This window comes from Halorhodospira neutriphila, assembly GCF_016584055.1.
GTDB lineage: Bacteria > Pseudomonadota > Gammaproteobacteria > Nitrococcales > Halorhodospiraceae > Halorhodospira > Halorhodospira neutriphila.
In genome coordinates this window covers 1-43,395 of sequence record NZ_NRSH01000004.1, presented here as the reverse complement: position 1 = coordinate 43,395, position 43,395 = coordinate 1, and the positions used below count along the sequence as shown (strand labels likewise).

The 43,395-nt window shown below is 72.1% G+C and carries 33 protein-coding genes; 18 read left to right on the top strand and 15 right to left on the bottom strand.

The window, feature by feature from the left end:
• The 5 genes from CKO13_RS00925 to CKO13_RS00905 all read right to left on the bottom strand — a co-directional run.
• On the bottom strand, positions 1–1,676 hold a 1,676-nt coding region (locus CKO13_RS00925; RefSeq protein WP_207132033.1), incomplete at its 3' end, for a DUF2207 domain-containing protein.
• A 148-nt stretch (positions 1,677–1,824) separates the two neighbouring features.
• Positions 1,825–2,310, bottom strand: coding sequence for a hypothetical protein (locus tag CKO13_RS00920; protein WP_200255923.1), 486 nt, complete (start codon positions 2,308–2,310; stop codon positions 1,825–1,827).
• Positions 2,311–2,406: 96 nt separating this feature from the next.
• Positions 2,407–3,618 carry an MBL fold metallo-hydrolase gene (locus CKO13_RS00915; RefSeq protein WP_200255921.1) on the bottom strand — a complete coding sequence of 404 codons (1,212 nt, stop codon included), beginning with the start codon at positions 3,616–3,618 and terminating at the stop codon, positions 2,407–2,409.
• Positions 3,619–3,770: 152 nt separating this feature from the next.
• Positions 3,771–5,372: a BCCT family transporter gene (locus CKO13_RS00910; protein WP_200255919.1), complete on the bottom strand. Its 1,602-nt coding sequence runs from the start codon at positions 5,370–5,372 to the stop codon at positions 3,771–3,773.
• 123 nt (positions 5,373–5,495) lie between these two features.
• Entirely contained in the window at positions 5,496–7,403 is a 1,908-nt protein-coding gene (locus CKO13_RS00905; RefSeq protein WP_200255917.1) for a sensor domain-containing diguanylate cyclase, read from the bottom strand.
• A 215-nt stretch (positions 7,404–7,618) separates the two neighbouring features.
• Here CKO13_RS00905 and CKO13_RS00900 point away from each other — a divergent pair, with 215 nt between their 5' ends.
• Complete coding sequence (locus CKO13_RS00900; RefSeq protein WP_200255908.1) at positions 7,619–10,099, top strand: DNA/RNA helicase domain-containing protein; 2,481 nt, start codon at positions 7,619–7,621, stop codon at positions 10,097–10,099.
• A 60-nt stretch (positions 10,100–10,159) separates the two neighbouring features.
• Here the strand turns inward: CKO13_RS00900 and CKO13_RS00895 are convergent, their stop codons facing one another.
• Together CKO13_RS00895 and CKO13_RS00890 are read right to left on the bottom strand one after the other, a co-directional pair.
• Positions 10,160–12,700 (bottom strand): DUF2357 domain-containing protein, encoded by a 2,541-nt coding sequence (locus tag CKO13_RS00895; RefSeq protein WP_200255905.1) that lies wholly within the window; start codon positions 12,698–12,700, stop codon positions 10,160–10,162.
• Positions 12,701–12,703: 3 nt separating this feature from the next.
• The gene (locus CKO13_RS00890; RefSeq protein WP_200255903.1) at positions 12,704–14,515 is read right to left on the bottom strand and encodes an MrcB family domain-containing protein; all 1,812 of its coding nucleotides are present in this window, start codon (positions 14,513–14,515) and stop codon (positions 12,704–12,706) included.
• A 282-nt stretch (positions 14,516–14,797) separates the two neighbouring features.
• Here CKO13_RS00890 and CKO13_RS00885 point away from each other — a divergent pair, with 282 nt between their 5' ends.
• The 4 genes from CKO13_RS00885 (at position 14,798) to CKO13_RS00870 (ending at position 21,604) form a co-directional block, all read left to right on the top strand.
• Positions 14,798–16,024, top strand: coding sequence for a DUF6361 family protein (locus tag CKO13_RS00885; RefSeq protein ID WP_200255901.1), 1,227 nt, complete (start codon positions 14,798–14,800; stop codon positions 16,022–16,024).
• The gene (locus CKO13_RS00880; RefSeq protein ID WP_200255899.1) at positions 16,024–17,844 is read left to right on the top strand and encodes a phospholipase D family protein; all 1,821 of its coding nucleotides are present in this window, start codon (positions 16,024–16,026) and stop codon (positions 17,842–17,844) included. Before CKO13_RS00885 ends, CKO13_RS00880 begins: the two co-directional genes overlap by 1 nt.
• A complete protein-coding gene (locus tag CKO13_RS00875; RefSeq protein ID WP_200255897.1) occupies positions 17,841–21,023 on the top strand; it encodes a helicase-related protein in 3,183 nt (1,060 codons plus the stop codon). The genes CKO13_RS00880 and CKO13_RS00875 overlap by 4 nt, the downstream gene beginning before the upstream one ends.
• 356 nt (positions 21,024–21,379) lie before the next feature.
• Positions 21,380–21,604: a hypothetical protein gene (locus tag CKO13_RS00870; RefSeq protein ID WP_200255895.1), complete on the top strand. Its 225-nt coding sequence runs from the start codon at positions 21,380–21,382 to the stop codon at positions 21,602–21,604.
• Positions 21,605–21,621: 17 nt separating this feature from the next.
• Here the strand turns inward: CKO13_RS00870 and CKO13_RS00865 are convergent, their stop codons facing one another.
• The gene (locus tag CKO13_RS00865) at positions 21,622–21,882 is read right to left on the bottom strand and encodes a hypothetical protein (protein ID WP_200255893.1); all 261 of its coding nucleotides are present in this window, start codon (positions 21,880–21,882) and stop codon (positions 21,622–21,624) included.
• Positions 21,883–21,907: 25 nt separating this feature from the next.
• Here CKO13_RS00865 and CKO13_RS00860 point away from each other — a divergent pair, with 25 nt between their 5' ends.
• The 3 genes from CKO13_RS00860 to CKO13_RS00845 all read left to right on the top strand — a co-directional run bounded on the left by CKO13_RS00860 (position 21,908) and on the right by CKO13_RS00845 (position 24,002).
• Positions 21,908–22,435 (top strand): transposase, encoded by a 528-nt coding sequence (locus CKO13_RS00860; RefSeq protein ID WP_200255891.1) that lies wholly within the window; start codon positions 21,908–21,910, stop codon positions 22,433–22,435.
• A gap of 590 nt (positions 22,436–23,025) precedes the next feature.
• Complete coding sequence (wrbA, locus tag CKO13_RS00850) at positions 23,026–23,628, top strand: NAD(P)H:quinone oxidoreductase (RefSeq protein WP_200255883.1); 603 nt, start codon at positions 23,026–23,028, stop codon at positions 23,626–23,628.
• Positions 23,625–24,002: a DUF2069 domain-containing protein gene (locus CKO13_RS00845; protein ID WP_338034549.1), complete on the top strand. Its 378-nt coding sequence runs from the start codon at positions 23,625–23,627 to the stop codon at positions 24,000–24,002. Before wrbA ends, CKO13_RS00845 begins: the two co-directional genes overlap by 4 nt.
• On the opposite strand, the gene hda is transcribed toward CKO13_RS00845, so the two are convergent.
• Positions 23,929–24,654 (bottom strand): DnaA regulatory inactivator Hda, encoded by a 726-nt coding sequence (gene hda / locus CKO13_RS00840; protein ID WP_200255881.1) that lies wholly within the window; start codon positions 24,652–24,654, stop codon positions 23,929–23,931. The genes CKO13_RS00845 and hda overlap by 74 nt on opposite strands.
• A 142-nt stretch (positions 24,655–24,796) precedes the next feature.
• On the opposite strand from hda, the gene CKO13_RS00835 reads away from it, so the two are divergent.
• Positions 24,797–25,543, top strand: a complete 747-nt coding sequence (locus CKO13_RS00835; RefSeq protein WP_200255879.1) for a DUF481 domain-containing protein — start codon at positions 24,797–24,799, stop codon at positions 25,541–25,543.
• Positions 25,544–25,583: 40 nt separating this feature from the next.
• On the opposite strand, the gene CKO13_RS00830 is transcribed toward CKO13_RS00835, so the two are convergent.
• Positions 25,584–26,678, bottom strand: a complete 1,095-nt coding sequence (locus CKO13_RS00830; RefSeq protein ID WP_200255877.1) for a DUF2066 domain-containing protein — start codon at positions 26,676–26,678, stop codon at positions 25,584–25,586.
• 157 nt (positions 26,679–26,835) lie between these two features.
• On the opposite strand from CKO13_RS00830, the gene purM reads away from it, so the two are divergent.
• The 5 genes from purM to CKO13_RS00800 all read left to right on the top strand — a co-directional run bounded on the left by purM (position 26,836) and on the right by CKO13_RS00800 (position 34,816).
• Complete coding sequence (gene purM / locus CKO13_RS00825) at positions 26,836–27,876, top strand: phosphoribosylformylglycinamidine cyclo-ligase (protein ID WP_200255875.1); 1,041 nt, start codon at positions 26,836–26,838, stop codon at positions 27,874–27,876.
• Positions 27,873–28,541 carry a phosphoribosylglycinamide formyltransferase gene (gene purN, locus CKO13_RS00820; RefSeq protein WP_200255873.1) on the top strand — a complete coding sequence of 223 codons (669 nt, stop codon included), beginning with the start codon at positions 27,873–27,875 and terminating at the stop codon, positions 28,539–28,541. The genes purM and purN overlap by 4 nt, the downstream gene beginning before the upstream one ends.
• Before the next feature lie 24 nt (positions 28,542–28,565).
• Positions 28,566–29,333, top strand: coding sequence for a DUF3108 domain-containing protein (locus CKO13_RS00815; protein WP_200255871.1), 768 nt, complete (start codon positions 28,566–28,568; stop codon positions 29,331–29,333).
• 76 nt (positions 29,334–29,409) lie between these two features.
• Complete coding sequence (locus CKO13_RS00810) at positions 29,410–30,330, top strand: diguanylate cyclase domain-containing protein (RefSeq protein WP_200255869.1); 921 nt, start codon at positions 29,410–29,412, stop codon at positions 30,328–30,330.
• 97 nt (positions 30,331–30,427) lie between these two features.
• Entirely contained in the window at positions 30,428–34,816 is a 4,389-nt protein-coding gene (locus tag CKO13_RS00800) for a response regulator (RefSeq protein ID WP_242467821.1), read from the top strand.
• 9 nt (positions 34,817–34,825) lie between these two features.
• On the opposite strand, the gene dcd is transcribed toward CKO13_RS00800, so the two are convergent.
• Genes dcd through CKO13_RS00775 form a run of 5 tightly spaced genes read right to left on the bottom strand, consistent with a single transcriptional unit; the run spans position 34,826 to position 39,182 of the window.
• Complete coding sequence (gene dcd / locus CKO13_RS00795; RefSeq protein ID WP_200255867.1) at positions 34,826–35,392, bottom strand: dCTP deaminase; 567 nt, start codon at positions 35,390–35,392, stop codon at positions 34,826–34,828.
• Between the two features lie 13 nt (positions 35,393–35,405).
• Positions 35,406–36,203, bottom strand: a complete 798-nt coding sequence (gene lgt / locus CKO13_RS00790; protein WP_200255865.1) for a prolipoprotein diacylglyceryl transferase — start codon at positions 36,201–36,203, stop codon at positions 35,406–35,408.
• Positions 36,197–37,114, bottom strand: a complete 918-nt coding sequence (nadC, locus tag CKO13_RS00785) for a carboxylating nicotinate-nucleotide diphosphorylase (RefSeq protein WP_200255863.1) — start codon at positions 37,112–37,114, stop codon at positions 36,197–36,199. The genes lgt and nadC overlap by 7 nt, the downstream gene beginning before the upstream one ends.
• Before the next feature lie 9 nt (positions 37,115–37,123).
• Positions 37,124–38,467, bottom strand: a complete 1,344-nt coding sequence (argA, locus tag CKO13_RS00780; protein WP_200255854.1) for an amino-acid N-acetyltransferase — start codon at positions 38,465–38,467, stop codon at positions 37,124–37,126.
• A 13-nt stretch (positions 38,468–38,480) separates the two neighbouring features.
• Positions 38,481–39,182: a TIGR04211 family SH3 domain-containing protein gene (locus tag CKO13_RS00775; protein WP_200255853.1), complete on the bottom strand. Its 702-nt coding sequence runs from the start codon at positions 39,180–39,182 to the stop codon at positions 38,481–38,483.
• Between the two features lie 126 nt (positions 39,183–39,308).
• Here CKO13_RS00775 and CKO13_RS00770 point away from each other — a divergent pair, with 126 nt between their 5' ends.
• The 4 genes from CKO13_RS00770 (at position 39,309) to CKO13_RS00755 (ending at position 43,208) form a co-directional block, all read left to right on the top strand.
• Entirely contained in the window at positions 39,309–40,517 is a 1,209-nt protein-coding gene (locus CKO13_RS00770; RefSeq protein WP_200255851.1) for a class I SAM-dependent rRNA methyltransferase, read from the top strand.
• A gap of 44 nt (positions 40,518–40,561) precedes the next feature.
• A complete protein-coding gene (gene thyA, locus CKO13_RS00765) occupies positions 40,562–41,446 on the top strand; it encodes a thymidylate synthase (RefSeq protein WP_200255849.1) in 885 nt (294 codons plus the stop codon).
• Entirely contained in the window at positions 41,443–41,931 is a 489-nt protein-coding gene (locus CKO13_RS00760; protein WP_200255847.1) for a dihydrofolate reductase, read from the top strand. Before thyA ends, CKO13_RS00760 begins: the two co-directional genes overlap by 4 nt.
• A 128-nt stretch (positions 41,932–42,059) precedes the next feature.
• A complete protein-coding gene (locus CKO13_RS00755; RefSeq protein ID WP_200255845.1) occupies positions 42,060–43,208 on the top strand; it encodes a porin in 1,149 nt (382 codons plus the stop codon).
• The last annotated feature ends 187 nt before the right edge of the window (positions 43,209–43,395 follow it).

Here is a 43,395-nt window from a genome sequence, read left to right as displayed (position 1 = left end):
CCTCCGCCCCCGGCGCCGCCGGGAGCGCCGGGGGCAGGGCCGCCGCCGGCGGTGTGCGGAAAGGCCGCCTGGAAGAGCGCATCCGCGACGGGCTCGACATCGGCGACGCGCGCCAGGTCGGCGCCCTCGGCGGCCCCCTCCTCGAGGAGGAGCCAGGCGGGCAGCACGGCTGCGCCGCCGAGCTGCGCCGAGCGCATCGGACGCAGGACCTTGTGGGACCACGCCCGCAGGTTGCGATCCGGGTCGATCGCCAGCCAGGGCAGGTGCTGGAAGAACGCCTGGGCCGCCTCGCCCGGCGCCTGCCCCTGGCGGTTGAGCAGGGCCTGGTGGATTGTGCGCAAGTGCCGGCGTACGCCCTGGACAGCCTGCAGCCCTCGTTCCGTGGTCTCGTAGCGCCGGTAGGCCCGCACTATCAGCACCAGCGCGACACCCGCCGCGAAGCCGCTGATCAGCGGCGCGGCCCAGCCGACGCCCCAGGCGAGTCCCGCCGCCTCCCAGCCGGCGGGGAGGGCGCTCCAGACGGCCTGGAGGGCGGCTGCCCCGCCCATGAGGGCGGCGGCGAGACCGCCCAGTACGGTCGCGCGCCTGCGGAGGCGGCCACGCTCGGGCTCGGAGAGCCTCTGGAGGAGCCCCTGAGCCGTGAGGACCTGGCGAGCCGCCGCTCGCGGCTGGCGATCCTCGCTGGCCCGCTCCAGGAGCTTCTCGAGCTTGACCGGCCCCTGCTGGCACTCGGCCAGGATCCGGGCACCGAAGGCGTTATCCGCCGCCTCCGGCGCGGCGCACGCCACGACCGCCGTCTCCCGGGACTTCCACAGCCTGCCCGCCCGGTGCTGGCGAAGCTGGAGCTGCCCGCCCTCCGCGAGCCGGAAGAGGGCCGCGACGTAGCCCTGGCGCCAGTCCCGGCCGGCGAGCACGGCGAGCGTCTCGGGCGCGAGCTGCTCCAGCGGCTCGGACGGCGCCTCGCCGGGCGTACTGCGCCGGGCACGGCGCCGTCTGTGTGCTACCCAGGAGGTCGCGCCCCAGCCGCCGAGGCCGGCCAGGAGGAAGCGGAGCACCGGGTCGCCGCGCTCCCAAGGGGTCTGGGGAGGTTCGGTCGCCCCCTCTTGCAGGGCGGCGACGGCCGGGAAGCCGACCTGGACCTGGAAGCGCTCGCCGGGAGGGACCTGGTCGCGGTGGAACCGGAGCTGCCAGGCCTTGGTCCCCGAGTCCACCGCCGCCGCCGGCGAGGCCGCCAAGGCGGCGGCGCGCTCTGCAAAGCGCCGCGGGAGCTGGACGCGGACATCGACATCGCGGACCGGCACCGGCCAGTCCGGCCCCACGGCGTCCCAGTCGACGCGGTGGCCGCCCTCTGTCGCGCGGAGCGCGCCTTCGACGGTGTAGTGCAGGCGGTAGGTCGCCGCCGCCTGGCGCTGCGGGAAGTCCCAGCGGATGCGCCACTCGTCGCTGCGATCGGCCAGTGCGGCCTCGCGGACCGCGGCGTCGGGGCTCGTGACACCCTCGAGGCGCAGGTCCGCGATCCCTGCCTTGGGGATCGTGCGCTCGCCGTAGGTGAACGAGCCTTCCGGATAGGCGTAGCGGATGGTCTCGGTGATCCGGTACGCGCCGTCCGCAGCGACCCGCAGGTCCACATCGTAGTTGGGGATCGTGAAGCGCTTGGCCCCAGCGGCTTCCATCATTCCCGTGGTGCCGAGGGCCACTACCGCTATCCCTGCGGCGATCCCAAGAGCTCGTCCTGCCATGCGGGCTGCCCCTCAAGCTGCCGGACCTCCCTCCTCAGTACACCGCCATCGCCCCTCACGGGCTACGTCCATGCGCGGAAAGGCCTCAGGAGCAGAGCCGCTCAGCCCCGGCGCGAGGGGGGTCGGGCTGGAGGCTTTCACCGAGTTGCCTGGTCAGCTCCCAGGTATCGCCGGTGTCGAATAACACCGGTCCGCCGGCTTCCACCAATAGCTCGCCCGGCCCACCGGGCCGTCCCCGCACCGTCACCTCCATCTTCGCCAGCCGGATGGAGAAATCCAGCCACGGCGAGCCACGGCTAAAGCGCAAGGCGTCCCTGCTCTCCTCGTCTTGGTCCCGGCCAAAACCGAACGCCGTCAATCGCGCCTCGACCTCCTGCCAGGGGGGCAGCTCCGGCAGCGCGAGCCGGTACTTGGGGAACCAGACGAGACCGGGTTGATGGGCGCCAGGCTGGCGATAGGGGCGCTTGCGGTATAGGCGGAGGACGATGGCGATCGCCGCGCCGGCGCTCACCAGCGCTGCGAGGATCCCGACGACGATCCCGGCGGTGAAGGGCCCGATGGCGGAACTCATAGCGATACCCTTCTGCTTTGCTGGCTCCCGAGCGAGGGGGAGCGACCCCGTCGACCTCAACAGGGCCAGCGGCGTTGGCGCCGCCGCCGACCCGTCTCAGGCGGCAGCGGCCTCGCTCAGGGCGCACACGTTCTTGCCGACCTCCAGGCGCCGGGCCTCGGCCTCGTCCGGCTGCGAGAGGCCGATGTTGATGCGCTTGATCTCGACGTAGGCATCCGGGAACTCGGGGAGGCTGCTGAGGATGTAGTCCCGGAACGCCTCCAGGCTGCCGTCCGCCTGGCGCAGGCCGGCGTTGCCGCGGCGCAGGGCCCCGAGCTCGGCGCAGAAGCGCCCCTGGTCGTCGGCGGCGCTGGCGTCGGTGGCGTGGCCGGGGAGGACCACCGTGGCCGGGTCCAGGAGCAGCATACGCTGCAGGGACTCGTGGAAGAGCGGGGTCCACGCCTCCGCCGCGCCGCCCAGGTCCGGCCGGGCGATCGACTCCAGGAAGATGCTGTCCCCGGCGATCAGGTAGCGATCCTCGAGCCGGAAGGCGACCATGCCGAGGGTGTGGCCGGGGACGTGGAGCGCGTGCAGCGCCGTCCGCCCCACCGGTACGGCCTCGCCCTCGGCGAGGGCCGTGAAGTCGATCCGCGCCGGGAGCATATCGAGCGGGTGGATGCCGTCGAAGGGGTGCAGGCGGTAGGGCACGCCGTGGCGCCGCGCCAGCTCCGGGCCGCCGCTGATGTGGTCGGCGTGGGCGTGGGTGTCCAGCACGGTCGTCAGCCGCGCCCCGTGCTGCTCGATCAGATCCTCGTAGACGCCGACGTGGCGGTTGGGGTCGATGACCGCGGCCTCGTCGCCGCTGATGACGACGTGGCTGACATCGCCGCGCGCGGGGCGGACCACCTGGTAGAGGCTGTAGCGCTCGTGCTCGCCGACCCGGCGCCAGTAGTAGAAGTCGCCCCAGGCCTCCATGCCGCCCTCGAGGTTCAGGGCCGGGTAGCCCAGCTCCCGGAGCCCGTGGGCCAGGTGCTCCGAGGTGTGCCCCTCGCCGCAGACCGTCAGGATGGTGCGGTCGCGGGGCAGGCGCTCGGTGAGCTGCTCGCGCACGCCGCGGATGACGGCGGCGTCGACGTCCTCCTCCTCGTCGTCCAGCTCGAGCAGGTCGAAGTAGGGGACGTTGAGGGTGGGCGGCGTGTACGGCCCCTCGACGCGCCAGCGCTGGAACTCGTCGGGGTTGCGGACGTCGAGGATGAACAGCGGCTCGTTGCGGAGCAGGCGCTCCCAGGCGGCCGCCGGGCTCCAGGTCGTCGCCGTCGTATCCAGCATGGTCGGCCTCCTCTTCCGGGGTGCGGCAATATGTCCAGCCTTGTCCCTATTGTGGTGCCCGGCTGGCGGGACGCTATATCCCGGAAGAGGTATGAATTAGAAAAGAAAAAAGAGGGCCGCCTCCAGGGCGGCCCGCCGGCGAGGTGGCCCGCTCAGCGCCGCGGCGGCGGGATCGTCCCGGCCTCGTTGTCGATGACCGGCTCGTCGCCATCCGCCAGGTGCATCGCCATGCGCGGCGCGTACCACAGCGACGGCAGGAGGATGAGCGAGACCGGCACGGCGGTGACCACGATGAACGACTGCAGGGCGGTGATACTGCCCTTGCCCATGAGCATGAGGATCATCGCCATCACGCCCAGGACCAGGCCCCAGAAGACCCGCAGCCAGGTCGGCGGCTCGTCGCCCTCGCTCATGGTCAGCGAGATGGTGTAGGTCATCGAGTCCGAGGTGGTGGCCACGAAGATGGTGGTCAGCACCAGGAACAGCACCGCGATGACGGAGCCCATGGGCAGCTGCTGCGCGATGGCCATCATCGCCGCCGGCAGGCCGGCCTCGTTGTACGGCCCGGAGACGGCCCCGGCATTCGCCAGCTCGAAGGCGATCCCGGAGCCGCCGACGATGGCGAACCAGAAGCAGGTGGCCACCGGCGCGAGCACCGACATGGCCAGCACGATCTGCCGGATGGTGCGGCCGCGGGAGATGCGCGCCACGAAGATCGCCATGAGCGGCCCGTAGCCGATGAACCACCCCCAGAAGAAGACCGTCCACCAGTCCAGCCAGGCCGGGTCCTCGCGGAAGGTGGCCATGGGCAGGAGGTTGTCGACGTAGGTGCCCATGCCCTGGACGAAGCCGTCGACGATGAACGCCGTGGGGCCGAGGACCAGGATGAAAGCGGCCAGGAACAGCGCCAGCACGACGTTGAAGCGGCTGAGCAGCCGGATGCCGCGGTCCAGCCCGGTGATCGCCGAGAAGAGGTAGATCGGGATCACTCCGAGCAGCACCGCCGCCGGCAGCCAGGTGCTCTCGGGGATGCCGAAGAGCGCGGTAAGCCCGTAGGCGACCTGGAAGCCGAGGAAGCCCAGCGGCCCCACCGTACCGGCCACGACCGCGATGACGCAGAAGGTGTCGACGAGCGCGCCGGGCAGGCCGTGCATGACGCGCTCGCCGAGGACCGGGTAGAGCAGCGTGCGCGGCTTCAGCGGCCAGCCGCGGTGGTAGTGCAGCTGCATGAGCATGCCGCCGGTGAGCGCGCCGAGGATGGACCAGGCCAGGAAGCCCCAGTGCATGAAGCTCTGCGCCAGCGCCGGCACCGCGGCGCCTTCTTCGCCGCCCTCGATGCCCAGCCGCGCGGCGAACAGCGGCGGCGTGTCCACGAAGTGGGCGATGGGCTCGGCGGCCGCCCAGAAGACACCGCCGCCGGCGAGCAGCGTGGCCATGATCATGGCCAGCCAGGAGAAGTTGCCGTAGTCCGGCGTGCTGCTGCCCACGCGGAGGCGGCCGAGGGGGCTGAAGGCCATCACCAGGGCGACGAGGAAGGTCGCCAGCATCAGCAGCTGCCAGTAGGCGCCGAAGTACTGCGTGGCGTAGCCGAAGCTGGTGTCGACGATCCGGCTCAGCGCGTCCAGGTCCAGCGCCGCCAGACCGATGAAGGCGAGGACGAAGCTGCCGGAGAGCAGCATCACGGCCCGCTCGTTGCCGCGAACCTGCCGCTCGGGCACGTACTGGTGACTAGCCGCCTGGGGGGTATCGGCCATGGGGCTCAAGCTCTCCAAAAAAAAGAGCGCTGAACTCTACGCCTCTGGCCGGGTGCGTTCAAGCTAAGGCGCGCTATCGCGGAATGGCCGCCTCGTGCTGCGCAGGCGCTATAGCCGGGGTCCTCAGCCGGTGGACCACCGGTCCCGGCCGGCCTGCTTGGCCTCGTACATGGCGCTATCGGCTGCCTTGAAGAGCGCGGGGATCTGCACCTCGCCCCCGGCGCGCACGGCAATGCCGAGGCTCAGGGTAGGCGGCTCCGGCACGGGACCGGGCAAGGGCATGCCTCGCACGTCCGCGCGCAGGCGCTCGGCGAGGCGGGTGGCGGCCTCGTGGCTGGTCCCCGGCAGGAGGACGGCGAACTCGTCCCCGCCGAGGCGGGCGAAGAGGTCCCCCTCCCGGAGCCTGTACCGGCCCAGCTCGGCGATCTGGCGGAGCAGGGCATCCCCGGCATCGTGCCCGTAGGTGTCGTTGATCGCCTTGAAGTGGTCGACATCGAAGACGATGAGGGCGACCTGCTGGCCCGTCGCGTGGGCCCGCTCCGCGACGGCCTCGGCCGCGGTATCGAAGGCGCGCCGGTTGCCCGCCCCGGTAAGCGGGTCGCGCTCCGCCATCTGGACGAGGGACTCCCGCTCCTCGACCTCCTTTGTGACATCGACCAGGAACCCCTCGAGCTCGAGATCCCCGGCCCCGCCGGCGGTCGTGTCCTCCCGCAGGCGGGCCGTCATGGAGATCCAGAAGGTCTCGCCGCACCGCTTGAGGAACTGCATCTTGCGGTTGCGGACCTCGCCGTGGGCGAGGAGCTCCTCGAGGAACCGGTCCCGGTCGGTGCCGTCGGCGTAGAGCTCGCGCACGGATACGATCTCGCGCATCGCCTCGTCCTGGGTGTAGCCGAGCAGGGACGCGCAGTGGGGGTTGATATAGAGGAGCTCGCCCTGGCGGTTGGTCTTGAAGAAGCCGACCGGGGCCTGCTCGACGAGGAAGCGGAAGGCGCGCTCCTGGGCGAGCCTGTGCTCCGCGGTCCGCCGGGCCTGGTCCAGGACCTCGTTGAAGCGCTCGTTGAGCAGTGAGAACTCGTCCCGCGTGCGGAAGACCTCCTGCAGCGGGGCGTCCTGCTCCAGGGTCCTCTGGAAGTAGCCGGCGAGCCGGTAGGCGCGCGAGGCGGTGCGCCCTACGAGCAGGGAGGTGATCCCGCCGCCGATCAGGAGGATCAGGACCGAGGCGACCATGATCGGCTGCAGGAGGTCGGCGAAGGACTCCGCCAGGTGCGGCCGGGGAATGGTGACACTCGCGCGCCACCCGTTGGACATCGGCTCGCTGGAGGCGACGAAGAGCTCCTCGCCGCTCGGCGGGAGCCTGTCCCGGCCGATGTAGGCGGCGTCGGTGCCGATGAAGGGCCGTCCCGACTCGTCCACGAGGAAGACCGAGCCGCCCGTGGGCAGCTCGATGTGCTCGAGGATGGCCTTGAGCCCGTCGAACTGGATATCCGTCGAGATGACCCCGATCCGCTCGCCGCCCTGGTCGATGGGCGCGGCGGTGCTGACCACCGTCTCGCCGGTGATGGCCTCCTCGTACGGGGATGTCCAGGCGGGCCCGCCCTCGGCGCTCATCCCGGCCTCGTACCAGGGGCGCCCCCGCGGGTCGAAATCCTCCGGGAGCTCGCCGTCCGGGTAGTACTCGATCGTCCCGTCCCGGAGGCCGTAGTAGATGAAGAAGTAGCCCCGGAGCAAGTCCTCGGCGACCCGCCACTCCCGGGCGAGGGCGTCGAAGGGGACCTGCCCCTCGATCCGGCGCTCGAGGGTGCGGCTATCCGCAAGGGTCTCGATGGCCTCCCGCCGCGGCGCGATCCAGAGCTCCTCGATGGTGCTGGCCGTGAGCTCGACGATCTCCTCGGCCTTGCGCTCCTGCTCCTCGATGGCCACGCCGCGCGCGCTCTCGAAGGCGATGAGCACGAGCATGAGCATCAGGATCCCGCCCCCGATGGGGACGAGGATGGTCAGCAGCAGCGGGCGGGAGAGCCGGGGGATGCGCATCAGGGTCCTTCCAGGCAGCGTTGCCGGGGTAGCGTGCCGGCGAGGGCGGCTACGCCCACGGTCGAGGTAGTCGACCATAGCCGCTGCCGGGGGTCTGGTAAATGCGTGGTCGAGCGGGGCCCCGGCGGGCGCTGTGGTTCGGCCCTGGCTCCGAGCTGCCTCGCGGCCTCCCCAAGGCTTGACGGCGCGCTGCCAACCGCGCTTTGCTCGCGGGAATGCGGGTCTACCAGGCGGACAAAGGGCAGTTCCTCGAGGATGTCGGGCGGAACGTCATCGAGGAGCGGGTCCTCGAGGCCCTCCAGGCGAGCGGAATCGGCGGCGTCTCCCCGCGGGAGATCGACGCCTTCCAGCAGTCGCTCACCTACATGAAGAACGTCCTCGAGCCGCCCTCGATCCCGGCGGATGCCAGCGTCGCCATCGAGTACCGCATCCCGCAGACCGCCAAGCGCATCGACTTCATCCTCTCCGGGTACGACGAGCAGGACCAGGCCAGCTGCGTCATCGTCGAGCTCAAGCAGTGGCAGGAGGTCGAGCCCACCGACAAGGACGGCATCGTCCGGACCTTCCTCGGCGGCGCCCGGCGCGAGGTCCCGCACCCCTCCTACCAGGCCTGGAGCTACGCGGCCCTGCTCGAGGACTTCAACGCTGCCGTCCAGGAGACGCCCATCCGGCTGCGCCCGTGCGCCTATCTCCACAACTGCAAGGATCCGACCCTCCAGGACCCGCGCTACCGCGAGCACCTGGCCGGGGCGCCCGCCTTCCTGCGTAGCCAGGTCGGTGACCTGCAGGGCTATATCGAGCGCTACGTCCGCCAAGGGGACCAGCACCAGGTCCTCAACCGCCTCGAGCAGAGCCGGATCCGCCCCTCGCGCGAGCTCGCGGACACCCTGGCGCGGCTCATGCGAGGCAACCGCGAGTTCGTCATGATCGACGACCAGAAGGTCACCTACGAGGCGGCGCTGGAGGTGGCCGAGCTGGGCCGGCGCAACGGCAAGCAGGTGCTGATCGTCGAGGGCGGGCCGGGGACCGGCAAGTCCGTGGTCGCCATGAACCTGCTCGTCGAGCTGATCCAGCGGGGGCATGGGGCGCAGTTCGTCACCCGCAACCGCGCCCCGCGGGAGGTCTACAAGGCGCGGCTCAAGGGGACGCTCCAGGTCAAGCGCATCGACAGCCTGTTCCGCGGCACCGGCGGCTTCGTGGGCAGCCGCCGCGATGGGCTCGATACCCTGATCATCGACGAGGCCCACCGCATCGTGGAGAGGGACCGCTACGCGGGCGCGGCCGGCGAGAACCAGGTCAAGGAGATGATCCGCGCCGCCCGGGCCAGCGTCTTCTTCATCGATCCGGCGCAGCAGGTCACCTGGCAGGATATCGGCTCGATCGATGAGATCGAGCATTGGGCCGCCGAGCAGGGCGCCACCGTCCACCGGGCGGTGCTCCAGTCCCAGTTCCGCTGCAACGGCTCGGACGGCTACCTGGCCTGGCTGGACCGTGCCCTCCAGATCCGGGACACGGCCCAGGAGGACCTGACTGGCCTCGACTACCACCTGGAGGTTGTCGACGACCCCAATGAGCTCCGGGATCGCATCCGCGCCCACGATGCCGCCGGGCAGCGCGCCCGCCTGGTGGCCGGCTACTGCTGGGACTGGGCCAGCAAGCAGGATCGAGAGGCCTGCGACATCGTCCTCCCGCAGGGCTTCGCCATGCAGTGGAACCTGGCCGATGACGGCCCCCTCTACCTGGAGAAGGCGGGCTCCGTGGACCAGGTCGGCTGCATCCACACCGTCCAGGGCCTGGAGCTCGACCTGGTGGGCGTCATCATCGGCCCGGACCTGGTCGTCCGCAACGGCCGGGTGATCACCCAGCCCGATGCGCGTGCCCGGACGGACCGTTCGCTCGCCGGCTACAAGACGGCGCGCAAGGAGGCCCCGGCGGAGGCCGAGGCGCGCGCGGACGCCATCATCAAGAACACCTACCGGACCCTGATGAGCCGCGGCCTGAAGGGGTGCCTCATCTACTGCACGGACCCGGAGACGCAGGACTACTTCAGGGAGCAGGTGGCCCGGGCGATGGCGTCCCAGGGCGACGGGGCAGAGGCGCAGTCCCTGGCCTCGGGAGCCGAGGCCCGGGCGGAGGTGGCAGCGGCGGAGCCGCAGCCCTCGGCGGAGGAGCCGGGGATCGTGCGGCTGAGGCCGCGGGCGGAGCTGGGCCCGGAGGATCGGGCCGTCCCCTTCGTCGACCTGCCGGCCGCGGCGGGCCGCTTCGCGGGCTACGAGCTCGCCGCCGGTCTCGAGGGCGGCGCGGGCCTGTCGTCGTTCGAGACCTGGGCGGTGCTGCCGGAGCCCTTCGAGGCCAAGCCCGGCTACTTCGTCGCCCGGGTGGAGGGCGAGTCGATGAGCCGCCGGATCCCAAACGGTGCCTACTGCCTGTTCCAGGCCAATCCGGGCGGCACGCGCAACGGCCGGGTGGTGCTGGTGCACCACCGCGATATCCAGGATCCGGACCACGGCGGTGCGCTGACCGTGAAGGTCTACTGGAGCGAGAAGGTGGACGACCCCGAGACCGGGTGGCGGCACGGGCGGATCACCCTGGCTTGCGACACGCTGGAGGCGGGGTACGAGGATATCGTGCTGGAGGAAGAGGCGCTCGAGGACTTGAAGGTGGTGGGGGTCTTGGTGGCTGTCCTGAGCTACTGAGGCGGGCTGGGATGTGCCTTTTCCTCATACCGTTTTTTCATAGGTTCTGGGAAACGACGTTCACGGCGGTTCGTCGTCCAGGGGCCTGACTAGTGCCTCCGCCGTTGCCTCACGGGGCAGCTCCCACCGGGTGCCGTTGGTGCCCACCACCTCGAAGCGCTCGCCGTCTAGGTAGTGGGCCCGGCGTCCGCCGATCTGGAAGGCGGCCCGGCCGCGCTGGCCCGCGGCAGTGGGATCCCGTGGCGGCAGGGCCCGGAGCGTTGGCTCGGCGCCCCGCGCCCGGAGGGCCTCGTAGAGGGCCCATTCCGAGGCGGATTCCAGGAGGAGCTCAGTGACGGTGCGAGCCCGCTGGAGAGCCAACCGCGATGACCAGCGGTTCGAGGAGAAACGCTGCCCACGGCCGTTTTGTCGGTTGAGGATGGGCGACTCCAACGCTTGCAGCGGTCCCAGGTGGTAGAGCACCTGCAGCTCCTCGGTGCCGCGCTGGGCTGGCCAAGGCGTGTCGATCTGCTCGCGGGGCAGGACCTCGATATCCGTCACTTCCGCCCAGTGTGTCACGGCCCCCGGTTCGTCCCCGGGGCGAGCCGAGGCGGGCGTGTAGAACGCCACGATCTTGGCCTGATGCTGGCGGGGCTGGCTGGGCGTCCACGGCGTGTAGTAGCGCTGCGCCCGGGCGATCCAGTCGAGGTGCGCCCGCTCCGCCCGCGGGCGCAGGACCGCGATCAGGACCACTTCCGCCGCGGCCCGGTGCCAGGCGTATCGCTGAAGCTCGGCGCTGTGGGGAACCACAGCCTCCGCGGTGCGCCACCCGGAGCGCTGGAGCACGTGGCGCAACCACTGCCGAACCCAATGAGTCGAGCCGGGCAGGAAGGGCAGGGCGCCGATGCCGAGGCGCTGCAGTCCCTGCCATAGGCGCGTCCGGTCGAAGTCCGCCGCGGCCTCGGCGTCCAGAGGATAGAGCGCTGTCCCCTCGATTACCGTTCGCTGGGTCGCCGGACGGCCCGAGGCTGTTGCGCTACTGGCGCTCGACTTCTCCTGCTCCAGGATGGCGTCGCGGTAGCGGTGGAGGACGTTAATGGCATCGGCAGGCGGGCTGGCCACGCCGAAGCGGCGGTGGGTCTCGGTGTCGTCGTCGACGCGGTACTTGGCGTCCAGGACCAGCCGCACCGTGGGCCAGGCCGGATCTTTCAGGGTCAGGGCAAAATCGGGCTGCTGGGGGAGGAAAGCACCTCCTTCCTGGAATTTCGGATTGTAAACGACCTCGAGGCGACGCTCTCCGGGGAGGTCGAAAGGGACTGTATGGGTTCGTCCCCGCGCCAGGCGTACCCGCAGGCCGTCGGCCTGGATGGTCAGGAGCTGGTCGGCCGGGATCGGCTCCTCCAGCACCTCCGCGACCGTCTGCAGCAGGGCCAAAAAGCACCAGTACTCGTAGAGCTGGTGGATGTCCTTGACCGAAAGGTCCATGGGCCCGCCGCGGATGCTGATGCCTCGGCGCAGGGTCAGCAGGGCCTGGTAGGCCTCCTTGTAGCCCGGGGCCCCTTGGAGCCGAAGCGAGGCGAATCCGGGAGGTGGCGGAGCGCTGGCCTCGGCGAGTGGCTCCAGGCGCTCCAGGTTGGCGATTCGGCGCTCCAATGCCTGGAGTTCGACAAGGGCCTGACGGTCGCGCTCCGAGCCCCCGTCCGATCCTGCGCGGCGACTCTGGCGCTGGCGGCGGCGCTCCTGCTGAGCGATGTGCGCCAGTTGTTGGCGTACCCGCCTTAATTGCTGCGCCAGCCACCGGTGCTCCGGGGTGTCCAGTGATGGCACGGGGCGCTGCTCCGGCAGGCGCTGCCGGACCGGTAGGCCTCCCTGGACTTGTCCCGCCCAGCCACCTCGGCCACGACCGGTACGTAGGGCCCGCCGTACACGGGCGTCGGGCCGGCGAACGGCCTCGGCGCGGACCGGGCGTTCCTGACGCCGCAGGCTGCGGATGGGGTGCTGTGCCACGTAGTTCAGGGCCTGCTCCAGCTCGCCGATCTGGTGTCGGAGCAGGGCGAGCCACTCCAGCCGGCCGCTGCGGTGCTGGCTTGTCGTGGCGCTGCCGTGATGGGTGGCGCGCAGGTACTCCAAGGCTAGCCCGGCGGCGAGGGCGTGGACCTCCTCGCGCATGGCTGCGTAGTCCGCGCGGTAGGCCATCTTGGCCGGAAAGACCTCGATCTCGAAGTCGAGCTCCGGCTGCCCGTCAATCTGCACGCTAAAGCGGCTCAGCCCGACCTGGCCACCAAAGTGGATGTGGCCGTAGACCTGCGCCTGGCCTGGAGCAGTATGGAGATGGGCGAGCAGCGTGGGATCCCGGTGGCGGAGCTCAACGCGCCGTCCGTCATGGCTGCTGAGCCACAAGTCATAGGTCGTCTCCTCGAACAGGGGTGGGCCCGCTGTCTCCGCCGGGTTCTGCGCCACGGCGTCGGATACGCCGGCGCGCGCTGTACCCGGCCCGAGGGTGATGTCCCGCCGCTGGGGCCAGAGCCGCAGCGTCCCCGAGGCCGCTACGGCGTTCTCCGGCATGGGGCCGCTCCAGATCAGTATTACCCGATCCGTCTCGATGCGGAACAGTCTACCCACGGCTCAGAGCCAGTACGACGTAAAGCCTTCCGCCAGCAGCCGGTCCCACATCAGACACGTCCGTGCTGCTAGCCCTGGGTAGCGGGCATCGGGGACCCGGCTGGGCCGGCCGGTCTGGGCCCAATGGTCGAGGAGGTCTTGGGCCTCGTCCTCCTCGGTCCACTCGGTGCCCCGGTAGGCCCAGCCGAGGATACCGAGCAGGACGCGCTGGACGCTGGTGCTGCCGCCCACGATGCGCGGGAGGATCTTCATCTGCAGGGCCAGGTCGAGTGGATCGATCGGCTCGTCTGTCTCGGTGCGGAAGAAGGAGCGGAGCACCTCGGCGTGGAGGACGAAGAGCGCGACCTCATCGCGGGTGCGGTAACCGACCTGGAGCTGGGCCTGGGTGAGGATGCGGTTAAGCGCGACCAGCTCGTCGATGGCCTCCTGGATCCGGTCCCGCTCCGCCGGGGTGAGGCCATCCAGCTCGGCGAGGCGGGCGGCCCGTGGCTGCCAGGCGCTGACCGGCCACGGCTGGGGGCGCGGGGCTTCGTCCCGGCTCTGAGGCGCCCAGCGCTCGAGCGCCACCTCGGAGAGCTCGAGGGTGAAGGCGCGGTCCAAGACCTTGCGGGAGAAGCCGTGCGCGCTCTCGTCCATGTTCACTGTGCCCACCAGGGCCAGGTTGGACGGCAGGTGGACCTGCTGCCACTCGGCATCGCCCGCCGGGAGCGTGCCCTGCAGCAACGGAGTGCTGGCGTAGCCGCCCCCGGCGGCGGGGCGGCGATCCTCGATACGGCTGAGGACCTCCGCGAAGTAGTGCTCAACGCGGGCGAGGTTCATCTCGTCGAGGATCGCGACCTCGTGGACGTCGTCGGCCCCCATGGCACGGTGGGCGAGCTCCAGTAGCGCCCCCGGCCGGAAGGTGCCCTGCAAGTCGGTGTAGCCGAGGACGTCGGCGCTGTCGGTCCAGTCTGGGCGGACCGGGATGAGCTCGGCGCTGCCGCCGGTGTGCTCTGCCACCAGGCTCGGCAGCTTGGACTTGCCGGTGCCGGTGATGCCCGCGAGGATGACGAACGGCTTGGTGCGCAGGGCCGTCACGTACTGCGCCAGCTGCCAGTCGGGGTAGACGTAGCCCTCGGCCTGGATTTTGTCGCGGAGCTCCTGGAAGCCGGTGGCTAGCTCGAACGTGCTGCTCGGCGGTGGTTCGGCTTCCAGAGCTGTGTCTCCCGACGAGGAGTGGATCGCCGCCGGATCGCCAACGATGGTGCGGCGCAGGTCCGAGTGTATGTAGACCTCGTAAGCTTCCAGGAGCGCTTCTAAGTCGGCGAAGAGGGTGTCGTCTTCCGGTAGCTCGCCTACCTCGTAGAGGCGGTAGGCAATTGTGGAGTGTTCGTAGGCTCTACCGAGATTGCCCCGGGTGCGCAGGTCGATGGCTCCCTCCGTCCGGAAGCCTGAGGCGGAGGCTGGGAGCAGTCCCGCCAGCTGCTTCGCTCGGCTTCGTAGTACTGAGCGGGCCTCCGGGGTCCCGTGCTGGCGCTGGAGATCGGTCACTCCCTGATTGAAAGTCAGATAGACCCCGGTCATGTCCTCGCGGAAGAGGTAGACGACGTAGACGCCGTGTTGCGTGGTGTTCGTCTCCCGCTCATCGAGGAAAGTGAGCCACGGTACCCGCGCCCAGTTGCCACGGCCCACGGACCAGGTGACCCGGAGTGAAGGATGCCGCTGGATGACCGGATGTGTCTCGAGGAGCTGCTGGAGCTGCTCGAAAGTCTGCCAGAGGGTATGTTCCTTGCCGAAAGGCTGACTCGCCCGGCGGGCGTCGGCATAACGGGCCAAGATGGTAGCGAAGAGTTCTTGCAGGCTGGCAGAAGAGTTCGGCATCGTGGCCATGGTTCCCGAGGGTCCTTGCGTATCTTATGGGAAACGGAACTCCGCGGGCGATCGTACCAGGAGTCAAGTGCAACAGCCCCTTTCCCTGGGTGACGAGGGGGTCAAGGGCATGTGAACCTCCATTTAGAGTGAGCGCCATCTTGGCAGCATTGCGGAGCAATCATCCGCCTTCTTGGGCGCGGCCCGTCAAGGACAGGACTCACTCGAGCTTAAGGATAAGGACGCCACATGACCGCTACCCCCGCCTCCCTCACCTGGCTCGACCTCACCGCCTCGGACCGCGACAACGTCCGCCGCGTCCTCGACCTCTTCGAGGAGCAGGGCACCATCGACGAGCTCGGGCTCGGGGCGGTCCGGGACTTCTTCTCGGACACGCTGTTCCCGGGCACCTCCACGCTGCACACCCGCCTGCGCTACGTGCTCTTCATCCCCTGGCTCTATCGGCGCCTTGAGGCGCGGTATCGGCAAGTCCAGGACATCGCTGCTGAGGCGCGGGCGGAGGAGATCCGGCTCATCGAGGCGCTCCTCAGCGGCGGCGAGGAGGAGGGCGTCATCGGCGCGGTGGCGCGCGAGCGGCTGTCGCGGCTGCCGAGCCAGGCGTACTGGAGCGCCCTGGTGCGCTGGGGCCTTTTCGGCCCGCGCCAGAGCCAGGGGTGGTACCACCGGCACTTCAAGCGCCTCGCCGCGGGGCTCCGCTCGGCCCGCCCGGACGACGCCGGCGAGCTAGAGGCACCGGAGCGGACCTGGCATCCGCAGCTGCCGGGGCCTCCGGAGGGGCTCCTGGAGACGGCGACCTTCGCGCTCACCGCCGAGGAGGCCGGGTTCCTGCGCGACCGTATGGAGTCCGCGGTCCCGGGCAGCCTGCTGGCCCACCTGGTGCGCGAGGGCTCCACGGCGCTGGGCGATGCGCGGTGGCTGTGGGAGGCCCCCGAGGTCGGGCAGGCGCCCGGATCGCTGCGCGAGCTGGTGGCGATGGCCCGGCGCTTCTCCCTGCACATGGAGGGCGCGCCGCTGCTCTACAACCTCTATCTCGCCGAACTCCGCCGGGAGCGCCACGGCGACCCGCAAGGGGTCGACGCCGGGCACATCGAGCGTTACCGCGAGGCGCTGGCGCGCTGGGCGGAGGCGGAGGAGCGGGAAGACCCCTTCGATCCGGAGGCGCTGTGGCAGCTGGGCGCCCGGCACGGGGCGGCGTTCAAGGAGCCGCTCAAGCGCTTCGTCGCCGCCTGGTCCGAGGGGCTCAACCGCCACGGCGCGGCGGCGGTCGCGGACAGCGGGCCGCTCCGCGACCTCGTGGCCCAGCGTGAGCGGGCGCTGAAGGGTGCCCGCGCCCGCGTCGTCAATGCCAACCGCCTGGATCAGTGGCGGGGCGGCGCCGGCGTCGGCCGGCTCGACTTCCGCTGGCCCAATGTCCGCCGCCTGCTGGTGGACCTGCACGAGGGGCTGGCGGCCTGATGCTGTCGCCCGACGCCCGCCAGGTAGCGACGGAGATCCTACGTCCGCCGGCCGGCTACACCCTGGACCGCACGGTGCTGACCAGCTACAGCTTGGACCTGGAGGTGGTCCTGGCGCTGCCGCTGGCGGTGCTGGCGCAGTCCGATCGGGGTGTGGAGGAGCTCCTGGAGGACCCGCTGCTGCTCCTCGAGGCGCTGCGCGAGGCCTCCGGCCGGGTGCAGGTCTTCGTCGACGCCTCGGGCATCGCCCTGCCACGGGTCCAGCGCGAGCTCTACGCCGCCCTGGAGGCCAGCGTCCACCCGGTCCGCGCTCCCGGCGAGGGCGTCTTCCACCCCAAGGTGTGGGTGGCGCGCTTTACCGGGGAGCAGGACGGCCGGGTCCTGCTGCGCGTCGCCGTCGCCTCCCGCAACCTCACCTTCGACCGCTCCTGGGACGTCGCCCTGGTCAGCGAGGCCGAGCCGGGTGCGGAGGCCGAGCCGGGTGCGGAGGCCGAGCCGGGTTCGGAGCCCCTCGCCGCGCTGGTCCGCGGTCTGCCGGGGCTGGCGGTCCAGCCGCTCGCGCGCCCGCTGACGGAGGACCTGGCGAGCCTCGCCGAGGAGCTGGGCCGCACCCGCTTCCCGGCGCCGGAGGGTTTTGATGGCGCCATCGACTTCCACGTCCTGGGCCTCGGGGGCCCGCGCGGGGCGCCGTGGCGGCCGGTCACCGAGGCTGACCGGGTGCTCGCCGTGGCGCCGTTCGTGGACCGGCGCGGCCTCGACACCCTGGCGGCGAGCGGGGCCGGCTCGCTGGCCCTGATCGGCCGCGACGAGGCCCTGGATGCGCTGCCCGAGGGCACCCTGGCGCATTGGGAGGACGTCCAGGTCCTCCAGGAGGCGGCCCTGGCGGAGGCGGACGACGGGACGGTCGGCCGCTCGGCCGGGCTCCACGCCAAGCTCATCGCCGCCGAGCGTGGCGGGCGGGCGAGCTGGCTCATCGGCTCCGCCAACCTCACGCGTGCCGCCTTCAGCGGCCGCAACGTGGAGGTCATGGCCGAGCTCAGCGGCGCCGCCGGCTCGGCCGATTCCGAGCGCGGGGTCGGTATCGACCGCTTCCTCGCCGGCTTCCAGCGGCTCTGCACCCCTTACCAGGCCTCGCAGCGGCCCGAGGCCGAGGACGAGGCGGCCGCGGCCCGGCGCGAGCTCGAGGCGGCACGGGACGACCTGCTGGAGCGCGATCTGGCGGTCCGCTGCGAGGCCGGCGAGGCGGTGTGGCGCTGGCGGCTGGCGGGGCAGCTGCCGGAGCGGGAAGGCGTAGCCATCGACGTCTGGCCCGTGACGCTGCCGGCCGAGCAGGCCCGCACCTGGCCCGAGGAGCCGGCCTGGGGGCTGTCCATGCAGCAGCTCACGGCCTTCGTCGCCTTCCGCCTGCGCTGGCTGGAGGGAGAGGAGGAGCTCGAGCCGGTGACCCTGGTGGCCAAGCTGCCGGCGCAGGGGCTGCCCGAGGCGCGCATGCAGCGCATCCTGCGCACGGTGATCGACTCGCCGGAGCGCTTCCTGGCCTTCCTACGCGCCCTGCTGGGCGGCCTGGAGGACGTCGCCGACTGGGCCCTGGAGCGCCCGGCGGACCCGGATAGCGCCGGCTGGGGCGAGCGCCTCGAGGCCGAGACCCTGCTGGAGGATCTGCTGCGGGCGGCCGCCCGGGAGCCGGAGCGCCTCGAGACCGTCCGCCGGGTGATGGACGACCTGATGGCGGACGCGGAGGGCCGCGAGGTGGTGCCGGAGCAGCTCCGCGCCATCTGGCAGGCGGTGGATGGCGCGCTGCAGGAGGAGAGCCAGCGATGAGCCGTCCGGATCCGGAAGCCATCATCAGGCCGCTCAAGTCCTTCCAGCGCCGCACCGTGGAGCACGCCTTCCACCGGCTGTTCACGGCGCCGGACAGCACGCACCGTTTCCTCGTCGCCGACGAGGTGGGCCTGGGCAAGACGCTGGTCGCCCGCGGCATCATCGCCCGGGCGCTGGATCACCTGTGGGATCGGCCGGACCGCATCGACGTCCTCTACATCTGCAGCAACCAGAACATCGGCCGCTCCAACCTCCCCAAGCTCCAGGTCACCGGGGACACGGAGGACGCCCAGGCCACCACCACGCGGCTGACCCTGCTCGCCACCGAGCTGGCAGGCAGGGCCCAGGGGGAGGGACTCTCGGCCCGCAAGGTCAACTTCATCAGCTTCACGCCCGGCACCTCCTTCAACATGGGCCACGCCGAGGGCAAGGCGGCGGAGCGCAGGCTCCTCTTCCAGCTGCTCGACCGCCTAATCGAGCAGCGGGAGGGGCTGATGAACTTGCTCCAGGGCTGGGTCCAGGATCCGCAGCGCTGGCGCGGGACGCTGGCAGAGCCGCTGCCGCTGGAGCCCGAGATCGCGAGGCGCTTCCAGGAGCGTGTCGCCGGGGAGGCGGCGCTCATGGGCGAGCTGGAGGCGATCATCGAGCGCTGGTTCTTGCAGCCCCTGGAGGCGTACCCCCCGGAGGCGCGGCAGGCCCGCAACCGCCTCATCGGCGAGCTCCGCTACCGCCTGGCGGAGGTCTGTATCGAGGCCCTGGAGCCGGACCTGGTCATCCTCGACGAGTTCCAGCGCTTCAAGGACCTGGTGAACCAGGACGAGGGGGATCAGGCGCCGTCGACGGTGCTGGCCCGGCGGCTCCTGCAGACGCGCACAGAGTCCGGTAAGCCGGTGCGCACCCTGCTCCTCTCGGCCACGCCCTACAAGCTCTACACCCGGGATCCGGAGCTGGAGGGCGAGGACCACTACGCCGACTTCCTGGCCACGACCCGCTTCCTGCTCGACTACGACGAGCAGCGCGTGGCCGCCCTCCAGCAGGCCTTGTCGCGGTTCAACAGTGAGCTACGGCGCGCCGCGGCCGGGCAGGGGCACAACGTGCCGAGCGCCCGGGAGGCGGTCGAGGGGCACCTGAGAGCGATCATGGCGCGCACCGAGCGGGTGGCGGGCAGCGCTGACCAGGATGCCATGGTGGCGCCGTCGGGCGGCGGGCAGCTGGAGGTCCAGCCCGTGGACGTCCGCCAGTACCTCGCCGCCGAGGCCTGGTTCCGCGCCGCCGGGGCGCGGGACCCGCTGACCTTCTGGAAGTCGGCGCCCTACCTGCCGCACTTCATGCAGGGCTACCAGGTCAACGAGCAGGTCCGCGAGCTCCGGGAGCGGCAGCCGGATCGGCTCCTGGCGGTCCTTGACCAATATACGGATGCCTTCCTCGACCGGCAGGCCCTGCGAGCGTGGGATCGGGTGGATCCGGGGCACGCCAAGCTGCGGGAGATGGTCCGGGAGGAGCTGGATACGGGGGGCTGGAGACTCCTGTGGATGCCGCCCTCGCTGCCGTACTGGCCGCTGGACGGGCCCTACGAGGGGCAGGAGGAGCGGACGAAGACGCTGCTCTTCTCGGCCTGGAACTTCGTCCCGGATGTGGTTAGCGCCGTGCTCAGCTACGAGGCCGAGCGCCGGATGCTCGCCGGGCAGAGCGTGGGCTACGACGATCTGCCGAGGCAGCTCCTGCAGCTCCCGACCCAGGAGGCGACCCGCTCCCGCCACCGCCTGCTGTTGCTGCTGCTGCCGTGCACCAGCCTGGCGGACCGGGTGCACCCGCTCTCGGCGCCGGCAGACCGGGATGCGCGGGCGTGGGCCCGCGAGCAAGTGACCGGCCTGCTGGCGGAGGTGGCGGAGCAGGGCGATCCGCAGGCCTCCGAGGACGCGCGCTGGGCGTACATGGCGCCTTTGCTGCTCGATCCGGGGCTGAGGGCGTTCCTGGCCGATTGGCGATCCTGGGATGCCGGCGACGGGGGGCGGCCCCAGTCGGAGAGCTTCGGCGACTACCTCAGGGACCTGATGGATCTGGACCCCGCAGGCCTGGGCCGCCAGCCCCAGGGCCTGGTCGACCTGATCACGGATATGGCGCTCGGCGCGCCGGGCGTCGTGGCCGCCCGGACCCTGGCCGGTGCCGGAGCGTACGATCCCGAGCAGGGCGATCCTGAGCCGGGGGTTCCCGGGCTGGACGAGCCGACCCGACGCGCCCTGTCGGCCCGGCTCGCCATGGCGTTCTGGCGCCTGTTCAACCGGCCCCCGGTGATCGGGCTGCTGCACCAGCTCTACGGCCGCGGCCATGGCGAGGACGGGGGCGCCTACTGGCGCCGCGTGATGCAGTACGCCGTGGCCGGCAACCTGCAGGCGGTGCTGGATGAGGCCTGGCACCTGGCCTGGGAGCAGCACGGCTGGGCCGAGGGCCTCTCGGCGGACGAGGTAGCCCGCAGCTGTGTCGAGGAGCTCGCCGCGCGCATCGAGCCGCGCCCCTCGCGCGTGCACGCCCAGTTCCCGGAGCGCGAGGGCAGCGGCGATTTGGCCTGGCCCGAGCTGCGGATCCGCACGGTCTTCGCCCAGCGCTTCGGCGATCAGCGGACCGAGGAGGGGCGGCTGAGCCAGGACGAGGTTCGCGCTGCCTTCAACAGCCCCTTCCGGCCCTTCGTGCTCACCAGTACCTCCGTCGGCCAGGAGGGGCTCGACTTCCACCCCTGGTGCCACCGGCTGGTGCACTGGAACCTGCCCGGCAACCCGGTGGACCTGGAGCAGCGCGAGGGGCGCATCCACCGCTACAAGGGGCACGCCGTGCGCCGGAACGTGGCGGCGCGCTGCGCTGACCGGGCCCGGGCCCACTGGGTACTGGGCAAAGACCTGTGGGCGCTGCTCTTCGAGATCGCCGATCAAGAGGCGCAGGAGGAGGGTGCAGACGACCTCGTGCCGTACTGGATCGCGCCGGGGCCCTACCGGATCCAGCGCCGGGTGCCGACCCTGCCCTACACCCGGGAGGTCGCCGCCTTCGAGCGCCTCAAGCACCAGCTCGCCACCTACCGCGTCGTCTTCGGCCAGCCGCGGCAGGAGGAGCTGCTTACGCTGCTCGGGCGCGCGGAGCTCGACCGGGCGGATCTGGAGGCGTGGACGGTGCGGCTGCGGCCGTAGCCTTGGGGCAGGTGCCCATTGCTGGTCCCCAGGCGGTCGTTCAGCTTGTGGGGTGCGGGCTACCTGCAGCGGCTACTTTCTCAAGACTGGGAGGCAGATGCCGGGGATTGGATCCATTTCGGGCCTGCAGAGTCGGGGGTGTCGTTATGTATGCTGCAATCGGGACGGTCTTTCTCGGCGGCGTTATCGCGCTTTTGGCCGGCGGCGTGGCGGTGGCCCCTCGGGTTTACCGGCAACGGCCCTATCGGGAGCCCGCTGCCCACGCACCCCGGTTCGTCTGGTTCCCCAAATACCGACTCCCGCTGGCGGAGGTCCCGTCCTGGCCAGAGGTAGAGGCGCGCTTGGCGAAGCACGGATTGACCCGGAGCGACGCTGGCGAGGGCAGGGACACCCTGCGCTTCACGCGCGGCTCGCCGTGGCAGGATTTCTCCATCCGCCGGATGAAGGTGGACGTCACCGTGCAGGGCCAGCCCGCGGGACCCGGGGAGGTGTTCGTGGAGGCCGGCGGCTTCGCTCTCTTCGATACCGGCGACACCTGGCAGCTGACCCGGGAAATCGCCGAGAGCCTCCAGGCCGCCTAGACCCGGGCCCGCTGCGATCAGGGCGGGAAGATGAGGGGGCGGACCCAGGAGTGGTAGGAAAGGCCGGCCAGGAGGATACTGGCGGCGAGGCAAAGCTCCTGGACCCGCGGCGGGGGGCGCTGGTCATCGCTGGCGAGGAGTGCCTGGCTATACCCCAGGCAGAGCGCGATGGCAACCAGGGCGAACCAGGCCATGGCGACGGTGACCTGCGCGACAAGGCCCGGCTCTCCCCCGGCATAGGCCGCCACGGCGAGCACCGCGCCGGCCGTTGGCGCCACCGTTGCCGCGATCCGGCGGTATTGCTTGCCGGATCTATTGCTTTCTGATGATGATGCCCTCTATCTTGTGGGCATGGTGCATGACCCTCTGACCCTGCAAGGCTTCCTGGAACTGGTGCCGGATGAGGCGCATGCTGAGGCGTTGTTCCTGTCGGCGCGCTGGCCGGAGGGCCCGGTCTGCCGCTGGTGCGGCTCCGTCGGCAACGCACGCCGACTGCCGGGGCGCAAGATGCTGTTCCACTGCCGCGACTGCGGCCGGGCCACCTCGGCGCGCGCCGGGACGCCGATGGCGGCCTCTCATCTGCCGGTCCGGACCTGGCTGACCGCGATGTTCCTGATGGCGTGCTCATCCCAGGGCATCTCGGCCCGGCAGCTCGGCTTCCGGCTCGGCCTCCAGTACCGGACCGCCTGGCACCTGTCGCACCGGATCCGCCGGATGATGGCCAGCGACGATCCGGTGCTGCGCAGGGTCGTGGAGATGGCCGAAACCGACGTGGATGGTGACCTACCCGCGTGCCCGGAGCACGCGGGCGACGATGATTCCGGACGCTGACCGCATGACGGCCACGGCCATCCACCGCACCGACCTGCTGCCCACGGCGGTGAACGCCGGCAAGGAGGCCGCCGTGCGCGAGCCGCACTGCGGCTGGGTCGAGAAGGCCTGCCGCCGCAGCCAATCCGAGTTCCGGTGCCGCTGCTGCGGTCGCCGAATGCACGCCGACGTGAATGCGGCCCGGAACCTCAGGGCGAGACGTTCTTGCCCCGTCATGGGGAATCCGCGCCGCGGCCGGCGTGCCGTCCTCGGCGAGGCGCTCCGGCGCTTCGCCGAGCGAAAGCCGTGTTGCCCCCCAGAGCGACGCGGCGCCCCCCTGGGCGGGGCTCCAGGAGTGATCCGGCTCGGCCTGATGCGCGGGCGGGCCCGGGGATCACGTTGCCGAGCGCGCACCCACAAGATCTTGTGGGTCGAAGCGCAACGCAATAGTGCCCATGCCCTTCCCTCGATAGCAGACAGATCGATCCGTCGCCGCGGAGCCGGACCTGGCGAGCCGGCACCGGATCGTCCCGCTGGGCCCTTCTGCGCCCGGCCGATGAGCACTATCCTAGGGAGACAAGGCCGCAGGTCCAGCCTAAGCGGAGCCGCCCTTGCCCCGGATCCTGGTGCTCTACTACAGCCGCGCCGGCGCCACCGCCGAGATGGCCCGCCACGTCACCCGCGGCGTCGAGGAGGTCGGCGCCGCCGAGGCCCGGCTGCGCACGGTCCCGCCGGTCTCCGCCGTCTGCGAGGCGGTCGCCCCGGTCGTGCCGGAGAGCGGCGCCGCCTACGCCGAGCTCGGCGACCTCGAGGCGTGCGACGCCCTGATCCTCGGCTCGCCGACGCGCTTCGGCAACATGGCCGCCCCGCTCAAGCACTTCCTCGACACCACCAGCGGCCTGTGGCTCTCCGGGGCGCTCTGCGGCAAGCCCGCCGGCGTCTTCACCTCCACCGGCAGCCTCCACGGCGGCCAGGAGTCGACCCTGCTGACCATGATGCTGCCGCTGCTCCACCACGGCATGTACCTCGTCGGCCTGCCCTACTCCGAGCCGGCGCTCGCCGCGACCCGCAGCGGCGGCACCCCCTACGGCGCCAGCCACCAGGCGGGGATGAACGCCGACTGGCCCCTGACCGACGAGGAGCGCACCCTCTGCCGCGCCCTCGGCCGCCGGGTCGCCGGGCTGGCGGCGCGCCTGGCGGAGGCCCCCTCGTGAGCCGCCTCCAGGCCGCCCATCGCCTCGCGGTCACGGCCTTCCTCGCCCTCTTCGCCCTGATGGCCGCCTGGCTGCTCTGGCTGGACCCGCCGGGCGAGGCGCTGCGCTCCATCGCCCTGCTCTCCCTGCTCGGCCCGCTGGCGCTCACCCTGCGCGGCGTCCTGCAGGGCCGGCGCTACACCGTGGCATGGAGCGCCGTGGTAGTCGTGATCTACTTTGTCCACGGCATCACCTACGTCGCCGTCCCCGGCCCCGGCCAGGCCCTGGGCGCCCTCGAGCTCGCCCTCGTGGCGGCCTACTTCACGTCTGCGATGGCGTATCTCCGCCTGGCGACAGCCGCGCGGACAGGATCTCGCGAACAAAGGGCACCGTGAGCCGCCGCCCGGCCGCCAGGGAGGCGCGGTCGAGCTCGTCGAAGAGCTCGAGCAGCCCGGGGAGCTGGCGCGGTACCCGGCGGATGAGGTAGCGCGCCGTGGCCGCCGGCAGCTCCAGGCCGCGCTCGCCGGCGCGCTGGTGGAGGATCTCCAGGCAGGTCGCCTCGCCGGGCGGGAGCATCTCCACCACCACCCCCCAGCTCAGGCGCGAGCGCAGATCCGGCAGGGCGAGCGGCAGCTGGGCCGGCGGCTGCCGCGCCGCCAGCAGCAGGGCGCAGCCGCTCTCGTAGGCGCGGTTGAAGAGGTAGAAGACCGCGTCCTGCCAGTCCTCGTAGCCCGCCAGGGCGTCGAGCTCGTCGAGGGCGAGCAGCTCGGCCCGCTCCAGGCCCTCGAGCATCGCCGGCCCGTGCTCGAGCAGCTGCTCGAAGGGCAGGTAGACGGCCAGCCCGCCGCGGCCGGTGACGCTCCGGCACGCCCCCTGCAGGAGGTGGCTCTTGCCGATGCCCGCGGGGCCGTGGAGGAGCAGCGCCGGGGCCGGCCGCTCGCCCTCGGCGAGCTGCGCCACGAGGCGGGCGGCCTCGGCGTTCTCCCCGGCGACGAAGCGCTCGAGATCGGCCGCGGCGTTCCAGCGGATATTCAGCGGCAGCTGCACAGCGTCCCCTCTCCCTGCCCGGCGGTGGCGCCGTCATTGGAGGGCCGTTGTCACGGCCTGTCAACCGCGCTTGCCTATCGCCGAGGAGTTGATAACCTGCCCGCCGTACCCACGAGCCAACCGACCGCGAGGGAGGTCCCGCATGATCGAGCGCCTCTACCCCGCCGCTGCGGCGGCCGCCGCGGTAGCCCTCACCCCCCTGGCCGCCGCCCAGCAGGAGCAGCCCCGGGAGGGGGGGGCCTACACGGAGGCCTCGGCGAGCCTGGGGGTCGCCGTCAACAGCGGCAACACCGACTCCGAGCGCTACAACGCCAACGCGGAGTACCTGGAGCGCAGCGACGGCTACCGCTACGTCCTCGGCCTCGAGATCCACCGCGGCGAGTCCGACGGCGAGCAGGACGTCAACAACTCCCGGCTCTCCGGCAGCTACGACTGGTTCTTCGACGGCGCCTGGTACGCCAACTCCAGCGCCTCGTGGCTCCAGGACCGCGAGCGCGACATCCGCGGGCGCTACGTGATCGGCGCCGGCGCCGGCTACCAGTTCTTCGACAACGAGCGCCTGCGCCTGTCCACCGAGGCGGGGCCCAGCTACATCAGCGAGGAGCCGACCGGCGGCGGCGAGCGCAGCGAGGACGCCGCGCTCCGCTGGGCGCTCGACTACCGCCAGAACCTCGCCGACAGCACGGTGCGCCTCTTCCACCGCCACGAGATCGTGGTCGCGGCCAGCGACGCCCAGGACTGGTTCGCCACCACGCGCACGGGGCTGCGCCTGCCCGTGCAGGGCGGGCTCAGCGCCAGCCTCGAGCTCAGCTACGACTACGACAACCAGACCACGGAGGCGTACCACTACGACGCGGCGACCCTGGCCAACCTCGCCTACACCTGGTAGGCCTTGCCCCGCCGGGCCGGCGCGCCGGCCCGGCGGGCGGCTAGCCGCGCCAGCGGTAGGCCCGCGCCTGGCGGCCCTCGCCGCCCTGCGCCTCGGCGGGCGGCGGCTCCAGCTCGAGCCGCTGCAAGGCGTTGAGGCCGCCGAGGACCCGCTCGCGGCTGCGGCCCAGCTCCAGGCGCAGCTCCGCGCGCCGCCCCGAGGCCCGCAGCACGCCGGCCCCCTCGACGCCGCGGACCCCCTCGAGCTCGCGGACGAGCTCGACGTAGTCGGTCGCCGCCTCGAGCCCCCGCACCTCGATCCGCAGGTACTCCCCCGAGTGCGCCCCCGGGACCACCGCGTAGCGGCGGACCAGCGCCCGGCCGACCTCGTCGAGCCCGCGGCGCATCACCGCCTCGAGCTCCCCCGGCCCGCTCCGGTAGGCGTGCCCCTCCTCGCCGAGGAGCAGGTGCCAGCGGCCCCGCCACCGCCCGTCCCCGTCCCGGCGCAGGGCCAGGGCGAGCACGGTGCTGGGGTCGTAGCGGGCCGAGGCCTCGCGCACCACCTCGTCGAAGCCGCCCCAGATGTCGATGAAGCCCAGCGCCCGGCGGTCCTGGAGGTCGAGCAGCGGCAGGCTCAGGGGCAGCGCCCGCGCCTCGGCGAGCCGCTGGAAGCCCTCGTAGACGCGATCCCCGGTGTCGTCGGCGCCCACGAGCCGGCGCTCGCCGCCGCGCTCGACGGCGAGCCAGGCCAGCACCGGCGGGCGATAGCTCCCCCAGACGGGGACTTGGCGCTCGCCCAGGGCCTGGCGCAGCGCGGCGTCGTCGAAGCGCAGCTCGATGCGCAGCCCCTGCCCCTCGTCGCCGCGCTGGTAGCGGTACCCCGCCAGGTAGCGCTCCGGGCGCTCGAGCAGCGCCGCGGCGGGGCTGTCGCCGAGATCTTCGTAGGCGCCGGTCATCCGGCCCAGGACGCGCTCCAGGCCCTGCCCCGCCGCGCGCTCGCGGGCCGCCGCGGAGCGGCCCTCCACCGCGACCGTCGCCGTGTAGACCGCCTCCCGGTCCACCGCCCCCGCCGCCGGCGCCGCGAGGGCGAGGCCAAGGCCGAGGAGGAGGAGCCAGAGCGAGAGCCGGGGGCGCCAGGGGCGAGCGAGATCCATCATGCGATCCGGGGCTATCAAACGAGATTGGGCAGTCCGCGCGTAAAGGCTCTAAAATAGCACGCTCTCCCGGCGCTCGGGCGCTGCCGCCGCCGACCTCGACGGCCGCCGGGGGCAGTGCCCGCCTACGACGCGGTCCAACGACTATAGAGGCCCAGACGTGGACGATCAAAACCCCCTGACCTACCGCGCCGCCGGCGTCGATATCGACGCCGGCGGCGAGCTCGTCGAGCGCATCCGCCCGGCGGTGGAGTCGACGCGCCGGCCGGAGGTGCTCGGCGGCATCGGCGGCTTCGGCGGCCTGATCGAGCTGCCCGCCGGCTACCGCCGGCCGGTGCTCGTCGCCGGCACCGACGGCGTCGGCACGAAGCTGCGCCTGGCCCTCGAGACCGGGCGCCACGAGGGGATCGGCACCGACCTGGTGGCCATGTGCGCCAACGACGTGGCCGTCCAGGGCGCCGAGCCGCTGCTCTTCCTCGACTACTACGCCACCGGCGCCCTCGACGTCGACACCGCCGCGGCGGTGGTCCGCGGCGTCGCCGCCGGCTGCCGGGAGGCGGGGGCCGCCCTGCTCGGCGGCGAGACCGCGGAGATGCCCGGCCTCTACGCCGGAAACGACTACGACGTGGCCGGCTTCTGCGTCGGCGTCGTCGAGCGCGACGCCCTCATCGAGGGGACGAGCGTCACCCCGGGCGACGCCCTCATCGCCCTGCCTGCCTCGGGGCCCCACGCCAACGGCTACTCCCTGATCCGCAAGGTCCTCGAGCAGCGCCCCGGGGCGCTGGCCGAGGAGCTCGACGGCGAGCCGCTGGCCGAGCACCTGCTGCGCCCGACACGCATCTACGCCGGCCTCGCCCTGGCGCTGGCCGCCGAGCTCCCCGTCAAGGCCTACGCCCACATCACCGGCGGCGGGCTGCCGGAGAACCTCCCGCGGATCCTGCCGGCGGGGTGCGCGGCCGAGCTCGAGGGCTGGGAGCAGCCGAGCGTCTTCGGCTGGCTCGCCCGGGCCGGCGGCATCGAGCCCGCCGAGATGCTGCGCACCTTCAACTGCGGCGTCGGCTTCGTCGCCTGCGTCGGCGCCGAGCACGCCGAGCGCGCCCTCGCCTACCTCCACGCCCAGGGCGAGCCGGCCTGGCGCCTCGGCGAGGTGGTCGCCGCCGCCGAGGGCCCGCGGCTGCGCATCGACGGGGAGGCGCTGTGAGCGGCGAGGCCCGCATCGGCGTCCTGCTCTCGGGCAGCGGCAGCAACCTCCAGGCCCTGCTCGACGCCGCCGCGGCGGGCCGGCTGCCGGCGCGCTTCGCCACGGTCATCAGCAACCGCGCCGACGCCTACGGGCTCCAGCGCGCCGAGGCCGCCGGCGTCCCCACCCGGGTCATCGACCACCGCGGCTTCGCCGAGCGCGAGCGCTTCGACGCCGCCGTCGCCGACGCCCTCGCCGAGGCCGGCGCCGAGATCGTCGTCCTCGCCGGCTTCATGCGGGTACTCACCCCCGGCTTCGTCGAGCGCTTCAGCGGCCGGCTGCTCAACATCCACCCGTCGCTGCTGCCCGACTTCCGCGGCCTGCACACCCACGAGCGGGCGCTCGCCGCCGGTGTCGAGCGCCACGGCTGCACCGTGCACTTCGTCACCCCGGCGCTCGACGCCGGCCCGGCCATCATCCAGGGGGTCGTCCCCGTGGGCAGCGGCGACACCGCCGAGACGCTCGCCGAGCGGGTCCAGCGCCAGGAGCACCGGGTCTACCCCCTCGCCGTGGCCTGGCTCGCCAGCGGCCGGCTGGCGCTCACCGCGGACGGCCCCCGGCTCGACGGCCGCCCCCTGGACGAGCCGGTACGCATCGGCCCCGACGACCCCATCGAGGGGCTGTAGTAGGCCCCGAGGAGCGCAGCGCCCGTGAAGACCGTCCCCTTCCCCCTCCCCCGGCGGCTCGCCGCCGCGGCCCTGCTGCTCGCCGGCCTGCTCGGCGCCGGCGCGGCCGCCGCCGCGGACGAGCGCATCCCGGCCTTCGAGGCGGAGTACGTCGTCAAGTACGGGCGCATGCCCATCGGCGAGGGCACGCTGTCGCTGAGCTACCCCGAGGACGGCCGCTACCGCTACCGGCTCTACGTCACCCCCCGCGGGATCGCGCGGCTGCTCATCGGCATCGACCTCACCGAAGTCAGCGCCGGGCGCATCGGGCCCGACGGCACCCTGGCGCCCGAGCGCTACGTCCACCGCCGCGAGGGGCGCAGCGAGCGCCGCGAGACGGTGCGCTTCGAGCGCCGGGACAGCGGCGACGGCGAGGCGCTCCGGCTGCGCCTGCCCGGTGGCGAGGTGAAGGCCGTCGCCGCCGATACCGTCGACCGCCTCCTGCCGCAGCTGCTGATGATGCGCGATCTCGAGGCCTCGGGGCGGGAGGCGTTCACCTACCGGGTCGTCGACGAGGACGGCGAGCTCTCGGACTACACCCTGCGCCGGCAGGGCCGAGAGCGCATCTCGGTGAAGGCCGGCGAGTTCCGCGCCGAGCGCATCCGGCGCATCCGCGGCCAGGGCAGCTCCCGGGAGACCCGCGCCTGGGTCGACCCGCGCCGGCACAACCTGCCGCTGCGGATCGAGCACACCACCGACGGCCGGACCTTCGTCATGGAGCTCGAGGCGGTCCGCGGCCCGATCACCGAGTAGCCAGCCCGCATGCCATGGATCAGCCTTCCATGGCATGCTGATTCGCGAATCCCCCTGGAAGCCACGCCGGGCCCTTATGAGTACCCCCCGATCCGCCGACAGGCCGACCGTCCTGATCGTCGACGACGAGCCCACCAACATCCAGGCCCTGGCCTACCTGATCAAGGACGACTACCACGTCCAGGTCGCCACCAGCGGGGCCAAGGCCCTGGCGATCGCTGCCGGGGAGCCGCAGCCGGATCTTGTCCTCCTCGATGTGGTGATGCCCGAGCCGGACGGCCACGAGGTCTGCCGCCGCCTCAAGGCCGACCCCCAGACGCAGCGCATCCCGGTGATCTTCGTCACCGGGCGCGACAGCGCAGCGGACGAGGAGCACGGCCTCAAGCTCGGGGCGATGGACTATATCACCAAGCCCTTCGCCCCGGCTGTCGTCCGAGCGCGGGTGCAGAACCACGTGGACCTCAAGCGCAAGACCGACGAGCTGGAGCAGCTCTCCCAGCGCGACGGGCTCACCGACCTGCCCAACCGACGGGTGCTCGACCGCAAGCTCGAGGAGGAGTGGAGCCGCGCCCGGCGCGGCGGCACGCCGCTCTCCCTCGTCATGATGGATGTCGATTACTTCAAGCCGTACAACGATCACTACGGCCACGGTGCCGGCGACGAGTGCCTCCGCCGCGTCGCGCGCGCCCTGGCCGGGGTGCCCAACCGCCCCATGGACCTGGTGGCCCGGTACGGCGGCGAGGAGTTCGCCGCCCTGCTGCCGTATACCCATGAGCCGGGCGCCAGCGAGATGGGCGAGCGCTTCCGGGCCGCCGTGGCCGACCTGGGCCTGCCGCACGAGCACGCCGCCGCCGCCTTCGTCACCTTGAGCGTCGGCGTCGCCACCCGGACCCCGGAGCCCGGCACAGCGGGGCCCGAGCGGCTACAGGAGGCAGCGGATCGCGCGCTCTACGCCGCCAAGGCGGGAGGCCGCAACCGGGTCCACACGGCAGGGTGACTACGGATCGAGCAGGCTCAGCACGCCCGCCCGGGGAACCTCCCGAGGACGACGCCTCCACCATGCGGATCGGCCACCGAGTCCAGCGAATCAGCCTATGCCCTTCCCCAAGCTCCGCTCCGTAGCGACCGAGACGGTCACCACGCTGCCCGCGACGGCGACGATCCACGAGGCGATCCAGGCCGTGAAGGCCCACGACACCCGCGACGTGGTCGTCGTCGGCCAGGACGCTGCAGGGGGCACCGAGGGGGCCTATCCGGTCGGCATCCTGACCCAGAAGGACCTCATCAGCCTGCTGAGCGATGGCGCCGACCTGAGCCGGCCGGTCGCGGCGTACATGGCCCAGCCGGTCCAGGCCCTTGATGAGCAGGTGAGTATCGCCGAGGCGCTGCGCCTCTGCCGCGCGCGGGGCATCGATCGCGTCATCGCCGTCGACGGCTCCGGTCAGGTCACCGGCCTCATCAGCCAGAGGGAGCTAGCCAACCTCTACGACACCCCGTGGTACAGCCTGCGCCCGGAGGAGCAGAACCGCCGCCAGGCCCTGGCCTTCCTCGACGGTGGCCCCGTGGTGGTCTTCCTCTGGCGGCCCGAGCCGGGCTGGCCGGTGCACTACGCCTCCCCCAACGTCGAGCAGGTGCTCGGCTATTCGGCGCAGGAGCTCACGGCGCCGGGCTTCCGCTTCGCCGAGCTGCTCCACCCGGACGAGGCCGATGCCATCGGCAGCCACACCGACGTCACCGAGCGGCGCCGGCTGTTCGCGGAGCTGGAGGCGCAGGAGCGCAAGTTCCGCACGCTCTTCGAGCTCTACCCCGACGCCACGCTGCTGATCGATCCGGCGAGCGGCCTGCCCGTCCACTTCAACCGCAAGGCCCATGAGCAGCTCGGCTACACCGCCGAGGAGTTCGCCCGGCTGCGCATCAGCGACTACGAGGCCCTGGAGGCACCTGAGGAGGTCGGTGAGCACATCCGGGTCATCCGCGAGCACGGGCAGGAGGACTTCGAGACGCAGCATCGCTGCAAGGACGGCAGCGTCATCGATATCCGGGTCTCGGTGATCCCGCTCCCTCTCGAGGGGAGGACGCTGCTCTTGGCGGTCTTCCGGGACACCACCGAGCAGAAGCGAGCCCTGAGGGACCTCGCCCGTAGCGAGAAACGCTTCATGGACGTCTCCCTAGCAGCCGGGGAGTACATCTGGGAGATCGACGCCGAGGGCCGCTACAGCTTCGTGACCTCCCCGATGGAGGACCTCCTGGGGATCTCCGTGGACGAGATCATCGGCCGCTCGCCTTTCGACTTCATGCCCGAGGCGGAGGCGGAGCGTGTCCGCGATCTCCTCAGTGGGTGGGCTGCAATCAAGAGCTCCTGGCAGGGCCTCGAGCACACCTCGGTACGCGCCGATGGGCGCCTGGTCTATCAGCGCGTCAGCGGCCTGCCCATCCTCGACGAGGATGGCGAGCTGCTCGGCTTCCGCGGCACCGGGCGGGACATCACGGCGGAGAAGCAGGCGGAAGAGGCCCAGAAGGCGCTGACGGAGCGCCTGCACCTGGCGACCTCGGCGGCCGGGCTGGGGATCTGGGACTACGACCTGGCCACCGGCCGGCTCGAGTGGGACGAGGGCATGTTCCAGCTCTACGGGGTCTCCCCCGAGCAGTTCCAGGGCACATTCCAGGACTGGCTCGACACCCTGCTGCCCGAGTCCCGCGAGAGAGCGGTCACCGCCTTCGAGTCCGCCGTGGCGCACAGCGGCACGTTCGAGGTCACCATCTCCATCCAGCGCCCCAGCGACGGGGCAGTCCGCATCCTCCACGGGCAGGCCCAGATCATCCGGGACGAGGCCGGCGATGCCTTCCGGGTCGTCGGGGTCAACCGCGATATCACCGAGCAGGAGCAGAACCAGCGGCAATTGGCCGCGGAAGAGGCGAAGTTCCGAGGGCTTTTCGAGCAGACCAGCAGCGGGGTCGCGATGTACCGGCCGATCGACGGCGGCGAGGACTTCGAGTTCATCGATTACAACCCGGCGGCTGCGCACATGGACCAGACTGAGCGTGGCGCGGTCATCGGCCGCCGAGTCACGGAGTGCTTTCCCGGCATCCGCGAGATGGGGTTGCTCCAGGCCCTCCAGCGGGTGGCCCGGAGCGGCGAGCCGGAGCGGCTCCCCATTCTGCAGTACCAGGATCAGCGCATCGCCGGCTGGCGCGAGAACCGGGTCTTTCGGCTCTCCTCCGGCGAGGTCGTCGCTGTCTACGACGATCTCACCGAGATCAAGCAGGCCCAGGAGGATTCCGAGCTGGCCCGCGAGCAAGCCGAGCGGGCCAGCCGCGCCAAGAGCGAGTTCCTGGCCAACATGAGCCACGAGATCCGCACCCCGATGAACGCCGTGATCGGCCTGAGCCAGCTGCTGCTCGATACGCCCCTGGATGACAAGCAGCGCGACTACCTGGGCAAGATCCACAGCTCGTCGCGGATGCTGCTCGGCATCATCAACGACATCCTCGACTTCTCCAAGATCGAGTCCGGCGAGCTGGAGCTGGAGGAGCGGAGCTTCGACCTCAGCGAGATCGTCGACCACCTCGCCACGCTCTTCGAGGAGACCGCCCACCAGAAGGAGCTGGAGATCGTCTACGACATCCAGCCCAGCCTGCCACGGGCCCTCGTAGGGGACTCACTGCGGATCACCCAGATCCTGAGCAACCTGCTCAGCAATGCCATCAAGTTCACGCCCCGGGGCGGCACCATCGAGCTGGGCATACGCGCGGCCGACGGCTCGAGCCGCGACGCCGTGACCCTCGGCTTCCGCGTCCGGGATACCGGGATCGGGATGAGCGAGGCGCAGATCGCCCGGATCTTCAAGGCGTTCACCCAGGCGGACACCTCGACGACCCGGCAGTACGGCGGGACCGGCCTGGGGCTGGTGATCAGCCGCCGGCTGGTCGAGAAGATGGGCGGCGAGCTGCAGGTGGACTCCCAGCCCGACCAAGGCAGCACCTTCGCCTTCACCCTGAGCCTGGCCGTTGACCAGGAGGCGCCTCCCCTCTGCGGACGCCCGCCTACCCAGGGCTACCGCGCGCTGATCGTGGACGACCACGAGAGCGCCCGCCAGGTGATGCGTGAGCTGCTGACCCACTGGCAGTTCGAGACGCACGAGGCCGCGAGCGGCGAGGCCGCCGTCGATCAGGTACTGGCCATGGAGAGGCGCGGCACCCCGTTCGACTTCATCCTGATGGACTGGTGGATGCCCGGCGGGATGGACGGCAGGCAGACCTGTGAGGAGCTCGAGAGGCGCCGGCAGAACGGCGAGCTGGCGCAGACCCGCCCCCCGATCCTGATGGTGAGCGCCTACGACCGCAGCGAGCTGGCAATCCCCGAGGGGCTAACCCAGGACTTCCTGTCCAAGCCGATCACGGCCTCCGTCCTCTACCAGGCCCTGCTGCGGGCCGAGCAGGGCGACGCGGCCCTTCGCCCGAGGGCCACCGCGGGGACCAGCGCGCCGAATCTCGCCGCCCACCGGATCCTGCTCGTCGAGGACAACCAGACCAACCAGGAGGTCGCCTCGCTGCTGCTGGAGCGCGCCGGCGCGCAGGTCCGTGTGGCGGAGAACGGCGTGGAGGCCCTCGAGGCCGTCCGCGCGGAGGCGCCCGACCTGATCCTCATGGACCTGCAGATGCCGGTCATGGACGGCTTCGAGGCGTCGCGCCAGCTCATCGAGACCGGCTACACCAGCCCGATCCTCGCCCTGTCGGCGGCGGTCATGGAGGAGGACCGGCAGCGGGCCCAGGCCGCCGGGATGCGCGAGCTGATCAAGAAGCCCATCGACCGGGACCAGCTCTACGCTACCCTGCTCGCCTACCTGACGCCCGCCGCCCCTGCGGAGGCGCCTCGGGAGGCGGAGGCCGACGCCGCCCCTACGGGGCTCCTCCCCGCCGATCTCCCCGGTTTCGACCTCGACCAGGGACGCCGGCTCTTCGGCGGTGACGAGGCGGCCTACCTCCGCCTGCTGCGCAGCTTCAGGGGCCAGCTCCAGCAGAGCTACGCGCCGCTCATCGAGCACCTGCGCGCCGGCGACAGGGCGAGCGCCGAGCGGGTCGCCCACACGCTCAAGGGCGCCGCCGGCAACGTGGCCGCCCAGGAGCTCGCCCGCCTGGCCGAGCAGATCGAGAAGGCCCTCAAGCGCGGCGAGGAGGTGGACGAGGCGGCGATCAACACCCTCGAGCAACGCCTCGAGGAGACCGAGCAGACCTTGGGGGCGCTGACCGGCGACGGCGAGAGGAGCGGCACCGCCGGCTCCGCGGCCGCCCTGGAGCAGCTCCGGAGCAACCTGGCCAGTAGCGAGTGGGTCGAGGAGGCGACCCTGCAGGCCGCGGTGGCCTACCTCCGCAGCCAGGGGACCGCGTGCGGTGAGCTCGAGGCCCTGGTAGGGCGCCTGGCGTTCGACGAGGCCCTGCAGGAGCTGGAGCGCCTCGAGCAGGCAGCGGGCCTGCAGCGCTAAGCGGCCCTGTCAGGAGCGCGGCAGCGTCACCCCGGCCTGGCCCATGTACTTGCCGCCGCGGTCGGCGTAGGAGGTCGCGCAGGCCTCGTCCGACTCGAAGAAGAGCATCTGCGCCACCCCCTCGTAGGCGTAGATCTTCGCCGGCAGCGGGGTGGTGTTGGAGAACTCCAGGGTGACGTGCCCCTCCCACTCCGGCTCGAGCGGGGTGACGTTGACGATGATCCCGCAGCGGGCGTAGGTGGACTTGCCCACGCAGATGGTGAGCACGTTGCGCGGGATGCGCAGGTACTCGTGGGTGTAGGCCAGGGCGAAGGAGTTGGGCGGGATGATGCACACGTCCGCCTGGACGTCGAAGAAGCTGTTGGCGTCGAAGTTCTTGGGGTCGACCACCGCCGAGTTGATGTTGGTGAAGAGCTTGAACTCGTTGGCGCAGCGCACGTCGTAGCCGTAGCTCGAGGTGCCGTAGGAGATCACCCGCTGCCCCTCGGCCTCGCGGACCTGCTCCGGCGCGAAGGGCTCGATCATGCGGTGCTCCTCGGCCATGCGCCGGATCCAGCGGTCGGGCTTGATCGTCATTGCGGGGGCTCCATCAGGCGGATCGGGATTGCGGGGGCCGCCGGTACGCCCACCAGAGCAGCGCTGCCCCGAGGGCGATCATCGGCAGCGACAGGAGCTGCCCCATGGTGACCCAGCCGAGGGCGAGGAAGCCGAGGTGCGCATCCGGCATCCGGAAGAACTCGACGAGGAAGCGGGCGGCGCCGTAGCCGGCGAGGAAGAGGCCGGTGACCGCCCCCGCCGCGCGGGGCCGCGCCGAGAACCACCACACCACGGCGAACAGCGCCACGCCCTCGAGGGCGAGCTCGTAGAGCTGCGAGGGGTGGCGCGGGACCGGCCCGAGGGGCGGGTAGACCATCGCCCAGGGGACGTCGCTCGGCCGCCCCCAGAGCTCGCCGTTGATGAAGTTGCCCAGCCGCCCGGCGCCGAGGCCGATGGGCACCAGCGGGGCGGCGAAGTCGGACAGGCGCAGCAGCCCGACCCCGAGGCGGCGGGCGTAGAGCACGAGCGCCACGGCCACGCCGATCAGCCCGCCGTGGAAGGACATCCCCGGCTCCCAGAGGCGCAGCAGCGCCAGCGGGTCCGCCGTCCAGCCGCCGAAGTTGTAGAAGAGGTGGTAGCCGAGCTTGCCGCCGAGGATCACGCCGAGGGCGCTGAAGAAGACCAGGTCGTCGACCTGCCGGGCGTCCAGGGGGCTGTCCGGCCGGCGCGCCCGCCACCGCCCCAGCCCCCAGGCGGCGAGGAAGCCGACGACGTACATCAGCCCGTACCAGTGGATGGCCACCGGCCCGAGCTCGACGGCGATGGGGTTGATCTGCGGATAGGTCAGCATGGCGGCTCACCGTAGCCGCCGCGGCGCGCCGCTTCAAGCGCCGCGCCGCGGGGCTCGAGGGTCAGCCCCATGGAGAGGTCGACGGCGCGCACGTGCTTGGTCACGGCGCCGACGGAGATCCGGTCGATACCGGTGGCGGCGAGCCGGCGGACCCCTTCGAGCTCGACGCTGCCCGAGGCCTCCAGGGCGGCCCGCCCGGCGGCCTGCGCCACCGCCGTGCGGACCTGCTCGAGGTCGAAGTTGTCGAGCAGCACGGTATCCGCCCCGGCGGCGATGGCGGCCTCGAGCTGCTCGAGGCTCTCGACCTCCACGATCACCGGCGCCCCGGCGGCCCGCAGCCGCGCCAGCTCCACGGCCGGGGTGATCCCGCCGCAGGCGCTGATGTGGTTCTCCTTGATCAGGTAGGCGTCGTAGAGGCCGTGGCGGTGATTCACGCCGCCGGCGCAGCGCACGGCGTACTTCTGCGCCGCGCGCAGGCCGGGGATCGTCTTGCGGGTGTCGAGGACCTGCACGCCGGTCCCGGCGACGGCGTCGACGTAGCCGCGCACCGCGCTCGCCGTCCCCGAGAGGAGCTGGAGGAAGTTCAGCGCGGTGCGCTCGCCGGTGAGCAGCGCCCGCGCCGGGCCGCGCAGCCGGCAGAGGACGCTGCCGGCGCCGGCGCGGTCGCCCTCGGCGCAGGCCCAGCGGATCCCGACGCGGCGGTCGACCTGGCGGAAGACCTCCTCGAGCCACGGCCCGCCGCACACGACCGCCTCCTCGCGGAGCGTCACGGCGGCCTCGGCCTCGCGGGTGGCGGAGACCAGCGCCGCGGTCAGGTCGCCGCCGCCGACGTCCTCGGCCAGGGCGCGGGCGACGTCGGCCTCGATCGTCTCGCGCGGCGGGAGGGGGATGCTTACGGGCTCTGCCTGCATAGGGCGATCCTATCCGATTCGCTTGACCAGCACCTTCGAGCCCCGGGTGGCGTCGTAGAGCGCCCGGCGCTCCGCCGGCAGGGCCGGCGAGCCGGCCGGCTCGAAGCCGCGCTCGCGGAACCAGTGCTCGGCCCGGGTGGTGAGCACGAACAGCCGCTCGAGCCCCTGGCGCCGCGCCCGGCGCTCGAGCCGGTCCACGAGCGCCGCGGCCCGGCCGGCGTTCTGGTAGTCGGGATCGACGGCCAGGCAGGCGATCTCGCCGGCCCCCTCCCCGGGCCAGGGCAGCAGCGCCGCGGTGGCGATGACGGCGCCGTCGCGCTCGGCGACGCTGAAGTAGCCGATCTCCTCCTCGAGCAGCTCCTGGGAGCGGTGGACCAGGGCGCCGCTCGCCTCCAGGGGGCGGATGAGGGCGAGGATGCCGGGGATGTCGTCGATCTCGGCGGTGCGCAGGCTCTCGAAGGGCTCCGGGGCCACCAGGGTGCCGACGCCGTCGCGGGTGAAGAGCTCCAGCAGCAGGGCGCCGTCCTGGCCGCGGTCGAGCAGGTGGACGCGGCGCACGCCGGCGGTGCAGGCGGCGCAGGCGTTGCGCAGCAGCCGCCGCTCGGCGGCGTCGAGGGCGCCGCCGGCCGGCGCCTCGAGCCGCTGCCGGGCCTCGCGCGGGGTCAGCTCGCGCACGGGCCGGCCGTCGGTGCCGTGCAGCGGGGCCGAGCCGCTGAGGTAGATGAGCTTGTCGGCGTCGAGGGCCTCGGCGACGGCGCGGGCCACCGCCTCGGCGGCGAGGTTGAAGGTCTCGCCGGTGGGCGAGTAGCCCAGCGGCGAGACCAGGGCGATGTCGCCGCCGTCGAGGCGGTGGCGCAGCGCCGCGACGTCGACGCGCCGGACCTCGCCGGTGTAGAGGTGGTCGACCCCGCCGCGCACCCCGACGGGCCGGGCGGTGATGACGTTGCCGGAGACGACGCGCAGGCGCAGCCCGGCCATGGGCGAGGCGGCCACGCCGGTGGACAGGCGTGCCTCGAGCTCGGTGCGCACCTCGCCGACGGCCTCCTTGACGCACTCCAGGGCCGCGGCGTCGGTCAGGCGCAGGCCCTCGCCCCCCTCGGCGTAGCGCGGCGCCAGGCCGCGCTCGGCGAGGCGCGCCTCCACCTGGGCCCGGGCCCCGGGGACGAGCACCAGCCCCACGCCGAGGCTGGCGAGCACGGCGATATCGCGGACGAGCCCCTCGACGGCCGGGGGCCGGAGCGCCTCGCCGGGGAAGGCGACGACGAAGGTCCGGCCGCGGTGGGCGTTGATGTACGGGGCGGCGTGGCGGAACCAGTCGACGAACTGCCCGGTGCCGAGCTCGGTCAGGCGCATCGCGGCCGCGGTGCTAGAGGTCGCCGCCGAGGCCCCGGCGCCGGGGCCGCAGCCGCGGCAGGATCAGGCCGAGGAGCAGGCCGCCGACGAGCACACCCGCGCCGGCGAGGAACCAGTCCCGGCGGTCGCTGCTCTGCAGCCGGCGGTTGCGCTCCTTGAGCGCCTCCCGGCGCTCGATGAGCTTCGAGACCCGCTCCTTGAGCTCCTCGTTGGCCTCGACGAGCTCGTAGCCCCGCTGCGCCTTCTCGAGCTCGCCCTCGAGGGTGGCGATGCGCTCCTCGGCGGCGGCGAGCTCCTCCTGGAGGCCCGCCTTGTCGGACTCGGCGGCGGCGAGCTGCGACTCCAGCTCCTCGATCTCGCTGCGGGCGGCGGCGAGCTCCTGCTCGACGTCGCCGATGCGCAGCCGCGCCGGGCGCTGATCCATGAGAAAGCGCTCCTGGACCCAGCCGGTCTGCCCGTCCGCGCGGACGTAGGCCCACTGCTCCAGGGTCTGCTCGCTGTAGTCGGCGCCCTCGGGCGGCGGCAGGGTCTCGACGCGGGTACCGGTGGGGAGGACGCGGTAGATCTTGTACTGGCTGCCGGGCCCGCGGCGGAAGGTGATGTGGAGCTCGTCGCTGACGTAGCGCTCCGCGGCGGCGACGGGGCCGGCGGGCGCCAGCGCGGCGACGGCGATCAGCAGGGCGAGAAGGGCGGTGAAGGCTTGCGGCTTGGCCAACGGACTGGACTCCACGCGAGTGGCTTCCAGCGCATTCTAACAGCGGATGCGCCGGGAGCGCCCTCCCGGATTGCGCGCCGCCCCCGCGGGCCGCAGAATAGGCGCCCCACCGAGGAGCCCCGACTGATGCAGCAACGTCCGAGCCTACGCCTCAAGCCCGGCGAGGAGCGCCGCCTGCGCGCCGGGCACCTGTGGGTCTTCAGCAACGAGGTCGACACGGCGAGCACGCCGCTGCGCGCCTTCGCCCCCGGCGAGCAGGCCGTGCTCCTCGACGCCCGCGGCAAGGCCCTGGGCAGCGTCTACGTCAACCCCAACTCGTTGATCTGCGCCCGGCTGGTCAGCCGCGATCCGCAGGTGGCCCTGGACCGCTCGACGCTCACCCACCGCCTGCAGATCGCTGCGGCCCTGCGCGAGCGCCTCTTCCCCGAGCCGTGGTACCGGCTGATCCACGGCGAGGCCGACGGCCTGCCCGGCCTGGTGATCGACCGCTTCGGCGAGACCTGCGTCGTGCAGCCGAACACCGCCGGCATGGAGCACCAGGTCGAGGCGGTGGCGGCGGCGCTGGAGCGGGTCGTCGGCCCCCGGCACATCCTGGTGCGCGCCGACAGCCCGGTCCGCGAGCGCGAGGGGCTCGAGCCGTGGACGGGGTGGCTCGGCGGCGAGGGCCCCGAGGCGCTGGAGGTCCGCGAGGGGGGCCTGGCCTACGAGGTCCCCGCCCGGGACGGGCAGAAGACCGGCTGGTACTTCGACCAGCGCGCCAACCGCGCCCGGCTGGCCGCCTACGCCGCCGGGCAGCGCGTCCTCGACGCCTACAGCTACGCCGGCGGCTTCGCCGTCGCCGCGGCCGCCGCCGGGGCGCAGGAGGTGGTGGCCGTGGAGCGCTCCGCGGCGGCGTGCGACCGCATCGCCGCCAACGCCGAGCGCAACGGCGTCGGCGACCGGGTGGCCGTCGTCGAGGCGGACGCCGGCGAGTACCTCGCCGCCGCCCGCCTCGAGGGCGAGCGCTTCGACGTCGCGGTGCTCGACCCGCCGGCGTTCATCAAGCGCCGGCGCGACCGCAAGGCCGGCGAGCGCGGCTACCGCAGCGTCAACGAGGCCGCCCTGCGGCTGCTCGGGCGCGACGGCGTGCTGCTGAGCTGCTCCTGCTCGGCCCACCTCGCCGAGGAGCGGCTCGCCGGGATCCTTCTCGCCGCCGGGCGCCACCTCGACCGCTCGGTGCGCATCCTCGAGCGCGGCGGCGCGCCGCCGGACCACCCGGTCCACCCGGCGATCCCCGAGACCGACTACCTCAAGGCGCTCCTCGTGCGCTCGGTCATCGCCTCGAGCCTGCCGTAGGCCGCATACCCTTCAGGGAGGCCACGACGATTGGAGGGCTCGAGATGCGAGCTTACCTAGATCTATTCCAGCAAATCCTGGAGAGGGGCGCTGACAAGGGGGATCGCACGGGCACTGGCACCCTGAGCCTCTTCGGGGCGCAGGTCCGCTCCGACCTTAAGGAGGGGTTCCCCCTTCTCACCACCCGGAAGGTCAACTATCGGGCAGCCTTCGAGGAGATGCTCTGGTTCTTGCGCGGCGAGACCAACATCAACACCCTCCCGGCCAAGATCTGGGACAGCTGGGCCGATGCGACGGGGAGTCTGGGCCCGATCTACGGGGCCCAGTGGAGAGGTCAGAGCCCCAATCAGCCCATCGACCAGATTGCCCAGGTCATGGAGGGCCTACGGACCCACCCCGACAGCCGGCGGCATGTGGTCTCCGCCTGGATCCCCGCGGACCTGCCCGAGGAGGACCGCCTGCCGCACGAGAACGCCCGCGAGGGCCGCATGGCGCTGGCGCCCTGCCATACCCTCATGCAGCTCTATACGCGGCCATTGAGCCAGGAAGAGCGCCTATCGCTGATGCCCGGCCGGGACTCCGGAGGCTCTGCGCCCGAGCGTGGGCTCTCTCTTCAGCTGTACCAGCGCTCGGCAGACATGCCTGTGGGAGGCGCAGCCTTCAACTGCCCTCAGTACGCCATGCTGACCCACCTCATCGCGTTTCAGCTGGGCATGGTAGCCGATGAGTTTATCCACACCATCGGGGACGCCCACATCTACAAGAACCAGATCGAGGGCGTGAAGGAGCAGCTAGCCCGGGAGCCGCGCCCCCTCCCCCATCTCAGGATTACTGCCAGGCGTGAGCGGATCGAGGATTACACCGCGGAGGATCTCGAGGTGAGCGACTATAACCCTCACCCGGCCATCAAGTTCCCGATCGCGGTATGAGCGAGATCGTCCTCGTCGCCATCATGGGCCGCAACCGGGTCATCGGCGCCGACGGCGAGCAGCCGTGGCACTTCCGCTGCGACCTCGAGCGCTTCAAGGCCCTGACCCGCGGCCACCCCGTGCTCATGGGCCGGCGCACCTTCGCGGCCATCGGCCGCCCCCTGCCCGGGCGGACCAACATCGTCCTCTCCCGCGACCCCCGCCTCGCCCTGGAGGGCGCCGAGGTGGCCGCGGGCCTCGAGCCGGCCCTCGAGCGGGCCGCCGCCGCCCCCGGCGGCGAGCGGATCATGGTCATCGGCGGCGGCGACCTCTACCACCAGTGCCTCGGCCGGGCGCAGCGCATCGAGCTCACCGTCGTCGACGACGCCCCCGAGGGCGACACCCGCTTCCCCGCCCTCGACGGCCGCTGGCAGGAGACCGCCCGCGAGGAGGCCGCGGAGGGCGGCTTCCGGCTCTCCTTCCGGACGTACCGCCGGGCCGGCTGAGGCGCCACGCGGTTTAGGGGATTCCCGGGCCGGAGCTATCATGGGGCGCCGGCGCCACTCCGGGCGCGCCTGGCGACAGGCGCTACGCCCCTCGGCCGGGAGCCCCAACCCAAGAGGAGGAGCATCGCATGAGAAGAGTGCTGACCATCGCCACGGCCACCGCCCTGGCCGCCCCCGCGGCGGCCCTCGCCGAGGACAGCGGCGACGAGGGCCCGGAGCTCTACGGCTGGGTCAACGTCGCGCTGAACAGCGTCGACTACGACAACAGCGGCAACTACCGAGACAAGGAGGGAGACCTGTCCGAGAAAGGCGCCTACGGCGCCTCCAACGGCGGCGACCTCACCCTGACCAACAACACCTCGGCCATCGGCATCCGCGGCGCCGAGCAGCTCGACCCCGGCCTCAAGGCCGTCTACCAGTGGGAGGCCGGCGTCTACTGGAACCAGCACGACGAGGACCGCGGCCTGACCAACCTCCAGCGCGACAGCTTCATCGGCCTCGAGGGGCGCTACGGCCGGCTCGTCGCCGGGCGGCTGCCGCTGAGCAACCAGCACGCCCAGAAGAGCAACCTCTTCAAGCACCAGCTCGGCACCGTCGCCGAGTTCATGGCCTTCGGCGGCGCCGGCCTGGTGGACGGCAAGCCGACGCTAATCCCGAGCCGCATCAGCAACGCCCTGCGCTACTCGGTGCCGCTGACCGAGACCCTTCGGGCCAGCCTCACCTACAGCCCCAGTGGCAACGACGACAGCGACCAGACCGGCGAGGACCGCGAGGAGGACGGCGTCGGCGGCCAGCTCCTCTACAAGGGCGGCCCCTACACCGCGCGGCTGACGGTCTTCGAGGACCAGCTCATCGACGCCGACGAGCCGCTCGTCGCCGTCAACGGCAGCTGGGACTACGGCGCCGGCAAGCTCGTCGGCGAGCACGCCCAGGTCGACGACACCACCGCCACCACCCTCGGCGCCACCTACCGCCTGCCGAGCGGCGACCTGAAGGCGCAGGCGGTGGCCACCAGCGACTACGGCAACGGCACGGACATCGACGACCCGTCCATGTACGTCGTCGGCTACGACCACTTCCTCGCCGAGCGGACCAAGCTCTACGCCGTCGCCGCCGTCGGCCAGGACGGCGCCACCCTCACCGGCTACGGCTACGACTCCTCGGAGGGGGCAGGGAAAAAGGACGACACGCTCGGCGAGTACCGCCCCCGCACCGCGGACGGGGTTGACCAGGAGGACAGCACCGGCCTCGCCCTCGGCATCCGGCACGTCTTCTAGCCGCCGCTGCCGGCTCCGCCGGCGGAGGCGGAGCCGCCCGGCGGCCTGCCGACCGAAAAGGCGCCTGCGGGCGCCTTTTTTTGCGCCCGCCTACTCGTAGTGGACGCCGGGCCTGGGAGCGCAGCCGCTGGGCGGACGGGGAGGCCGCGGTGGCGATGCCCTCCGGCCGGGCGGGCAACGCCTACAC

Excerpts from the sequence above, each read along its gene's own strand:
- thyA (WP_200255849.1), top strand. The coding sequence starts at position 40,562 with ATGCGAGCTTACCTAGATCTATTCCAGCAAATCCTGGAGAGGGGCGCT.
- CKO13_RS00920 (WP_200255923.1), bottom strand. The coding sequence starts at position 2,310 with ATGAGTTCCGCCATCGGGCCCTTCACCGCCGGGATCGTCGTCGGGATC.
- lgt (WP_200255865.1), bottom strand. The coding sequence starts at position 36,203 with ATGCTGACCTATCCGCAGATCAACCCCATCGCCGTCGAGCTCGGGCCG.
- CKO13_RS00875 (WP_200255897.1), top strand. The coding sequence starts at position 17,841 with ATGAGCCGTCCGGATCCGGAAGCCATCATCAGGCCGCTCAAGTCCTTC.
- CKO13_RS00830 (WP_200255877.1), bottom strand. The coding sequence starts at position 26,678 with ATGATGGATCTCGCTCGCCCCTGGCGCCCCCGGCTCTCGCTCTGGCTC.
- CKO13_RS00900 (WP_200255908.1), top strand. The coding sequence starts at position 7,619 with ATGCGGGTCTACCAGGCGGACAAAGGGCAGTTCCTCGAGGATGTCGGG.
- CKO13_RS00835 (WP_200255879.1), top strand. The coding sequence starts at position 24,797 with ATGATCGAGCGCCTCTACCCCGCCGCTGCGGCGGCCGCCGCGGTAGCC.
- dcd (WP_200255867.1), bottom strand. The coding sequence starts at position 35,392 with ATGACGATCAAGCCCGACCGCTGGATCCGGCGCATGGCCGAGGAGCAC.
- CKO13_RS00910 (WP_200255919.1), bottom strand. The coding sequence starts at position 5,372 with ATGGCCGATACCCCCCAGGCGGCTAGTCACCAGTACGTGCCCGAGCGG.
- CKO13_RS00770 (WP_200255851.1), top strand. The coding sequence starts at position 39,309 with ATGCAGCAACGTCCGAGCCTACGCCTCAAGCCCGGCGAGGAGCGCCGC.
- CKO13_RS00800 (WP_242467821.1), top strand. The coding sequence starts at position 30,428 with ATGCCCTTCCCCAAGCTCCGCTCCGTAGCGACCGAGACGGTCACCACG.
- CKO13_RS00905 (WP_200255917.1), bottom strand. The coding sequence starts at position 7,403 with ATGCGCATCCCCCGGCTCTCCCGCCCGCTGCTGCTGACCATCCTCGTC.
- CKO13_RS00760 (WP_200255847.1), top strand. The coding sequence starts at position 41,443 with ATGAGCGAGATCGTCCTCGTCGCCATCATGGGCCGCAACCGGGTCATC.
- nadC (WP_200255863.1), bottom strand. The coding sequence starts at position 37,114 with ATGCAGGCAGAGCCCGTAAGCATCCCCCTCCCGCCGCGCGAGACGATC.
- CKO13_RS00880 (WP_200255899.1), top strand. The coding sequence starts at position 16,024 with ATGCTGTCGCCCGACGCCCGCCAGGTAGCGACGGAGATCCTACGTCCG.
- CKO13_RS00755 (WP_200255845.1), top strand. The coding sequence starts at position 42,060 with ATGAGAAGAGTGCTGACCATCGCCACGGCCACCGCCCTGGCCGCCCCC.
- argA (WP_200255854.1), bottom strand. The coding sequence starts at position 38,467 with ATGCGCCTGACCGAGCTCGGCACCGGGCAGTTCGTCGACTGGTTCCGC.
- CKO13_RS00915 (WP_200255921.1), bottom strand. The coding sequence starts at position 3,618 with ATGCTGGATACGACGGCGACGACCTGGAGCCCGGCGGCCGCCTGGGAG.
- CKO13_RS00885 (WP_200255901.1), top strand. The coding sequence starts at position 14,798 with ATGACCGCTACCCCCGCCTCCCTCACCTGGCTCGACCTCACCGCCTCG.
- CKO13_RS00810 (WP_200255869.1), top strand. The coding sequence starts at position 29,410 with ATGAGTACCCCCCGATCCGCCGACAGGCCGACCGTCCTGATCGTCGAC.